The following is a 56113-nucleotide window of genomic DNA, read 5'->3' as shown; positions in this document are numbered from 1 at the left end:
GCAGGAAGTGCGCGAACTGGCCCAGCGCTCGGCCAACGCCGCCAAGGAGATCAAGACCCTGATCAATACCTCGGCGGGTCAGGTCAAGGAAGGCGTGGATCTGGTCGGCCGCGCAGGCGATGCCCTGCACAAGATCGCCCAGCAGGTCATGGAGATCAACGGCCTGATCCGCCAGATCTCCGCTTCCGCAAGCGAGCAGGCAATCGGGCTGAAGGAAATCAACTCGGCCATGAACCAGATGGATCAGGTGACCCAGCAGAACGCCGCGATGGTCGAGGAGACCACCGCTTCCAGCGTGGCGCTCGCCGAGGAAGCCCAGACCCTGAGAACGCTCGTCGCCCGCTTCCGCACCGCGGGCGCCATTCAGGACAATGCCAGCGCATTGCGGGCGACAGCCCAGCAGATGCGGGCTCCGGCAGCTCCCCGCAGGGCTGCAGCGCCCGTGGCCGCGCCGGCACGCAGGGCCATTCCCCAGACCCACGGCGCCAATGCCCTGGCACAGGACGACTGGGAAGAATTCTGAGCCGACCCGGCTTGAGTGAATCAAAAGGCCGCCGGATCGCTCCGGCGGCCTTTTTCTTGGTCCCGATCAGATGCGGGCGAACCGTTCGGTCAATAGCGCGAAGAAGCCATCGGCATCGACATCGCGCATGACCTTGGCGTTCCGCTTGCGGTCGGTGACGTGCCACCAGTCGACCACGGTCATCCCCACGGTCAGCTCCGAGGTCACCTCGATCTCGACGTTGCACTCGCGTCCCTTGAAAAGCTCAGGCTTCAGCAGATAGGCAACCACGGTCGGGTCATGCAGCGGACCGCCGTCGGAGCCATATTTCTCGATATCGAAGCGCTCGAAGAATTCCAGCATCTCGACCATGGCCTTTGCAGGCGGGGTGCCGACGGCGGCGATGCGGGCGACACGATCCTTGCGCGTCAGCAGCTTGTGCGTGACGTCGAGCGGCATCATGACGATCGGCACGCCGGAGCGGAACACGATGTCGGCCGCTTCGGGGTCGACATAGATGTTGAATTCGGCCGCCGGCGTGATGTTGCCGCCCTCGAAGAAGCCGCCGCCCATCATCACCAGCTCGCGCACGCGCGCAACAATGTCGGGCGCCTTCTGAAAGGCCAGCGCCACATTGGTCAGCGGCCCCAGCGTGCAGAGCGTGACCGCGCCTTCCGGCTGGCTGCGCAGCGTGTCGATGATGAAGTCGACGGCGTGGCCCGGCTGCAGTTCCATGGTCGGTTCCGACAGATCGGGACCATCGAGGCCGGTCTTGCCATGCACATGCTCGGCGGTGACCAGCTTGCGCTTGAGCGGCGCATCCGCGCCGGCGAAAACCTTGACGTCGCGCCGATTGCACAGTTCGCAGACAATGCGGGCATTGCGGCTCGTCATTCGCAGCGGCACGTTGCCAGCAACCGTCGTGATGCCGAGCACGTCGATCTCCTCGCGGCTGCCGAAGGCGAGAAAGATCGCCGCGGCATCGTCCTGACCAGGGTCGGTATCGATGATGATTTTTCTGGGTTCGGTCATGTCTGTGATATCCTCCGGTGCAGATCGAGAGGCTTTGTCGCGAGTCCGGTCAGGCTTTGTCAAGCGCCCGGGCGTCATGTCACCAAACGATTCTTCCTTGCACGATTCGATCTCGCAAATGCGAAGACGCAACGCCTTGCACTCAAAGGCGCGTACTCCCATATTAGCGACAACCGGGTGCTGAAAATCAGGTCCGGAACGGTCGCTTGACGCCAAGGACTTGAGACGATGAGCCGGATGACTCCCTTTGCCAGCCCGCTGCTTCTGGGCTTCGACACCATGGAAAAGACACTGGAGCGGATTTCCAAGGCCAGTGACGGTTATCCTCCCTACAATATCGAGCGGATGCGTGCGGACCGCCTGTCCGGCGAGCCGGAACGCCTGCGCATCACGCTGGCCGTGGCCGGTTTTTCAGAAGACGAGCTTGATATCACGACGGAAGAAAACCAGCTCCTGATCCGCGGTCGCCAGGTCGAACAGGCCGAGCGCGACTATCTTTACCGCGGCATTGCCGCCCGCCAGTTCCAGCGCGTCTTCGTTCTTGCCGACGGCATGCAGGTGCTCGGCGCCGTATTGAAGAACGGCTTGCTCTCCGTCGACCTCATTCGGCCGGAACCGGATCGCATAGTAAAGAAAATTAACATTTCGGTCTCACAGTAGGACAACGGCTTACTGCCGTTGGTCCCTCATACTGGAGGTACGAGTATGTTATTGAAAGAAGCCACCGCCCGCCTAACCGAATCCGAGCTTGCCAATATCGGCGCCGGCGAGGTTGCCTATATCAGAAAAATGGATTGGTCCGAAGTATCCCGCTGCTTCCCGGAAGCGCCGAGCATCGACCCCGATGTCGATCTCTGGGCGCTCTTCGGTGCCGACGGCACGCCGATCCTGCTGACCGACAATCGTTCCAGCACCTTCTATCGTGCTGCCGAAGATGAATTGAAGACGGTCAGCCTGCACTGACCACAAGCGTCGCCAAGCGGTGAACGTCACCGCTCGCAAGGACCGCATCGGACCGGCCTCTGCTTCTTCGACGCATGCGCATGATCCAGACCGCCTCGAACGGCGGTCCAGACGGGATGATGCGATCACTGATATCTCAAATTTTCGCCCCAAGAACGAGCGATCAGACCTTCCTGAAGGTCAGATAGGCGGATGAGCGTCCTTCGCGCCGGGCCTTCGCCTCATAGCGCGTGCTCGGCCAGCCCTCGTAGGGCGTCAGCCAATCGGCGGCATTCCGGGCAGTCCACTCGAAGCCGCCATGCGCCTGGCAATGCTGCAGCGTCCAATTGACATAGGTGTCGATATCGGAGGCGAAGCAGAAGAGCGCGCCGGGCTTGAGGACGCGATTGAAGCGGGCCAGATTGACCTGCGAAACGAAGCGGCGCTTCCAGTGTTTCTTCTTCGGCCAGGGATCGGGATAGAGCAGATCGATCTGGTCGAGGCAGCCGTCCGGCAGCCAATCCAGCACCTGCGTCGCGTCGTCGTTATAGACCCGGATATTGTGCGCACCGGCGTCGTCGACGCGCGCAAGCAGCTTCTGCATGGAATTCACGAAGGGTTCCACGCCGATGAAGCCGGTCTTCGGCTGCTCCAGCGCCCTGTGAATCAGATGCTCTCCACCGCCGAAGCCGATCTCCAGGCGCAGACGTTCTGTCGGCACCGGGAAGAGATCGTTCAGCGGCTGCGGCGCCGGGGCGGAAAGATCGACGATATACCGCGGTAGCAATGCTTCCAGCTTTTCAGCCTGCTGGCCGCGCAAGGCCTTACCCTTGCGCCGGCCGAAGAATGCTTCCGTCGCCCGCGACCGGCGCTCGGTATCGATCATGCGGCTTCCCGGATCTTCACAGCTTCCTTGAGAGCCTTCACCAGGTCGGTCCGCTCCCAGGAGAAGGAGCCGTCACGACCAGCCTTGCGGCCGAAATGGCCATAGGCCGAGGTCTTGGCATAGATCGGCTTGTTGAGGTCGAGGTGACGACGGATGCCGGTCGGCGAAAGGTCCATGTTCTTGCGGATGGCCGCTTCGACCTGGTCCTCGGTAACACCCTTGCCCGTGCCGTGCAGGTCGACATAGATCGACAGCGGCTGGGCAACGCCGATAGCGTAGGAAAGCTGGATCGTGCAGCGGTCGGAAAGACCCGCGGCAACGACGTTCTTTGCAAGATAGCGGGCCGCATAGGCTGCCGAACGGTCGACCTTGGTCGTGTCCTTGCCGGAGAAGGCACCGCCGCCGTGCGGGGCTGCGCCGCCGTAGGTGTCGACGATGATCTTGCGGCCGGTCAGGCCGGCGTCGCCATCCGGGCCGCCGATGACGAACTTGCCCGTGGGGTTGATGTACCACTTGCAATCGGATGCGATCTTGAGGTCGCCGAGCGCTTCGCGGATGTAGGGTTCGACGACGGCACGAACCTTGTTCGAATCCCAGCTTTCGTCGAGATGCTGGGTGGACAGCACGATCGAGGTCACTTCCGCCGGCTTACCGTCGACGTAGCGCACCGTGACCTGGCTCTTGGCATCCGGGCCGAGCTTGGCGACGTCGCCGTCACCCTTCTTGCGGGCGGCGGCGAGCAGCTGCAGGATCTTATGCGAATAGTAGATCGGCGCCGGCATGAGATCCGGAGTTTCGCGGCAGGCATAACCGAACATGATGCCCTGGTCGCCGGCACCTTCGTCGCCCTGCTGGTCGGCGGCATTGTCGACGCCCTGGGCGATATCGGCAGACTGCGAATGCAGGAGCACGTCGATGCGCGCCTTCTTCCAGTGGAAGCCGTCCTGTTCGTAGCCGATGTCCTTGATCGCGCGACGGGCGGCGGCCTTGAACTTCGAAGGGTTGATGACGTCGTTGCCATCCTTGTCCTTCTTCATCAGGCTCGGCGGCAGGCGAACTTCGCCGGCGATCACGACGCGATTGGTGGTGGCAAGAGTCTCGCAGGCAATGCGCACGCTCCAGGGGTTCACGCCGGTCTTTGTGGCCTCGCGGTAAACCAGATCGACAATTTCATCAGAAATGCGGTCACAAACTTTATCCGGGTGACCTTCGGCAACAGACTCACTCGTAAACAGATAATTCGCGCGCATGCGGGATTCCCCTCAAAGAACAAATCTATGCTTTTGATATTCGCCTCCGCCTCGAAAAACAAGCCGAACAAGGACATAAATATATCTTTATATCCCCGCCAAAGTGATAAAATTTTGCCCTAAATGCAGAAAAGGCGGCCAAAATGACCGCCTCTCGACTTTATCGTTTCATCCTTGCTTCGGAAGGGTTACTCGGCGTCCGCCTCGGCCGCGAGCGCCTTGACCAGCTCGACGACCTTGCGGCGGACCTTACCATCTGAAATCTTCACGAAGGCGCGATTGAGCTGCAGCCCTTCGGAGGAAGACAGAAAGTCGACGACGTAGTTGGAGCTGGAAGCCTCGGCCATGCCGCCGGCCGCCGAGTGTTCACCCGGGGCATCCTCGAAGAAGAAGGAAACCGGGACATTGAGAATGCTGGAGATGTTCTGGAGGCGGCTGGCGCCAACGCGATTGGTGCCTTTTTCGTATTTCTGGATTTGCTGAAACGTAATTCCGAGGCTTTCGCCGAGCTTTTCCTGGCTCATGCCAAGCATCGTGCGGCGGAGGCGTATGCGGCTACCGACATGAATGTCGATGGGGTTCGGCTTCTTTTTGTTTTCAATCATCATATTACCCTAACATAGGTTGAATTCAGGACCTGCCACCCGGTACCCTTCACCACCCCTATAACGCCACGTTGCAGCCGACGCCCCCAAGGCCTCCAGTCTACGTTCGAAAGGCGGACACGAAGCACTATGCAATTTTAGGGTTTTTTGGTCAATTCACCCTTGAAATAAAACCCATGCGTGAAAACAACGCGATCATACCGACCGCACCGACAATCAACCAAAAGTATACTTTTCGGGCATTGTCGTCGATGCGCGATACGGTTGCGCCACCTAAAGTGGTGTCTATGAAACCTTGTTGGTTATAATCGATGCCCGAAAGCACACGCCCATGCGGATCGACGAAAGCCGAAATGCCGGTATTGGCGCTGCGAATCAGCGGCAACCCCTGCTCCACCGCTCTCACCCTTGCCTGCAGGAAATGCTGATAGGGGCCGGGCGTATCGCCGAACCAGCCATCGTTGGTGACGTTGAGGATGGCATCTGCCTGCCGGATCTCGGGCGTCATTTCATTCGGGAAGATGATCTCGTAGCAGATCAGCGGATAGAACTTGATGCCATCGGGCAGGGTCAGCAACTGCCGTTTCGCGGCGGCGGAAAACCCGCCCGGCAGTTCCACGACGTTCTCGATGCCGAGATAGCTGAGAATATGCTCGAAGGGCACATATTCGCCGAAGGGCACCAGATGGGTCTTGTCGGAGGCGCCGATGATCTGGCCCCGGCCGTCGATGACGTAGATCGAGTTGTAGTAGCGCGGCTCGACGCCCGGCCCCATGTCTTCCACGCGGACGGCGCCGGTGATGAGGATCTGGTCATCCTCGAGCTGATCGGCGATGCGGGCGAGCGCATCCCGGTTGTCCGTCAGGATGAAGGGCACCGCCGTTTCAGGCCAGACGATGATGTCAGGCCGCTTGCCGCCGTTTGCCGGCGGCTGGACCGAAAGCGCCAGGTGCTTGTCGAAGATGGCGGCGCGATCGGCCGCCGTGTCCATCTTGGTCTCCTGGTCAATCGACGGCTGGACGATGCGCACCACCGGCGCCGTCGTGCTGCCCGCCCGTGGCGCCTCCGGCAAATTCAGGGCGTAGTAGCCATAGCCGAAATGGGCGGCTGCGATGACGACGGCAAGGCCGATCCCCGGTATCCGGCCCTGACGGGTACCGAGGAGTGCGGGAGCGGCGAAGACGAACACGGCAAGCACGGTGACACCAAGCACGCCGACGACATGCGCCGACTGCATCATCAGCGGAATGGGCATGGCGCCATAGCCGATGGCGTTCCAGGGAAATCCGGTAAAGAGAAAGCTGCGCACCCATTCGAGGATACCGAAGCTGAAGGCAAGCGCTGCGATGCGTCCCATGCCATCGGACCACAGGATGCGGGCAAGCACGGTCGCAATGCCATAGAAGACGGCCAGAAAGGCCGGCAGCCCGAGAATTGCCAAGGGCAAGGCCCAGGCGAACTCGTCGGCATCGATCAGCAGCGCATGGCCAAGCCACCACAGGCCGGCGACAAAATAGCCGAAGCCGAACAGCCAGCCGGTGAAGAAGGCCGGCCACAGCCGCCCAAGCAAGCCGCTATCCGGGCCGGCGGCAACGCCGTCCAGCAGCCAGACGAGCAGCGTGAAGGAAACGAACATCGCCGCGAAAAAGCCGAAAGGCGGCAGCGCCAGCACGCCGATTGCACCCGCCAGTATCGCAAGCAACGCACGTTTAAAACCCCAGACGAGGATCACCCTGCCCGAAAGCCACTCCATGCGCCAGCTCCGTCCACCTGCGAATCAACTGGCCGCAGTCTTTCAAAAAAGCAGCGATTTGTCCTGCCGAAGTGGCACTTAATGGCTGGAGGCGTTGGGTTCGGCCGAAGTTTCCTCAGCAATCGCATCCGGCGCCGGCAGTCCGCGGTCCGACCCGCCCGTCTCGCCCTCGGCCTTGGCCGGACGACGGCGTGCGGCATGACGCTTGCGGGTGATGCGAACCCGCTTGATGCGACGCGGATCGGCATCGAGAATATGGAACTCGAAGCCCGGTAGCGCCTGCACGACCTCGCCACGCACGGGAATGCGGCCGAGCGCGGAGAAGATCAGACCGCCGAGCGTATCCACCTCGTCCACCTGCTCGATGATGTCGAAATCCGGGCCGATCGCCGCGGCGATCTCTTCCAGCTCGACGCGGGCATCGGCAACGAAGACGTCCTCGGAGACGCGCTTGAACATCACTTCTTCGTCATCATGCTCGTCGTCGATATCGCCGACGACCATTTCGACGATGTCCTCATGCGACGCCAGGCCGTCGGTGCCGCCATACTCGTCGATGACAAGCGCCATCTGCGTGCGGTTGACCTGCATGCGGCGCAGAAGATCGGAGGCCAGCATCGAGGGCGGCACGAAGAGGATCTTGCGGATGATGCCGGCCTCGACCAGCGTCTTCTGCAGATCGACGCGCGACAGATCGAAATTCGGCTTGACCGAGCGCGGCGGCTTCTCGGCTGTGGTCGCGCCCGTTGCGGCGGCGGCCTTGACGCCGCTGCCGCGGCGCTTGTTGCGCGCCTGCTTGGCAACATAGGACAGAAGATCGCGGATATGCACCATGCCGCGCGGATCATCCAGCGTGTCGGCATAGACGGGCATGCGCGAGCGGCCGCTTTCCTCGAACAGGATCATCAGCTCGCCGATGGTGATGTTCTGGTCCACGGCTTCGATGTCGGCGCGCGGCACCATGACGTCCTCGACGCGCACCTCGCGGAAGCGCAGGATGTTGTGCAGCATCGCGCGTTCGTCGGGGGAAAAAGCATCGTCATCGGCCGCATTGGTCATCAATGCATCGGCCAGATCCTCGCGCAGCCTGGCTGCACCTTGGGCCGGGCGAAGGATGCGCGCAGCGCGCGACCAGAATGAAGAGTGGGATCGCTTGCCGTTGCTACTACTGCCTACCTCGTCGGAGGAGGCCGCATCGGCTCCGTCTTTGGCCTCGGGGGCCGATCTTGTCGTAAAGTCGCTCATTGTTCCTGGTCAGACAGGGTTCAAATCAAATGGGATCTTGTCCCGCATAGGGATCAGATAGGCCAAGCTCCGCCAAAATGCGAGTCTCCAGCCCCTCCATTCTTTCGGCTTCGCCATTATTCATATGATCGTAGCCGAAGAGATGCAAGAAACCATGCACCATCAAATGGGTCAGATGGTCGTCAAGACTCTTTTCGAGGTCGGTGGCTTCGCGCTCCACCGTTTCCCTGGCGATGATGATATCGCCGAGCATCGGGCCGGGCTTGCCGCCGGGCTGCAGCGGGAAGGCCGGGAAGGACAGCACGTTCGTCGCCTTGTCCTGTGAGCGCCATTCCGCGTTGATCTCGCGGATGGAAGCGTCGTCGGTGAACACCAGAGACAGTTCGGGCGCGATCTTGGGAAACGGCTGCTTTTCCTGCTTCTTCAAATAGGCCGCCGCTGTTCCGAGCACCCGCTCGGCCAGGGCTTGCAACTGTTCTTCGGAGGGCCAATCGCCCTCCTCCACGCTGATCTGTATATCGAGTTCGGCCATGAGCTTTTGGGCCGCAGATCAGATCTGCGGATCGCTTTCCTCGCCCTGGGTGGCATAGGTCGAATCATAGGCCCGAACGATGCGCGCCACCAGCGCGTGACGCACGACGTCGGTGTCCTTGAAACGAACGATGGAGATGCCTTCGACGCCATGCAGGAGCTGCAGCGCTTCCACCAGGCCGGACTTGACGCCGCGCGGCAAGTCGATCTGGCTCGGATCGCCCGTTATGATCATCCGTGAATTCTCGCCGAGACGCGTCAGGAACATCTTCATCTGCATCGACGTCGTGTTCTGCGCTTCGTCGAGGATGACGGCGGCGTTGGCAAGCGTGCGGCCGCGCATGAAGGCGAGCGGCGCGATCTCGATGACGCCCGCGGTGATCGCACGTTCGACCTTGTCGCCCGGCATCATGTCATAGAGCGCGTCATAGAGCGGACGCAGATAGGGATCGACCTTTTCCTTCATGTCGCCCGGCAGGAAGCCAAGGCGCTCGCCGGCCTCGACGGCCGGCCGCGACAGGATGATCTTTTCCACCGCGCCGCGCTCCAGAAGCTGGGCGGCGTGCGCAACGGCCAGATAGGTCTTGCCCGTGCCGGCCGGGCCGACGCCGAACACCATCTCGGAACGCTCCAGCGCGCGGATATAGGCGTCTTGCGTCGGCGTGCGAGCAATGATCGTCTTCTTGCGCGTCGAAATCTGCGCCATCGTCAACTTGGCTTTTCTCTCCATGGTCGGCAGCGTCAATTGATCGTCGGCGGCAACCGCCATGCGGATTGCCCCTTCCACGTCGGAACGCTCTACATTGCCGCCTTTTTGCAGCTTGTCATAGAGATAATCGAGCGTGCGGCGCGCCTGATTGGTGGCAAGCACATCGCCGGTGATTACGACAGAATTGCCGCGGGCCCGCGCATCGATGCCGAGACGCTCTTCAAGCAGCTTCAGGTTCTGATCGAATTGTCCGAAAAGTTCGCTGGCGAACCGATTATTCTCGAACGTCAGGGTGAAGTGATTGGCGTCGCTCGCGGTGCGGGGCTGGCGCGATGAAGAAGAAACCAATTCCTGTCCGTTCAAGCGGTGCGGCTCCTTTAATCCGTCCGGAACCTAAAGCAATTCAGCAAAAAGGCTGTTGGTGCTGGTTCCGGTGATTCGTACGTTGATAATGTCACCGATTTGCGATGCTTTTGCATCAACATTCACAGATTGCAGCCAAGGGGAGCGTCCAATCAACTGGCCCGGCATCCGGCCCGGCTTTTCCAGAAGGATATCCACTGTTTTGCCCACGCAGGCCTCGGCAAAAGCATGCTGCTGCCGCAGCAACAACGCCTGCAACCGCTCCAGCCGCTCCGTCTTGATCTCTTCGGGCACCTGATCCTTCAAATCCGCGCCGGGCGTGCCGGGGCGAGTCGAATATTTGAACGAGAAGGCCTGTGCATAGTTCACCTCCTCGATCAGCTTCAATGTATCCTCAAAATCCCGATCTGTCTCCCCCGGAAAGCCGACGATGAAATCGCCCGACAGGGCGATGTCGGGGCGTGCCGTGCGGATCTTCTCGATGAGCGTAAGATATTCGGCAGCCGTATGCCGTCGGTTCATCGCCTTCAGGATGCGATCCGAACCGGCCTGGACGGGCAGATGCAGATAGGGCATCAGCGTGCGCAGGTCGCGATGCGCGTCGATCAGGCGCTCGTCCATGTCGCGCGGGTGGCTGGTCGTGTAGCGCAGACGCGCGAGGCCGGGAATCTCCGCCAGGCGATAAAGCAGGTCGCCGAGGCTCCAGGCTTCGCCCCTGGGGCCGGCGCCGTGCCAGGCATTGACGTTCTGGCCGAGCAGCGTGATTTCGCGCACGCCGCCATCCACCAGCTTTTCGGCTTCCTCGACGATCTGGGAGACGGGGCGGGATACTTCGGAGCCGCGCGTATAGGGAACGACGCAGAAGGTGCAGAACTTGTCGCAGCCCTCCTGCACCGTCAGGAATGCGGTGACGCCGCGGGCGCGGATCTTCGTCTTTTCGGCGATCGGCAGATGCTCGAACTTGTCTTCGATCGCATATTCCGTATCGACGACGCGCTGGCCTTCCTTGGCGCGGCGAAGCGCATCCGGCAGACGGTGATAGGTCTGCGGACCGATCACCACATCCACGGCAGGCGCACGGCGAAGAATCTCCTCGCCCTCCGCCTGGGCGACGCAGCCGGTGACGCCGATCATCATCTCGCGGCCGTCGGCAGCCTTGCGCTTCTTCATGTCGCGCAGGCGGCCGAGCGCTGAATAGACCTTCTCGGCCGCCTTCTCGCGGATATGACAGGTGTTCAGAAGAACGAGGTCGGCCTCTTCCATGTCCTCGGTCGGCTCGTAGCCGTCGCGGGCGAGCGCATCGCTCATCCGCGTGGAATCATAGACGTTCATCTGGCAACCGTAGGTCTTGATGAAGACCTTGCGGCTGTTGGAGCCGTCGCGGGGGCCGAGCTGCAGGGCATCGGTCGCCGGGGCGTCGAGGGTCAGGCTGTCCTTGGTCATGGCCGCTATGTAGTGGCTTTTGCTTTCGGAGAAAATGAAAAAGTTGAAACCACCTGGAAATCAGGCGATCTCGCGGCCAAGCAGACGGCTGGCGAGCATCGCGCGGATACGCCGCGCAACGGTGGCGCTGACTTCCTTGCGGTTGGTGCCGGCGCGATAGTCGACCGCTTCGCCGAAGCAGACATCGACGTCGATCGCACCACAGGCGACGATATCCTTCAGGTGCGGCACCAGCTCGATGTCACCTGGCCAGGCCGCGATCGGGCGATAATAGCGGCCCATCGCAATACCGTGAATGCGGGTATAGGCGACCGCCACCGGCTGCACATGCACGACGGCATCCGGCGTCTTCGGCAACGCCGCGGCAGCAGCGCCGAAGAGCGAAGACTTGACTTCCAGCAGCCGATTGCCGTCCGAGGTGGTCCCCTCCGGAAACAGCACCATGATTTCGCCGTCGGCCATGCGCTCGGCAATCTCGTTGACCTGATCGCCCGTCTTGCGCTTCTGCTCGCGCTCGATGAATACGCTCTTCTGCCATTGCGCGAACAGGCCGAAGATCGGCCAGTCCTTCACTTCCGACTTGGCGATGAAGGAGACATCGGCGACCGCCGACAGAACGAGAATGTCGAGCCAGGACGAATGGTTCGAAGCCAGCATCAAAGGCCGGCTCGTCTCGAGCTTGCCGATGACATGGATGCGCACGCCAAGCCAGTAGCAGACGATGCGATGCCAGTAGCGCGGCAGGTATCGCCTGAGTTTCCAGTCGAAGCGCAGGCAAAGGATCTGCAGCGGCAGCATCACGGCGCTGACGACACAGATGACCACGGCGGCACAGCCGATGCGCAGCCAGGTCATCAAATCATTCGCTCCTGCATGAAAGCCTTCACGTCAACCTTCGTCCTTCTTCAGCGGGATGCCGTAGAGCTCCAGCCGGTGGTCGACGAGTTTGAAGCCGTGTTCGCGGGCAATGCGCTCCTGCAGCGCCTCGATTTCCGGCGAGTGGAATTCGATCACAACGCCGCTCTTCAGGTCGATCAGGTGATCGTGATGCTCTTCCGGCACTGTCTCGTAGCGGGAGCGGCCATCGCGAAAGTCGTGGCGGGCAAGAAGGCCGGCATCCTCGAACAGCTTGACGGTGCGATAGACCGTAGAAATCGAGATTTTCGCATCCACCTGAACGGAACGGCGGTAGAGCTCCTCGACATCCGGGTGATCGCCGGAATTCTCGATGATGCGCGCGATGATCCGGCGCTGCTCCGTCATTCGCATGCCGCGCTCGGCGCAAAGCTCCTCAAGGGATTTTACGGCATCATCCATCGATTGCTGTCTTCGGTCTATTTGGACTGTGACAACGGACTAGCGAAGAACGCGGCGCATGACAAGCGCCGTCGACTTCGTGCCGTCGTCGCCGAGATAGTAGGCCTTGCGCTCGCCGACCTTTTCGAAGCCGAGCTTGCGGTAGAGGCCGAGCGCGGGCTGATTGCCGCCGTCGACTTCCAGAAACATGGTCTCGCCGCCACGATTGCGGGTTTCGCGCAGTGCTGCCTGCATCAGCCTCCAGCCGAGACCGGAGCGCCCGAGCTTGGCGTTGACGGCAATGGTGAGGATTTCGCCCTCGCCGGCCACATGCCGCGCCAGCACGAAGCCGGGAAGCGCCTTCCTCAGGATGGCATTGGTCTGGCGGGCGACAAACCCGAATGTGGTCTCCTGTGAGAGGAGGCCCTGGAATTCGGTCTCGTCCCAGATCCGCGGAAACCGCTCACCGTGCAGGAGGGCCACTTCGGCGCAATCCTTGATCTCCATCGGGACGATTTCGTATTCGGCTTTCAAGGTAAGGTAGGATTCGAGCATGTCTATTGCCTGGCGACTGCGTATCCGGCCTGCGGTCTGGCATCGGGTCCGCGAAGATAAAGCGGCTTCGGCTTTTCGCCGGCAGGTTTGCCAGCGCCCAGCCGGGCGACGATGGCAATCGGAAATGCGTCTGGCCGCTCCGCCGGCGGCGCGTCGCTCAGCCGGGCGATAGCCGTCCCGGTAACGATACCATCGAAGGCGGCGGCAATCGTCCGCGCTTCGTCGATCGTTACGGCCCGTGCCTCGTCCAGCGGGTCGCCATCGACATCGAAGCTCTGGAGATAAATCTCCTCGCGCTTGGCATCGATGGCAGCCAGAACCGACTTGCCCGGATTCTGCTCTCGCGCGGCCGCCGCCATGACCTCGAGGGTCGTGACGCCAACCGCGGGAACGTTGAGGGAGAGTGCAAAGCCGCGCGCGGCTGCGACGCCGATGCGGATGCCGGTGAAGGAACCGGGGCCGACGGTCACGACGACACGCTCGATCGCCGAGAGCGCGACATTGGCTTTCGCCAGCGCTTCGTCGAAAACGTGCATCAGATGCTCGGCATGCCCCCGTCCAATCGTTTCCGTGACCTCCCCCATCACAGAATCACTGCCGCTATCATACACAGCGGCAGCGCAATCCACACCTGCCGTGTCGAGCGCCAAGACGATCATATCAACTTTTCCGAAACGTCAGAATTAGACGGCTTCGACTTCCTGCACTTCCGGGACGAAATGGCGCAGCAGGTTCTGCACGCCATGCTTCAGCGTCGCCGTCGAGGACGGGCAGCCGGCACAGGATCCCTTCATGTTGAGGTAGACCTTGCCGTCGCGGAAGCCGCGGAAAGTGATGTCGCCGCCATCCTGGGCGACGGCGGGACGCACGCGGGTCTCCAGCAGCTCCTTGATGGTCAGCACGATCGCCTCGTCGCCCTCGTCAAAGAATTCGCCGCCGGCATCCTGCACTTCCGAGGAAACCGAAGAAGACCCCATGACCGGCTTGCCGGACATGAAATGCTCCATGATGGAACCGAGGATGGCGGGCTTCAGATGCTGCCACTCCTGACTTTCCTTGGAGACCGAGATGAAGTCATAGCCGAAATAAACGCCGGTCACGCCCTGGATTTCGAACAGACGGGCAGCGAGCGGCGAAGCATCGGCTTCCTCGGCGCTGCGGAATTCGGCCGTACCGTTTTCCATCACCACTTTGCCCGGCAGGAACTTGAGGGTGGCGGGGTTCGGCGTCGCTTCGGTCTGAATGAACATCTTGATCTCCATGCGGCGGGCAAACGCCCGGTCCCGACTTTAGAATACTTCAAAAGAAAATAGGCCTTTTGGCCATTCTATTCAAGAGAGTGTTTCTCAAGAAATGGCATGTGCCGATCAGCTCAGCGCGTCGATTTCCTCGTTGCTCAGCGTGTCCGGCAGCACCGTCACCGGGATCGGAAAGGCTGCCGCGCGCCCGGCGATGGACGAGACGAGCGGGCCTGGGCCTTCCTTGGCAGAACCGGCGGCAAGGACCAGAAGCGCGATATCGCGATCCTCTTCGATGACGGCATTGATCTGCTCGGCGGCCGACCCTTCGCGAATGACGATTTCCGCATCGATGCCGACATTCTCACGGATGCTCTGCGCCGCTTTTGCCGTCACCGCCTCGGCTTCCTCGCGCGCTTCCGCCCGCATGATCTCCTCGACGCCGAGCCATTGCTGGAAGTCGCCTTCGGGGATCACATAGAGCAGCACAAGGCCGCCATTGGAATTCTTGGCGCGCCGGCCGGCATAATGAACGGCGCGCTGGCATTCCGGCGTACCGTCGATGATCGCCATGAACTTGCGGCGATGACCTTCGAGGCGTGAGAGACGTTTTGATACCATAAGGGGACTCTGACACCCGAAGACCGCGTTTTGCAAGCCCCCGTTTTTCGACGGGAGCCTTGCATCACGACATCATCAATAGAGAAAGCCGATAATGTCGCGAACCTGCTTCATCGTGACGTCGGCACGGGCACGGGCACGGGCGCCACCATCGCGCAGGACGGCGTCGATATGGCCGGGATCGGCCATCAGGCGGCGCATTTCCGTGGTGATCGGCGAGAGCACATGGACTGCGAGATCGACCAGGGCCGGCTTGAAGACGGAGAACTGCTGGCCGCCGAACTCGGAAAGCACATCGGCCTTCGACTTGTCGGCGAGCGCGGCATAGATGCCGACCAGATTGTCCGCTTCAGGGCGGCCCGCGAGACCGGCGATCTCGCTCGGCAAGCCATCCGGATCGGTCTTGGCCTTGCGGATCTTCTTCGAGATGTTTTCCTCGTCGTCGAGCAGGTTGATGCGCGACAGGTCGGAAGCGTCGGACTTCGACATTTTCTTGGTGCCGTCCCGCAGCGACATGACGCGCGGCGCCGGGCCGTCGATCAGCGGCTCGACCATCGGGAAATAGGCATGCACAGGCTCGTCGCCGACGGTGATGTCGATGCCGTAGCCGGTGCGGCGAATATGCTCCATGTAGTCCAGATTGAACTTCATGGCGATGTCGCGGGTCAGCTCCAGATGCTGCTTCTGGTCGTCGCCGACCGGAACATGCGTGGCGCGATAGAGCAGGATGTCGGCGGCCATCAGGCTCGGATAGGCATAGAGGCCGAGCGAGGCCTGCTCGCGGTCCTTGCCGGCCTTGTCCTTGAACTGCGTCATGCGGTTCATCCAGCCGATGCGGGCGACACAGTTGAAGATCCAGGCGAGCTCGGCATGCGCCGGCACGGCAGACTGGTTGAAGACGATATGCTTTTCCGGGTCGATGCCGGCGGCAAGAAACGCCGCGGTGATCGAGCGCGTCTGGTTCGGCATGTCCTCATGCACGAGCTGAGCCGTCAGCGCATGCATGTCGACGACGCAATAGATGCAGTCGTTGTTGGCCTGCAGCGCCACGAACTTGCGGATCGCGCCGAGATAGTTGCCGAGATGGAGATTGCCGGTCGGCTGGACGCCGGAGAATACGAGCGGCTTGAATTCGGTCATGTCGTCCTCAAAAGGCTTGTGGAGGGCCCGGGCGAGCGGCGCTCGACCCTTGGTTTCGAGCGGCTTATGCACGCGGGATCGACGGGGATCAAGAGGCTATGTGACAGACACTCAGGAAGAATGCTGGATCAGATCCCAGGTGTTGCCATAGGGATCGGCAAAGACCGCCACCGTGCCATAGACCTCGTGGCGGGGCTCCTCCATAAACCGCACGCCCTTTGCCTTCATCGCGGTATGATCACGCGCGAAATCGTCCGTCTTCAGGAAGAAGCCGACACGGCCGCCGGTCTGGTTGCCGATCGCGGCGCGCTGGCCTTCGTCGGCAGCCTGGGCCAGCAGCAACGCCGCCCCCTCGCCGCCTTTCGGCTTGATGACGACCCAGCGCTTACCCTCCGGCTGTACCTCGTCCTGCAGGCACTCGAAGCCGAGAGCATCGCAGTAGAAGGCTTTCGCGCGATCGTAGTCATCGACGACGAGGGCGACGAGGAAGAGGGATTGAGACATGAGAAGGCTCCGGGAACAAAACAAACTGCGGGTATGCGGAGAGTGCGCGACAGCCGGCTTCGCTGTCTACTCCCCGTTCACCACTTCGGTATCTCGAGCAGTCGCTGCCCGCTTGCGCTTCAAATTGCGGCGTACCATGCCCAAATCCACGCCGCCGATCAGGAAGGCAACAATGAAATAAACCGCCATCGCAATCAATATGAGCAAGCCGAGGACGCCGGTCTTGGTGAGCAGCGTCGAGCTGGACTCCAGAAGCGGCTCCCACCGATGAGACAAATATACGATGACGCCGCCCATGACGGCGGAGGAGACGAGCAGCATGACGGTGCGGCGCACCAGCGACCACTCCCAGGCGAGGTGTCCGCGGCGATAGAGCGTAACGAAGAGCTGTATAGCGTTTAGCCATCCTGCAACCGCCTCGGCGAGCGCAATGCCGCGCTCGGCCAGCACCGGGAAAAGCAGGATGGACAGCGCCGAATTGACGAAGACGGCGACCGCCGTGTAACGCATCGGCGATTTCGTATCTTCGCGGGCATAAAAGCCGGGCTGCAAGGCCTTGATCAACACGAAAGCCGGCAGTCCCAGGCCGAAGATGGCGAGGATGGAGCCGACCAGCGCAGTATTGTTCGGGTTGAAGGCGCCACGCTCGTAAAGCACGCGGATGATATCGTCGGAGAGCAGCCACAGGGCGACAGCGGCCGGCAGCGTCAGGAACAGCACGAATTCGATCGAGCGGTTCTGGATATTGGCGGCTTCCTTGATATGGCCCGACTTCAGCGCACGCGCCAGTTCCGGCAGAAGCACGATTCCGACGGCGACGCCGACCACGCCGAGCGGCAACTGGTAGATGCGGTCTGCATATTGCAGGGCGGCGATCGCGCCTTCCTTGCCCGAGGCAATCGCCTGGCCGATCACCAGATTGATCTGAGTGACGCCGCCGGTGATGGCCGCCGGGATCGCCAGAAGCAGGAGCCGCTTGACATTGGGCGTGAAGCGCGGAAAGCGCAGGCCGATATTGATGCCGGCATGGCGCACGCCGATATAGACGACGGCCAGCTGCAGCACGCCTGCCACCAGCACCGACCAGGACAGGTACCAGGCGGTGCTCAGCGGATCGGCGCCGTAATAGATCGCGTAGAACAGCGCGCTGATCATCACCAGGTTCAGGAAGATCGGAGCCACGGCGGCGGCGAAGAAATGATGCAGTGAATTCAGCATCCCGCTCATCATCGCCGTCAGCGACATCGACATGAGATAGGGGAACATCACGGCGGCCAACCGGACCGTCAGGTCGAATTTCTCGGCATCGTCGGCGAAACCAGGCGCGATGACCCAACGCACCAGGAGCGGCATGGCCAGTTCCATGACGATGGTAATCAGCAGCAGGACCGAGAAGAGAACGCCGAAGACTTCCTCGGAAAACCGCTTGGCGCCCTCGATGCCGTGTGCCTCGATTTCCTTGGCAAAGAGCGGCACGAAGGCGGCGTTGAACGCGCCTTCGGCAAACAGGCGGCGGAAGAGGTTCGGAAAGCGGAACGCGGCATAGAAAACGTCGGCCATCGGCCCGGTGCCGAGGGCGGCCGCCATCAGCGTTTCGCGCGCGAAGCCGAAGATGCGGCTGCCAAGCGTCGCGCCACCGACGGTGATGAATTTCTTGACTAGGCTCATGCGGCGGAACCGGCTTTCTTCTCTGTGTCTGACTTTTCGACGGCGACGCCGCGCGTGGCGGCGGGCGCAATAATGCCAGAAGGCATGCGCTCGCGCATTTCATCCTCCTCGCCCGCCATGACCGCTTTCAAGCGCGCGGTGATATAGGCCCGCTTGTTCTCGTTGGAAATCTTCTGTCCGACGAGGTCGGTGACGTAGAAGGTGTCGATGACCTTTTCGCCGAAGGTGGTGATGCGTGCCGACTGGATATCGAGCGACAGGTCGGAAAGAACGGCGGTGATTTCCGACAGCAGGCCGGTGCGGTCGAGGCATTCGACCTCGATGACCGTGAACTTGTTGGAGAGGCTGTTGGAGATGATGACCGACGGCGGGATGACGAAAGCCTTGTTCTTGCGGCGGTTCTTCGTCCGCGTCGCAATGACTTCCGGCAGGCGCTTGCGGCCGGCCAGCACGTCCTCGATCATCTTGCCGATAGTCCCGGCACGGCGCAGCTCATCGGCATCGTCGGCGAATTCGCGGCTGACATGGATGGTGTCGAGGGCGCGGCCATCCGATGTCGTGAAGATCTGCGCGTCCGCGATGTTGGCGCCGGCGGCGGCGCAGGCGCCGGCGATCACGGTCAGCAGGCGCGGATGGTCGGGCGAGAGCACGGTGATCTCGGTAATGGCATGGAAACTGTCGGTGCGTACCATGGTCGCGAGCACCTTGCCTGCCTTGTCCGCCTGGCGGATGAACTGCGTATGGCGAATCTGGTCCTCCAGCGGCACGGACAGCAGATAGGGCTGGTAGTGCAGCTTGACGTAGGCCTTGCGGTCCTTCTGGTTCCAGTCGGAAAGCGCGTGCTCCAATGCCTGGGCGGCCGCTTCCGCCCGCTCCTTGCGCGATACTTCGGAGAAACCGCCGGCCAGCAGCAGCTCGGTCTCATAATAGAGCGTGCGCAGCAGCTGACCCTTCCAGCCGTTCCAGACGCCGGGGCCGACGGCGCGGATGTCGCACACCGTCAGGATCAGCAGCATCTTCAACCGGTCGAGCGACTGCACCCGGTCGGCGAAATCGATGATGGTCTTGCGATCGGTCAGGTCGCGCGTCTGGGCAACCATCGACATGGTCAGATGCTCGGCGATCAGCCAGACAACCAGCTCCGTCTGCTTCGGCGACAGGCCGAAACGCGGGCAGAGCTTGCGCGCGACCTTGGCGCCGGCTTCCGAGTGATCCTCCTCGCGGCCCTTGGCGATATCGTGCAGCAGCACCGCGACGTAAAGCGCGTCACGATCCTCGATGCCCGGCATCAGCTTGTTGGTCAGCGGATGAATGTCCTCCGCCTTGCCCTTGTCGATCTCCGACAGCACCTCGACGGCGCGGATCAGGTGCTCGTCCACCGTATAGTGGTGATACATGTTGAACTGCATCATCGAGACGATCTTGCCGAATTCTGGAATGAAGCGGCCAAGCACGCCGGCCTCGTTCATGCGGCGCAGGATCAGCGCCGGATCGCGCTTGGATGTCAGGATCGCGAGGAAGAGGCGGTTTGCCTCCTCGTTTTCGCGCAGATCGTTGTCGATCAGGTTCAAGGAGCGGGTGACGCGCTTCAAGGCATCCGGGTGGAATTCGAGGCCGTTGATATCGGCGACGAAGAACAGCCTGATGAGGCTGACGGGATCGCGCTTGAAGACATCGGGATTGGCGAGCGCGATGCGGCCGCGATCCTCGACGAATTCGACGGTGCCGGGGATCTTGCGCGAACGATTGGCGAAACGGCTGATGACACCGGTAAGCCCCGGCGTGGCCTTTGCCTGCTGGTCCTCAAGGGCTGCGCAGAGGATGCGGGTGAGATCGCCGACATCCTTGGCGACAAGGAAATAGTGCTTCATGAAGCGCTCGACCGCCGAAAGGCCAGGGCGGGCATGATAGCCAAGCGCCTCGGCGATATCGCGCTGAATATCGAAGGAAAGCCGCTCCTCCGCCTTGCCGGTCAGGAAATGCATGTGGCAGCGCACGGCCCACAGGAAATCCTCCGCCTTCTGGAAGAGGCGATATTCCTGCTTCGAAAGCACCCCGAGCTTCACCAGCTCGGCGGGATCGCGGACGTGATAGTAATATTTCGAGATCCAGAACAGCGTGTGCAGGTCGCGCAGGCCGCCCTTGCCTTCCTTGACGTTAGGCTCGACCAGATAGCGGGTATCGCCGGCCTTGCGGTGCCGCTCGTCGCGTTCGGCGAGCTTGGCGGCGATGAATTCCGGGCCGGTATTGGTGACGATTTCCTTGTCGAAGCGAGCCTGCAGCTCACGCGCCAACGGCGCGTTGCCGCAGATATAGCGGGTCTCAAGAACGGCGGTCCGCACCGTCATGTCCGATTTGGCCTGCTGGATGCATTCCTCGACCGTGCGCGTGGCGTGGCCAACCTTGAAGCCCATGTCCCAGAGCATATAGAGGATGAATTCCACTGCCTTGTGCGTATCGCTTGCCGGCTTCGGCTGGAAGAGGAAGAGAAGATCGATGTCGGAGCCCGGAGCCAGCGTATCGCGGCCATAGCCGCCGACAGCGGTAACGGAGAAGGCATCCGCCTGCTTCGGATAGACATGGCGGACGGTGAAATCGTAGAGGACGGTGATGATCTGGTCCTGCAGCCAGGAAATCCGGTGAGCGCAATCGAGGCCGCCGCCGCGCGCGACCAGCAGCCGCCGCGCTTCCTCACGTCCCTCCTGGCTCGCCTTCTTCAACAGCGCAAGCAAGGCGGACCGTTCCTCGTTCTTGTCCAGACCCCGTTTGGCGAGCGCCTCGCACGCCGCTTTCAGCGCGGATACGTCGAGAATGGTCGAGAAATCGATGTGATGCGTTTCCATGCTCTGCCGATCGGCTTTCTGTTCGCTGACCGCGGCCCCTTGCCGGGGCGCCTGTCTTTTCGTCTGCATGCGCTATAGCCTCTTTGACAGGCGATTGACACAGGCATTCTACGCCCGGATCCCTCGACACAAGCCTTACCCGACCCTGTCGAATCGGCAAACCTCAAGATTTTTATCGGGTCAAAGTTGACGAAGCGTGACGCGCAATCAACACAGAAGCTGGCAGTTTTAGGGCATTGCCGGCTCGAGCGACCGCCGGAGCTCGTTCAAGCTATGCAATATGTTTCGCGACTGGGCGCCGATCTGCGTCACCATCTCGCGTTCACATTCCCAATAGCCGGCCTTCGCGATCTTCGAGCAAATGTCGGAAATCCGGCTGCAGGACAGGGTAATGTCGAGCAGGCCGCGATCGGATTCACAGTCCGGGGCTTCGCCTTCGCCGCAGATCTTGCCGCGCGCCGCGATCGGAGAGAAGCGCTCGCCCAGAATACGGACCTCGGCGAGGAGAACTTCGAGATACATCATGTTGTCCTTGGAATATCGCCTATGGTGAGCCGGTCTTGGTGAGGGTTTTCTTCAGTTCGTAGAGCACGTCAAGAGCGGCTCGTGGCGTCAGGTCGTCGAGATCGAGCGTTTTCAGCCGCTCCTCGACCTTCGACGGCTCGCGTCGACCGGTCGCCTCCTCCCGGCGGACCGCCACTTGAAAGAGCGGCAGGTCGTCGATGAGCTGGCTGGCTGGATTTTTGCGGTCGGCGTCTTCAAGCCGCGTCAGAACGTCGCGGGCGCGCGCCACCACCGAGGCCGGCAGGCCGGCAAGACGCGCCACTTGAATGCCATAGGAGCGATCGGCAGCACCCGGCCCGACCTCGTGCAGGAAGATGACGTCGCCATCCCACTCCTTGACGCGCATGGTGGCATTCGAAAGCCGGCCGAGCTTTTCCGAAAGCACGGTCAGTTCATGGAAATGCGTGGCGAAGAGACCGCGGCATCGGTTGGCCTCATGCAGATGCTCGACGGCGGCCCAGGCGATGGAAAGACCGTCGAAGGTCGCGGTGCCGCGGCCGATCTCGTCGAGAATGACGAGCGAACGTTCGGTCGCCTGGTTCAGGATCGCCGCCGTCTCCACCATCTCGACCATGAACGTCGATCGGCCGCGCGCTAGGTCGTCGGAGGCGCCGACGCGCGAGAACAGGCGGTCGACGATGCCGATATGCGCCGATGCGGCGGGCACGAAGGCACCCATCTGCGCGAGGATAGCGATCAATGCGTTCTGGCGCAGAAAGGTCGATTTACCGCCCATGTTCGGGCCGGTCAGAAGCCAGATGGCGCCATCCTTGCCATCGGCCTTCGGGGAGAGATCGCAGTTGTTGGCGACGAACGGCCCGCCGGCCTGGCGACGCAACGCCTGCTCGACCACCGGATGGCGGCCGCCTTCGATGGCGAACATGCGGCTCGCATCGACGACGGGCCGGCAATAGGCCTGCTCTTCGGCCAGCAGCGCAAGCCCTGCCGCGACATCGATGACCGACAGCGCGCGAGCACCGGCCTTGATCCCCTCGGCCGCGGCGACAACGGCCGCGACCATGCGATCGAAAGCCTCAAGCTCGATGGCCAGCGCCTTGTCGGCGGCATTGGCGATGCGGCTTTCGAGGTCGGCAAGCTCGGTCGTGGTGAAACGCATGGCATTCGCCATGGTCTGGCGATGGATGAAGCGCGCCTTGGCTTCGCTCGTATCCGTCATCGGGCCGGCATTGCCGGCGGTGACCTCGATGAAATAGCCGAGCACGTTGTTGTGCTTGATCTTCAGCGACTTGATGCCGGTTTCCTCGGCATATTGCAGCTGAAGGCCGGCGATGACGCGGCGCGACTGGTCGCGCAGCGCGCGCACCTCGTCCAGCTCGGCATTCGCCCCCTCCCGCAGGAAGCCGCCGTCCCGCTTCAGCAAGGGCAATTCGTCGGCAAGCGTCGCGGCGAGCATGGCTTCGAGATCGGCAGGCAGGGCCTGCAGGCCGGCCAGTGCCGCGGCAAGCTCTTCGGGCAGCAAGGCGCTGTCGAGAAAACGGGCGATATCGCCGGCCGCGGCCAGTCCCTGCCGGATTGCCCAGAGATCGCGCGGACCGCCGCGATCGAGCGCCAGCCGCGACAAGGCGCGCGGCATATCCGGCACATGCTTCAGCGCCGAGCGCAGATCGCTCGAGAGCGACGGCTCCTCCGTCAGGAAGCCGATCGAATCCAGGCGCTCGTTGACGCGCGCGGGGTCGGTCAGCGGCGACATCAGCCGTTCGGCCAGAAGACGGGCGCCGCCACCGGTCACGGTCCTGTCGATCGCCTTCAGGAGCGAGCCGTTGCGATCGCCGGAAAGCGTGCGCACCAGCTCGAGATTGGCGCGCGTGGCGGGATCGATGAACAGCGTGGAGGCGCCGCTTTCGCGCTCCGGCAGGCCGAGCGGCGGCCGCTCGGCGATCTGCGTCTTCTCGACATAGGCAACGGCGGCGGCGGCGGCAGCCAGCTCGGCACGGCTGAACGTGCCGAAACCGTCGAGCGTCGAGACGCCGAAATAGCGGGTCATCCGCCCCTCGGCGCTGGCGCTGTCGAACAGCACCGCCGGCTGCGGGACAGCCGTGCGGCCGAGCACGTCGAAGACCGGCTTTAGCTCGGGATCATGGAACATGGTATCCGGCAGGATCAGCTCGCGCGGATCGATGCGCAGGATATCGGCGAGCAACCGCGAGGCCTCCGTTTCGGCAAGGCGGAAGACGCCCGTGGAAATATCGATCCAGGCAAGCGCCAGCTGCGGTTCGGCTCCGCCGCGAATGCGGGTGAGGGCCATGAGATAGTTGGATTCCGAAGGCGAAAGCAGCTTCTCTTCGGTGATCGTGCCGGGCGTGACGAGGCGCACGACATCGCGCCGCACCACCGATTTGCCGCCGCGCTTCTTGGCTTCGGCCGGATCTTCCACCTGCTCGCAGACGGCAACGCGGAAGCCGAGGCCGATCAGCTTCTGCAGATAGTCGTCGGCGGCGTGAACGGGCACACCGCACATCGGGATATCCTGCCCCATGTGCTGGCCGCGCTTCGTCAGCGTGATGCCAAGCGCGCGCGAGGCATCGACAGCGTCTTCGAAGAACAACTCGTAGAAGTCGCCCATGCGATAGAACAGCAGCGAACCGGGATTGTTCGCCTTGATCTCGATATACTGCTCCATCATCGGGGTCGCCGCAGCGCGGCTTTCCTCCGAAGCAAGCTCGGCGGCCGAGAAAGCATCGATACTGGCGATAATACGTTCGTTCACGGAGGTGCAGTTTTTCCAAAAAAATGAGGTGCCACCCTATCCGCGCACCGCTATAGAAGACAACAGCTATCGGGCAAGAGGGACCGGTCGCCCACAGGAGGTTTGGAGGAACAATGGCAGACAGCAAGAGTAAGTCGCGTCCGGGAACGGGGATTACCGATCAGGAGGCATTGGACTTCCACAAGCAGGGCCGCCCCGGCAAGCTTGAGATCAATCCAACCAAGCCGATGGCGACGCAACGCGATCTTTCCCTTGCTTATTCTCCCGGCGTCGCTGTTCCCGTGAAGGCAATCGCGGCCGATCCGGCCACCGCCTACGACTATACCTCGCGCGGCAACATGGTCGCCGTCATCTCCAACGGCACGGCCATTCTCGGCCTGGGCAATCTCGGAGCTCTTGCCTCCAAGCCGGTCATGGAAGGCAAGGCGGTTCTCTTCAAGCGTTTCGCGGACGTCGATTCGATCGACCTCGAGATCGACACCGAGAATGTCGACGAATTCATCAATTGCGTGCGTTACCTCGGCCCCTCCTTCGGCGGCATCAACCTCGAGGACATCAAGGCTCCGGATTGTTTCATCATCGAGCAGCGGCTGCGCGAGCTCATGGACATTCCCGTATTCCATGACGACCAGCACGGCACCGCCATCATCGCCGCCGCAGGCCTCATCAACGCCCTCGAGCTGACGGGCCGGGACCTCAAGACCACCAAGCTCGTCTGCAACGGCGCGGGAGCGGCAGCGATCGCCTGCGTGGAGCTGATCAAGTCGATGGGCTTCAACCCGGAGAACATCATCCTTTGCGACACGAAGGGCGTGATCTACCAGGGCCGCAGCGAAGGCATGAACCAGTGGAAGTCGGCTCATGCCGTCAAGACCGACAAGCGCACGCTGGCTGAGGCGATGCAGGGCGCCGACGTGGTTCTCGGCCTGTCGCAGAAGGGCGCCTTCTCCGAAGACATGATCCGCTCCATGGCGGACAAGCCGATCATCTTCGCCATGGCCAATCCCGACCCGGAAATCACGCCGGAGGAAGTCGCGCGCATCCGCGACGACGCCATCATGGCGACCGGGCGCTCGGACTATCCGAACCAGGTCAACAATGTCCTTGGCTTCCCCTACATCTTCCGCGGCGCGCTCGACGTGCGCGCCACCACCATCAACGACGAGATGAAGATCGCCGCCGTCAACGCGCTGGCAAGCCTTGCACGCGAAGACGTGCCGGATGACGTCGTGGCCGCCTACCAGGGCGCAAGGCCGCGCTTCGGCGCGCAATACATCATCCCCGTGCCCTTCGACCCGCGCCTGATTTCGGCCATTCCGGTGGCCGTCGCCAAGGCGGCGATCGAAAGCGGCGTCGCCCGCCGCGACATGCCCGACATGGAAGCCTATGCCCGCGAGCTTTCCGCCCGGCGCGATCCGATCGCCTCGACGCTGTCGCAACTCTACGAGCGCGTGCGCCGCCACCAGAAGCGCATCGTCTTTGCCGAGGCGGAAGAAGAGCAGGTCATGCGCGCCGCCCTCTCCTATGCCAACCAGGGGCTCGGCACCGCCATCCTCCTCGGCCGCGAAGACCTGATCGAGGCCACCGCCGAGCGCGCCGGCATCGATCTCAACCGCCCCGGCCTCGAAATCGTCAACGCCCGCATCTCCAAGCGGGGCGACACCTATATCGATTATCTCTACGCCCGGCTGCAGCGCCAGGGCTACCTGCACCGCGACGTGACGCGCCTGATCCACAACGACCGCAATCACTTCGCCGCCTGCATGGTGGCGCTGGGCGACGCCGACGGCATGGTGACGGGCGTCACGCGCAACTATTCGACGGCGCTCGGAGACGTGCGCCGTTGTCTCGACGACAAGCCGGGGCACCGGGTCATCGGCATATCGATCGTGCTGGCCCGCGGCCGCACCGTCTTCGTTGCCGATACTGCGGTGCATGACATGCCGACCGCCGTCGAGCTGGCCGATATCGCCGAGGAAGCAGCCGGCTTTGCCCGCCGCATGGGCTATGAGCCGCGCGTCGCCATGCTTGCCTATTCCACCTTCGGCCACCCCTCGGGCGAGCGCTCGGAGCGGGTGCGCGAGGCCGTCGGCATTCTCGACAAGCGCCATGTGAACTTCGAATTCGACGGCGAAATGTCGGCCGACGTCGCGCTGAACCGCAAGACCATGGAAAGTCTCTATCCCTTCTCGCGGCTTTCCGGACCGGCGAATGTGCTCGTCATGCCGGCATTCCACTCGGCGGCGATCTCCACCAAGATGCTGCAGGAACTCGGCGGCTCCACCGTGATCGGGCCGTTGCTCGTCGGGCTCGACAAGCCGGTGCAGATCACCTCGATGGGCGCCAAGGATTCCGACATCGTCAACATGGCCGCCATCGCAGCCTACGGAGCCGGCGCCTAGTTTTTGTCAGCCATGCCGTTGGCCGAACAAAGATGATAGCTGCCCTATGAAATGGGTGTAGAATAAGGACATGAGTGAAGCTCAGTCCCTATTCGGAGTGCTGCGCCATTCAGCGCGGCAGGAAATCGTCGATGCGATCGAGCGGCTGGTCCTTGAGGCACCCGACCGCGCGCTTAACCGCATCAATGTACTTGCCTTCGCTGCGAAGCACAGCTTCGACGAAGAGCAAGCCATCAATGCTTTCCTGCACGCCTCGCGCCTCGGCCTGTTTGAAATGTCATGGAATGTCCTTTGCCCCGGCTGCGGCGGGGTACTGGATGCCAATACCTCGCTGAAAACGGTCCAGAGCGAAACCTATAACTGCACGCTTTGCGCAGCCGGCTACGAGCCGACGCTCGACGAGATGGTCGAAGTCACCTTTACCGTCAGTCCCCGCGTGCGCCACATCGAAGCGCATAATCCGCATGAGCTGCCGCCCCTCGAATATTTCCGGCAGATCTATTGGGGTTCGGGGATCGACCTTCCGGAGGAAGGCTACGAGGAAAAGGTCGATCAATTCGTGCTGGAATCCCTGGAGCTGCCGCCCGGCGAGAAGGCCGTCATATCGCTTCAGTTGCCGGCGGAGTTTACCATCATCTTCGAGCCCGTGACCCATGCCGCGCAGTTCCTCGACATCAAGGGAGAGCCATCGAAAGAGCGGCAAACTCTGTCGCTCGTCTTCGACCGCATGCACCGGCACAGCGAGGCCATCGAACTGCGACCCGGCCCCCTGCGCGTCATGATGGAGAACCACACTGACCTTCGCGTGCTACCTTCGATCTGCGTCGCCAACGACGCTCTTCACAGCCTGCTCGGTCAACGCCGGCCGTTCCTGACCGCCAAGCGCCTGCTCTCCAACCAGACATTCCGGGACATCCATCGCACGGACACCATCGACGTCGACCAGCGGCTCAAGATCACCAGCCTCACCTTTCTCTTCACCGATCTGCGCGGTTCGACGGAGCTCTATGAAAGGGTCGGCGATCTCGCGGCCTTCGATCTGGTCAAGACCCATTTCGGCATCCTGCACGAGATCGTGGCGGCAGAAGCAGGCGCGGTCATCAAGACCATCGGCGATGCCGTCATGGCCACCTTTCCGACACCGGACCGGGCACTGATCGCGGCGATGAGGATGCGTGAGGCCATGCTCAGCCTCAACAAGGAGCGCGGCAGCGACGATCTTCTGCTGAAAATCGGCATTCACGAAGGGCCATGCATCGCCGTGAGCCTGAATGAAAGGCAGGACTATTTCGGGCAAACGGTCAACATCGCGTCCCGCGTCCAGCATCTCGCCACCTCACGCGAAATATTCGCGACCAGCTCGGTGCTCGACAACCCTCGCGCGGTCGAATTGATGACAAGGCGCGGCCTCACGCCGCAATCCCATCACGTCGCGCTTCGAGGCATCACCGATGCGATCGATATTTTTGCGATCCCCTGATACCCGTCAGCTGGCGAAACGACCGGCATCCGCGCCGTAATAGTTCACATAACGGTTGGAGATGCTGGCGATCGGCAAAACGATCAGCACATCGGTCGTGTTGAAGGCATGATCGACGACCGCGGTCGAGCCGACCATGGCACCGAGGCGCAGATAGCCCTTGATCAGCGGCGGCAGCGCCATCAGCGCTTTCTTCGGATTGACGGCCTCGACCGGCATCAGGTCCATGTTGCGGGCAAGCGACGGCAACGCGCTCACGGCCCATTCGTCCTTGGCAACGACATTGTGGTAGAGGAAGGACAGGGCCAGCGCGTGCTGCTCCGGCAAGATGCCCGGGAAGGATGCGCAACCGAACATTGCGCCCATGCCATGCTTCAGTGCATAGGCCCAATTGCCTTGCCACAGCAGTTCCACGGTGCGCTTGTTGCGGTAGTCGGGCAGGACGCAGGAACGCCCGAGCTCCATGAAACGCTTGTCGGGATGGCGGGCGAGCAGAGCGTCGACGTCGAACTCCGACGAGGAGTAGAAGCCGCCATTAGCCATCGCGACTTCCTGACGCAGCAGACGGTAAGTGCCGACGATCTGGTCTTCCGGATCACCCTCGAGCGAACGGTCCAGCACCAGAAGGTGGTCGCAAATAGCGTCCCAGCTGTCGACATCGCGCTGGCGGCGCATGGCGTCAGCCGGCAATTGCGCGTTCATCTCCTCGACGAAAACACGGTAGCGTACGGCCTGAGCCGCATCGATCTCGCGCGCTGTGCGGGCAAGGCGCGTTTCTAGATTTCCGATGCGTCCAAGCACATCGCTGGCAACCGGCTCAACCGTTGCCTTTGAAGACTGAACCATTTCGCCCTGAGCTTCGCGATTCAAGATTTCGATGGACATGGCGATTCTCCCCCTGCGGGCCGATATAGCGCCATAAACCAAATTCATGCGACAGGAAAGTGACACGCAGCCTGGCTAAAAGCAAGAAGCGTGCCCATTGCAAAATTTGCAATGGGCGCACCGTCCCCAATTTAGCGACGGCAATTGCCGCAGGTTGAATTCGAACGCCGGCCGCCATCGGGCATTGATGAGCCGGCTTCCGTTAACTTCGCCGGAAGATGGAAAAGCCCTAGGCGCGTTCGAAAACCGATCTGGACAGGCTCTGCAGCGTCGCCGCCAGCCTTTCAGGGTCGACCGGCTTGACGATGACGGCATCGGCGCCGGCCAGCAGCGCCTGACGGCGGATCGCGTCGCGGCTATCCGCCGTGAGCACGACGATCGGAAGCGTCGGCAAGCCGTGCCGGCGCTCGTGGGCCCGCAATTCCGCGAGCACGGCCGCACCCGTGCCGCCGGGCATGTTGAAATCGGTCACCAGCACTTCGGGCCGCGCTTCGGCATTTTCCGCCCGGGCGCGCAGGGCGTCGAAGTCCTCGACGAGGCGAACGCGGTGGCCTGCCTTGGAGAGCATGGCCCGAACCAGCATCGCGTTGACCGGATCATCCTCGCCAAGCAGGATGTCCAGCGCGCGGTCTTCGGCCTCCGGCGTCGTTATGCCGATCTCGGAGACCGCCTCGATCAAGGCGTCGCGTTTTTCCATGCCGCGCATGCGGCCGCTCAGCACATCGATCAACGACTGCTCGCGCAGCGGCCGGATGAGCCAGGCGTCGAAGAGATCGAGCGGATGAGTGTTGCGTTCCTCGGGATTGACCAGGAAGATCTTGCGCAGCATCGGCACGGCAAGCGCGCTTCCCTCGCGGAAGTACCAGGGCGCCATGCGATGATCGACGATGAGATCCGTCCAGATCCCCTCCTCGCCCATCGGGAAGGACCGCAGCAGGTCGTCCATGTCGCGGGCGCCGATCAGCTTGCAATGACCGCCGAGGGTCTGGATGGTTCGCATGATGGCGGTGCTCGCCGCGCCTTCGGGAGCCAGCAGCAGGACGCGCGATCCCTTGAGCACTGTATCGCGCCGGTCGTATCCATCCTCGGCGACGAGGCCAACCGGAAAGGAAATGATGAACTCGCTGCCTCCGCCGCGCTCGCTGGCGACGCTGAGCCTGCCCCCAAATTCGCGCAGGATGCGGGCGGAAATGGCAAGGCCAAGTCCGGTGCCGGCGCTTCTTTCGACGACGGTGCCAGCCTGTTCGAACTCACCGAAAACACGAGCCTGTTCTTCTTCCGTCATGCCGGGGCCGCTATCCTGCACGGATATCGTCAAATCCCGCGCCCGGAGCTCGACGCGGACGAGAACGCCGCCGGTCTGGGTGAATTTCACGGCGTTGCCGATGACATTGAACAGGATCTGGCGCAGGCGGGCGGGATCGAACTCCATCGTCTCGGGAACATCGGCCGCAACGCTCGCGGCGATTTCGATGCCCTTTTCATGGGCGCGATGGGCAAGCATCTCGATGACGCCTTCCAGAAGGGGACGCAGGGCCTCCTTGCGCGGATGCAACTGGAAGCGGCCCACTTCTATCGTGGAGAAATCGAGCAGGTCTTCGACCAGCTGCACCAGCGCATGACCCGACTGGCGAATGCCGGTCAGGTAATTTGCCTGCTCCAGCGTCAACGGCGTCTGGGCGAGCAGATGGTTCATGCCGAGAATGCCCGACAGCGGCGTGCGGATCTCATGGCTGACGGTGGCGAGCAGCCGCGACTTGGCGGCGCTGTTGTATTCGGCCTTCAGCCGCGCATCTTCGCGCTGGCGGGCAGCTTGCCGCTCCTCCGTCACGTCGCGCGCGACGCTCTGTATGCACAATTGCCCGGTCGCCGGATCGCGGAACATGACATCATACCAGGCAAAGACGTGTCGCCCCTCGGGCGTGGCGATTTCGGCATCCTGATGCTTGGCATCGGTCACGGTGCGAAACACGAGGCCGGCCTCCTCCAGCGTCAGGCCTTCCGGATGCGCCTTGCCGGTCAACTTGCGGAACGTGGCATTGGCGTGCAGAATCCGGCGGTCGATGCTGCGCGTGACGGCAATGTCGCCCAGCGCATCATGGACGGTGGCAAACAGGCCGGCGCTTTCCCTGTGCTCCCAAAGGCGATCGTGCTCGCTCTCGCTGAAATCCGTGACGGCGATGGAGGGCTCGCGTGTCGCTCTCCGGAACCTGAAGATGGCGGTAGCGGCGAATGCGACAGCCAGGAAGCCCAGTGCGGCCGCCAGCGTCAGCGCGCCCCCGGCATAACCGATCGCAAGAAGGACAGCACCCGCCACCAGGCCGCCGCCGGCCAGCCAGTGGTTCTGCAACCACCGTGACGGACCCGATGAAATCTCCTGTCCGGCTGCATCGTGAGAAGGCTCGATAGGCTTTGCGAGCGCCGACTCGTTTTCGGCCGGCGCCTCAATCGGTTCCGTTTGGCTGCGAGCCGCCGCCGCGGCAAGCTTTTCCTGCAGGTCTGCCAGAGTGCTCATGGACTCTGGCTATCATGCACAACCTTCCCGATGCCTTCAGGGATTCGCTAGAATTTTAAGCTTTTGCCTTTTTCGGCATCAGAAGCTCGTCGAGAATGACGCAGCCCGCCCCGATGGTGATAAAGCTGTCGGCAAGGTTGAACACCGCAAACGACCACGTCTGCGTGTGGAAGAGGACATAGTCGATCACATGCCCGTAGAGAAAGCGGTCGAGCAGGTTGCCGAGCGCGCCGGCAATGATCAGGGCAAAGCCCGTATGCGCAAGCCAGCGATGACCGGGCGTGCGTCGCCACAGCCACAGCACGAAAGCGACGATGATGAGCCGCATGCCGACGATGAACCAGCCGTCCATTCCGGACAGCATCGAGAACGCCACGCCGAGATTATAGGTGCGATAGAGCGCCAGCATCGGAACGACCGGCACCATTTCCTGCAGCGGCAGCCAGTGATCCACCATGATCTTGATGGCCTGGTCGAGAATGACGGCGACCACGATGAAGATCAGGATCGGCAGGGGCCGTGAAAACAGGGCCGGCTTTGCAGTCGGCTGGCCGTGGGTCTCGCTTTCGGTCATCGGGTCTCGCTAGGTAAGTGTCAGGATATGGCGGCGGGCCTCGAACAGCATGACTGCCGTCGCCACCGCCAGATTGAGGCTATCGGCGCGGCCGGCCTGCGGAATGCGGGCAAGCGCATCGGCCTCTTTCGCCAGGGCATCCGGCAGGCCGGACTGCTCGTTGCCCATCAGCAGCACGACGGGCTTCTTCTTGTAGTCGATGGTGCGGTAGTCAACGGCGCCGGCGAGGTGGGTGGCGACGACGCTGACACCCGCCGACTTCTTCCAGCCGACAAACTCCTCCTGCGTCGCCTTGACGACAGGCACTGCGAAGACCGAACCCATGGTGGCGCGCACGGTTTCCAGCGAAAACGGATCGGTCGTCTCACCGACGAGGATGACGCCGGAAGCGCCCGCCGCATCGGCGGTGCGGATGATGGTGCCGAGATTGCCTGGATCGCGCACGCGGTCGAGCGCCACCCAGGTCTCGCCCGCCTTCGGCTTGACATCCCTAAGCGGCCGCCAGCGCTGTTCGAAGACGCCGACCACCATCTGCGGATTGTCGCGGCGGGTGATCGAGCCGATCACCTTTTCGCTGACCTCCAGCACCAGCCCACCGGCGGCGACCGTTTTCGCGGCGACCTGCTCGACCAGGGGCTTGCCCTTTGCGGCCTTGGCATAGACCAGCGTGCGGATCGTCCAGCCGAGCTCCAGCGCGTCGATGACCAGCTTCAGCCCTTCGGCCAGGAAAGCGCCGCTTTCCTCGCGGGACTTCTTGACCGTCAGCGCCTTGATGTCCTTGACGATCGGATTGGCAAGCGAGGTGACCTCCTTGACCTGTCCGACCTTGCGCGGGCCGTCGTTACGGAAATCCTGGTTCATTTCGGCACCCAGCGGCTGAAGAGAGAGGTGGAAAGCGCCCTGCCCGGCGTGCGGCCGTCGAGGCCGGCTTCGCGGATAACCAGTTCGCCGGATTCGACGACGCCGCCGGCACCGCGCATGGTCTCGCGCATCAGCTCATGGATCGAATAGAAGCTGGCGCGGATCGAATAGGCCGTCAGCACCAGGCCAAGTGCCTTGGGCGACAGGATCTCGCGGCAGATATCGAGCATCAGCGGCAGGTGTTCGAACAGATGCCAGACCTCGCCATTCGGGCCGCGGCCGAACTTCGGCGGATCGGTCAGGATAATATCGTATTTGCTGCCGCGGCGCTCCTCGCGCAGGATGAACTTCATCGCATCCTCGCAGATCCAGCGGATCGGCAGCTTTTCCATGCGACCCAGGGCCTGGTTTTCGCGCGCCCAGCCGATCGCCTTCTTGGAGGCGTCGACATGGGTCACTTCCGCGCCGGCTGCGGCGGCCACCAGCGAAGCGACGCCGGTATAGCCGAAGAGGTTCAGGACCTTCAGCGGGCGTTTCGCCGCCTCGACCTGTTCCTTCATCCATGCCCAATGCACGATCTGCTCGGGGAAGACGCCGACATGACGGAACGCGGTGAAGCGGCCAAGGAAATCGACGCCGAGCAATTGCAGCGGCCAGGTCTCGCCGAGCGCCTCGCGCGGAAAGCGCCAGCGGCCCATGCCATCCTCGTCCGTATCGCCGGTGAAGATCGCTTCGGCATTGTCCCAGACATGCGAGGGCAGCGTCGGCGGCCACAGCGCCTGCGCTTCCGGCCGGACGATGCGATAGGGTCCATACTGCTCGAGCTTCAGCCCGTTGCCGCTATCGATCAAGTGAAAGTCCCCGGCGCCCAGCGACTCGAGGATGACCGGCACGCGCTCAGCCGGCCGCTCGCCGCTGCGCACGGTCAGCGGGCGCTCGGGTGCGGCAGGTGCAGGCGCGGCCGCACGCGGCTCGGCAACGCGCTCGCTTTGATCGCGCGAAGGCTTGGCTGGCCTTGAGGCATGCGCGGGCTTTGCCGGCGGCTTGCCGGGCATGTCACGCCGGGGTTTTGCCCCGAGACCGCCCGCGGTTTTCTGGCCGGGCCGGCTTTCCCTATGTTTCACCATGCTTGTCTCGAAATTGATATGTGCGTGCAAATAGCATCTGGCCGCCACTTGGCAAAGCGCTTTCCGATCTGCGATGATCCATGCATAAAATGTCACATTGGGAGGATTGCGCATGGACATGACCGGCGAAGAGCGGATCGCGGCACCCAGGGACGCAGTGTGGGCCGCGCTGAACAATCCTGAAATCCTCAAGCAATGCATCCCCGGCTGTCAAAGCCTGGAGAGAGTATCCCCGACGGAGCTGACCGCGACCGTGAAGCTGAAGATCGGGCCGGTCTCGGCCTCCTTCAACGGCGAGGTCACGCTTTCCAACATCAACGCGCCGGAAAGCTATACGATCTCCGGCGAGGGAAAAGGCGGCATCGCCGGCTTTGCCAAGGGCGGCGCCGACGTCGTGCTGAAGGAAGACGGCAACGAGACGATCCTGCAATACGAAGCCAAGGCGCAAGTGGGCGGCAAGATCGCGCAGCTCGGTTCGCGGCTGGTCGATTCCAGCGCCAAGAAGCTCGCGCAACAGTTTTTTGCCGATTTCACCGCCGCGATAAACGGTCAGGCCAGCGCCTGATTGCCGCGGACATGTCGGCACCCATATAATTGGTCATGATAACGAAATCCGAGACCTGGGCCATCCGGCCGGCACGCGAGCAGGACAGACACAATCTTGCGGAGATCTATCTCCGTGTCCGCCGAGAGACATTCCTATGGGTCGATCCCAGCCGCTTCAGCTTTGAAGACTTCGAGGTTCACACCAATGGCGAACGTCTGTTCGTTTGCGAAAACGGGCATGGCGCGGTTGCGGGTTTCGCGGCGATCTGGGAGCCGGACGACTTCATCCATATGCTCTATATCCTGCCAGCCTTCCAGGGGCGCGGTGCCGGCAAAGCCCTGCTTGCCGCCCTGCCGGGTTGGCCAACGCGCCGCTACCGGCTGAAATGCCTGGTCAAGAACACGCGCGCCATGGCGTTCTATCGAACGCTTGGCTTCGAGGTGATCGGCGACGGCGCCTCGCCCGAGGGCGACTACAAGGAAATGCTGCTCAACGCTCAGCGCTCATCGTGACGGAAGCTGCCCGGCAATCTGTTCGGCGCGCGTGCGGTGTTTGTCCGCCTCGGCCTGCCAGCGAACCGCCTCCAGCGACTGGCTGCGGGCGCGCTTGCGATGCTTTCCCTGACTGAACCATGTGACGGCAGCGCCCACCAGCATGCCGAGGATGAGCGCCACGAACAGCAGCACGAACAGAGGCGCATGCAGCGACAGCACCTGGTCGTCCGGCCGGAACGGATTGAGGGCCAGCGTGACGGATTGCCGGTTGGCAACGCAGAATATGATCAGGACGATGCCGATCGGCAGCAATATCAGCAGATTGACGATCTTCTTGGCCATTGCGCAGCTCCTTCATTCGCGGACATGCGTCTTCGCACCCAAGCCGCCTTCAGCCGCAGAATAGAAAAGAGGCGGCTGAATTCAAGTGCCACCGCGTCGCGGCACAATCATGTCCGACGGCATCCCGTCGCGGCATTTTCGGAAAAAGGACGGCTCGATCAGGCCGATCAGTTGTCGTCTTCCTCGTCGCCTGCGCCCGGATTCAGGCGCTCGCGAAGCTCCTTGCCCGTCTTGAAGAAGGGCACCCACTTTTCCTCGACGAAGACCGTATCGCCGGTGCGCGGATTGCGACCGGAGCGCGAAGGCCGGTTCTTGACGGAGAACGCGCCGAAGCCGCGAAGTTCAACCCGGTTTCCGGCGGCAAGCGCATCGGTGATCTCATCGAGGACAGCGTTGACGATATTTTCGACGTCACGGTGATAGAGATGCGGGTTGCGGGCGGCGACAATCTGCACCAATTCCGACTTGATCACGGCTATCCCCTTAAATCATTGATTTATCAATTGGCTGCACCCTGCCAAACAGAAAGCAGGCCGTCAAGAAACAACTTATCGGTCATGATTTTCTGGAGACTCGCTCCTTTTATAAAATCATCATAACCGAAACGATTTAGCAACCAGGAAGCAGCACCCGGCCAAAAGAAGGATGAGGTTTTGTCCTGCGGCTTCCAGTCGACGATCGGCAGATCCTTCTTGACCTTTCGCGTTTCGAGATAGGCGAGAATTTCATCTTCGCCGCCAAGCGTATCGATCAGCTTGTTCTGAAGCGCCTGACGGCCGGTGAAGATGCTGCCGTCGGCGAGCTTCAACACCTCGTCGCGCGGCAGCTTGCGGCGATCCGCCACCAGATCGACAAACCAGGCATAGCTGTCCATGACCATATTGCGGATCATGTTCTTGGCGTCTTCGCTCGCCGGATGAAAGGGCGAGGGTTCGGCCTTCAGCGGCGCCGATTTGATCTCGTCGAGCGAAACGCCGACCTTGTCGAGCAGATCCTTGACCTGCGGATACTGGAAGATGACGCCGATCGACCCCGTGATGGAGGTATCGCCCGCAACGATATTGTCGCCGGCCGCGGCGATCATGTAGCCGGCCGAGGCAGCGACGGTGCGGATGTCCGATACCACGGGCTTCTTGGCCGCGACGGCTCGGATCGCCTTGAAGATGCGCTCGCCACCATAGGTCGTCCCGCCCGTCGACGAGATGGAAACGATCAATGCCTTGACCTGGTCATTGTCGCGGATCTTCTTCAACCGCTCCAGAAGTTCCGGATCATCCTGGATGAGTCCGGAAATCGTGACGCGCGCAATTTGCGGACCTCGCGCATCCGGCAGGTCGGCCGCGATGAAGCGGTAGAGCGCAAAACCGAGCGCCACAAGGAGCAAAACGGCAACAATACGCCAGAAACCAAGCTTTCGGCGCATTTGTCGCCGGTCCGCGATTGCAGAACTGTCCATCACGCCTTATTTCTCCCTGCAACAAACCGAATGCGCAACAAATCGGAAGATGACATCTTGAAACTGGCACAAATCATAGAGAAAAGCTCTTCCCGTTTTCGATGTCCTCGGCGTGACACCGCGCTGCCGGTTCATCAGATAGGACATCGCCAGTCCCGATGAAACCGGCTTATGCCATATTTTTCTGCCAAAATTCCTGAGCCGCAGAAAAAAATCCATATTGGCAAGCCAGTGCAATAATGCGAAACGATCCGACAGGCTTTTTGGCACAGCCTCGCATAGCGTGAATGCGGTTCTCCGGATCATGAAAGACGGACCTGTTGCATGCTGAATACGATCGAGACTCCCGGCGAGGCAATCCGCTCGGTGCCGGAACGGAATATATACAAAGAAGCGACCTTTCATTCAGCCCGCGTGAAGCGGCTGAAGGTGCTGCTGCCGCTTGCCGCCTTCATCGTCTCGCTCATCTTTATCGCTGTCTCGGTCGTGCGTGCCTATCTGCCCGAGGAAATACAGATCGAGGGTGCCAAGATCGAGGACGGCAAGGTGGTCATGGAGCGCCCTGCCATTGCCGGCCGCAACAAGGAAGGCATCAATTACTCCCTTCTCGCCGAAAAGGCGCTGCAGGACATCAAGAACCCGAACATGATCACGCTCAAGACCATCAAGGCATCCATGCCTGTGAATACCGACGTGATCGCCCACGTAACGGCCCAGAGCGCGGATTTCGATCGCCAGGCCGATACGCTCAAGCTCACCGAGCCCTTCACCATCCAGATGGACAACGGCCTGCGCGCCGAGTTCAAGACCGCCTTCCTCGACGTGAAGAAGGGCGACCTTTCCAGCCAGGATCAGGTTGCAATCTATCGAGGTGGCATGTCGGTTGTTGCGCGTTCACTCAAGATGACGGATAAGGGGAGCGTAATCGAATTCGACGGGGAGGTGCGGATGCATATCGAGCCTTCCGCAATCCATAATTCAGCTAGCCAACAAAAGCCGGGCGGTTCATGATAAAGTATTGGTCAAATTCAATTTTCCACTCCGGCGCGCGCAAGGCCGGCCTTCTCTGTGCTTTCAGCGCACTCGCCTTCTTCGCGGCAGCGGATGCAGGCGCGCAATCGACGACCAGCTCCATGCCTGGCCTTGCCCTGTCCAGCGATCAGCCGATCCAGATCGAAAGCGACAAGCTCGAAATCCACGATCAGGAAAGCCAGGCAGTGTTCACCGGCAACGTCAAGGTGGTCCAGGGGACTACGACGATGCAGGCGGGAAAGATGACTGTCTTCTATAAGAAGAAGCAGCCAGCCGACGCAAAGCAGGCCGACAATCCGGTCGCCAAGGCCGCCAAGGAGCAGAACCAGTCGCTGGTGTCGGGCGATGCCAACATCGACCACATTCTGGTCACCGACAAGGTTTATCTGGTGTCCGGCACACAGACGGCGACAGCCGAGGACGGCTCCTTCGACATGGCCAACCAGCTTGCGATCCTCAAGGGCAAGAAGGTCGTTCTGACCGATGGACCGAACGTCTTCACGGGCTGCCAGCTCACCGTGCACATGGCAACGGGCGAAGCGCAGCTGGACTCCTGTGGCGGTCGCGTCCAGATCCAGCTCGATCCGAAGTCGCAGCAAGTGCAGCAACAACAACAAAAGAAGAATTGATACCGGCCCCCTCGTGACGACATCGACCACCTCCACTTTGCCCGGCATGCCCGGGCCGTCTTCCACGGCATCGGGCGCACCGGCCACGGATAAGACACGCTATAAGGGCACCCTGATCGCGCGCGGTCTCACCAAGACCTACGGCAGGCGGCGCGTCGTCAACGGCGTTTCGCTGGTGGTGCGGCGCGGCGAAGCGGTGGGCTTGCTCGGGCCGAACGGCGCGGGCAAGACAACCTGTTTCTACATGATCACCGGGCTGGTGCCCGTCGATGAAGGCACGATCGAGATCGACGGCAACAATGTCACGACGATGCCGATGTACCGCCGCGCGCGGCTCGGCGTCGGCTATCTGCCGCAGGAAGCCTCGATCTTCCGCGGCCTGACGGTGGAAGAAAACATCCGCGCCGTGCTCGAAGTCCATGAAAAGGACAAGACCAAGCGGGAGCGCAAGATCGACGAATTGCTGGAGGAATTCCACATTCGCAATCTGCGCACCGTGCCGGCGATCGCGCTCTCGGGCGGCGAGCGGCGGCGTCTCGAAATCGCCCGCGCGCTGGCGACCGACCCGACCTTCATGCTGCTCGACGAACCCTTCGCGGGCGTCGACCCGATCTCGGTCGCCGACATTCAGAACCTCGTGCATCACCTGACGGCACGCGGCATCGGCGTGCTGATCACGGACCACAATGTTCGCGAGACGCTCGGCCTCATCGACCGCGCCTACATCATCCACGCGGGCGAGGTGCTGACCCACGGGCGGGCGAACGATATCGTCAGCAATCCCGAAGTACGCAAGCTGTATCTGGGCGACAATTTCAGCCTCTGACAGGCTGAAATTCCAGTGCCTTGCCTGCCAATATTACCGGATGCCGGGCCAGGCCCGAATTCTACTTTTGCTTCACAGTTCCGCTTGACCAAATCCGATAAAAAAGCAATTTTTGGGCCAGTTGGAATTTCGCGAAGATTTTATGGATTAGAAGCGCGGATTCCCGAGGTTCAAGGGGAGTCCCGCGTCCGCCATGGCATTATCGGCCAATCTTTTCCTGCGCCAAAGCCAGAGCCTGGTGATGACACCGCAACTGATGCAATCCATCCAGTTGCTGCAGATGACCCATTTTGAACTCACGCAATTCATCGCACAGGAAGTCGAGAAGAACCCGCTGCTGGAATTTGCGTCAAATGACGACGATATAGGCAGCAACGGCGATCGCGACACAAGGGACGAACGCTTCGAAGCCCCGGAAGAGACGCATGGCGACGACGGCTCCGAACGCAATGCCGGAGATCTGGCGAGCGACTGGTACGAAAGCGACAATACCGGCAACGCCAATCGACTGAGCGACGAGCTCGATACCAATTTCAGCGACGTCTTTCCCGATGACGGCAGCCCGCAGCGCGCCGATGCGCCCGAACTGCTGAGCCAGTGGAAATCCATGCCCGGCGGCGAAGCCGGCGAGAGCTACGATCTGGACGATTTCGTCGCCGGCCAGGTATCGCTGCGCGATCATCTCAACGAGCAGATTCCCTTCTCGCTTACCGCGTTGGGCGACCGGCTGATCGGCCAGCACCTCGTCGACCAGCTCGACGATGCCGGCTACCTGCGCTCCGACCTGAACGAGACCGCCGAGCGTCTCGGCACGACTTTGGCGGATGTGGAACGCGTGCTGGATACCTTGCAGCAGCTCGACCCGGCCGGCGTCTTCGCCCGCTCTCTCAGCGAGTGCCTGGCGATCCAGCTCCGGCAGAAAGACCGGTTCGACCCGGCCATGGAGCGACTGATCCAGAACCTGGAGCTGCTCGGGCGGCGCGATTTCGCGACGCTGAAGCGGCTCTGCGGCGTCGACGAAGAGGATCTGCTCGACATGATGGCGGAAATCCGCCAGCTCAATCCCAAGCCGGGCAGCGGCTTCGAGACCGACATATCCGAGGCCATCATGCCCGATATCGTTGTGCGCCCGTCTTCGGACGGGAGCTGGCTTGTGGAGCTCAATCCCGATGCGTTGCCGCGCGTGCTCGTCAGCCAGTCCTATTTCGCGTCCGTTTCCAAGACCAGCCAGGACCATGCCTTCCTGTCGGAGTGCCTGCAGAACGCCAACTGGCTGACCCGCAGCCTGGACCAGCGCGCCAAGACCATCATGAAGGTGGCAAGCGAGATCGTACGCCAGCAGGATGCGTTCCTGGTGCACGGGGTCGATCATCTGCGCCCGCTCAACCTGAAAACCGTGGCGGACGCCATCAAGATGCACGAGTCCACGGTCAGCCGCGTGACCTCCAACAAGTACATGCTGACGCCGCGCGGCCTGTTCGAGCTCAAATATTTCTTCACCGTTTCGATCAGCGCGGTCGAAGGCGGCGACGGCCATTCTGCGGAAGCCGTGCGCCACAGGATCCGCCTGCTGATCTCGAATGAGAGCCCGGATGCGGTGCTCTCCGACGACGATATCGTCGATACGCTGAAGAAGGGCGGCATCGAGCTTGCTCGCCGCACGGTTGCAAAATACCGCGAGGCCATGAACATCCCCTCCTCCGTGCAGCGGCGGCGGGAGAAGCGCGCCCTGGCCAAAGTCTCCGGCTTCTGACGGTCGTCCATTTTCAACCGCAGGCTGCCGAACTCCTAACAGTCCGTTAAGACGCAGTTGACTTTCCCATGTGGCAAGGCTAGAAGCCCGCCGCAATCGCTGCAGGACAGCACGACCATGAAACTTATCCCCACCATCCAAAAGGCGGTCCATATACGCAATTTGCCTTTGACTGCGCGAAGTGCTTGGATGAGCTTGAGGCTTGGCGTAAACTGATACGCGCAATAACCACTACAAGAAGGGAAACTCCATGAGTGTGCGTGTCTCCGGTAAACATATGGAAATTGGTGACTCCTTCCGCCAGCGGATTGAAGACCAGATCGGTATGGCCGTGACGAAATACTTCGACGGGGGGTATTCGGGCCAGGTGATTGTGCAGAAATCCAGCTCGCGTTTCGCGGCCGATTGCAAGCTTCATCTCGACAGTGGCGTGGTGTTGCATGCCGCCGGGGAAGCCATGGACCCGCAGCTTGCTTTCGACGCGGCATCCGAACGCATCGAAAAGCGCCTGCGCCGCTACAAGCGCAAACTCAAGGACCATCAAGCCGGCAATCACACGAATGGCCACGCCGAAGTCGCCTACACCGTCATGGATGGTGTTCCCGATGACGAAGACGAGGTTCCTGCCGATTTCGCACCGGCAATCGTCGCCGAGAGCACGAAGCAATTGAAGACCATGTCGGTTGCGACTGCCGTCATGGCGCTCGACATGACCGACGAGCCGCTGCTGCTCTTCCGCAGCCCGGGCAAAGACCACTTGAACATCGTCTACCGTCGTCAGGACGGTAACATTGGCTGGATCGACGCGGCCAATATCAAAGGCTGAGAATAGAAGATAAGCGGCGGCTGCGCCCAGTGGCGGCCGGCCGCCGCTTGCTCGTCATCGGTTCTCGGCGACACGAAGGATAAAGAGAATGGCATTGGCAGATTTGCTACAGCAAGATGCGATCATCCCCGCCTTGAAGGCAAATTCCAAAAAACAACTGCTTCAGGAGCTGGCCGCCAAAGCCTCCAAACTGACTGGACTGCCGGAGCGAGAAATCTTCGATGTCGTATTGCAGCGCGAGCGCCTGGGCTCGACCGGCGTCGGCAACGGCATAGCCATTCCGCACGGCAAACTCGCCAGCATCAAGTCCATCGCCGGCATTTTCGCGCGCCTTGAAGCGCCTGTCGATTTCGAAGCCCTGGACGATCAGCCTGTCGATCTCGTCTTCTTGCTGCTCGCGCCCGAGGGCGCCGGCGCTGACCACCTGAAGGCGTTGTCGCGTATTGCCCGCGTTCTGCGCGACCAGGATCTGGTCGCCAAACTGCGCGCCACAGATTCCGCCTCCGCCATTTACGCGTTCCTCAATGAGGAACAGGCATCCAACGCCGCCTGACGAATTGGATCGCATCGGACCAAGGCAAAAATAAGAGCCGGATGATCTGACATCATCCGGCTCTTTTCTTTTGCTGCGACAGCGGTTCAGCTCTTCATGGAATTCCCGAACCGCCGCATTTCTTTGTCTTTGCCCATTCCGGACGAAAAGATCATCAGGACGAAAGATCAGGCGTCCTTTTCGTCGAGCGGGCTGTTGACGCCCTGCTCGGCATTTTCGACGATCTTCGGTCCACCCTTGGCAACGCCGACCATGGCCGGCCGCAGGACGCGGTCGCCGATGACGAAACCGGCCTGGACGACCTGGACGACCGTGTTGTTCGGCACATCGGGATTGGGCACTTCGAACATGGCCTGGTGGAAATTGGGATCGAACTTCTGCCCGACCGGCTCGAGCTGGCGCACGCCATGGCGCTCCAGGGCCGAGAGCATGGAACGCTCGGTCATCTCGACGCCTTCGATCAGCGTCTTCAGGCCGGCATCGGCATTGGCGAGCGCGTCGGCCGGAATGGCATCCAGCGTCCGGCGCAGGTTGTCTGCCACCGAGAGCATGTCGCGGGCGAAGCTTGCCACGGAATAGGACTTGGCATCCTTCACATCGCGCTCCGTGCGGCGGCGAAGGTTGTCCATCTCGGCGGCGAGGCGAAGATAGCGATCGCGCAGTTCGCCGTTCTCGGCCTTCAGCAGCTCAACCGGATCAGGCTGAGACGGCTCGGCCGTATCAATGGTTTCCGCTGCGTCCTGTGCGAAATCCGCCGAGATGTCGGCCGCCGTGGCGTCAGGTCCGTTTTTTGTTGTTTCGTCGGTCATGACGGTCTCCGAATTGCTTGGTCTTTGGATGTGCCCGATATCGAGGTTTGGCCGGAAAAAATCAAGGCTTTGTCGACAAGAACGGCCAATTCCCGGCATTTCGCAGCTATCGCCATCATCGTCACGCGAATTTGCCCATGCGCGTCACAGCCCTGGCCGCGACAGGCGCGAAATCAGCTGCGCCGTATAGTCGACCATGGGCACGATGCGCGCATAGTTCAGCCGCGTCGGGCCGATGACGCCGACGGCCCCGACGATGCGATCGTTTTCGTCACGATAGGGCGCAACGATGAGCGAAGACCCGGACAGCGAGAAGAGCTTGTTCTCCGACCCGATGAAGATGCGCACGCCCGGGCCGCTTTCAGCGAGATTGAGGATCTCGATGAGGCTGTCCTTCTTCTCGAGGTCGTCGAAGAGCAGGCGCAGGCGATCCAGATCCTCGGCGCCGGCGATTTCGGCCAGGAGGTTGGAGTGGCCGCGCACGATCAGCTGTGTCGGCTTGCCGTCGTCATTGCCGCCGGACCAGACGGCCACACCGCGCTCGACCAGCTCATGAGAAAGACTATCCAGCTCCTGGCGCACGCTTTCCTTGAGGGTCTGCAGCTGTCGCCGCAGTTCCGGCAGCGTCTGCCCGGTCATGTGGGCGTTGAGAAAGTTGGCGGCCTCCGTCAGCTGCGACGACGTCGTGCCGGCCGGCAACTCGATGATGCGGTTTTCGACCTGATCGTGATCGCCAACGAGCACGGCAAGCGCCTTTGTGGGCTCCAGGCGAATGAATTCCACATGCTTCAGCACCGGGTCGTTCTTGGACGTGATCACCAGGCCCGCGCCGCGCGAAACGCCCGACAGCACGCGGCTCGCCTCCGACATCATCGATTCCATCGGCTGGTCGCGATTGCTGCCGCGCACCTGCCGGTCGATGTTGGCCCGATCCTCGGCGGAGAGATCGCCGACCTGCATGAAGGCATCGACGAAAAAGCGCAGACCCACCTGGGTCGGCAATCGGCCGGCGCTCACATGGGGAGAATAGATCAGCCCAAGCTCCTCGAGATCGCTCATGACATTGCGCACCGAGGCCGGCGACAAGGACATGGGCAGCAGGCGTGAGAGATTGCGCGAACCGAGGGGCTCGCCATTTTCGAGATAGCCTTCGACGATGCGGCGGAAAACTTCCTTGGAGCGCTCGTCCAATGCAGCAATGACATCCGAAACCGACGACGTCGTGAATACCATTTCGCTGTCAAATCCATTCCGTTGAGCCTTGGCGAAAATATAATCATTCAGTTAGCAATGGCAAAAGGGAAAAATGCCGGCATCGCCCCACCGGCGTCCCGCAGCCTGCTTTTCCTTTGCAAAACCGGCCTGTGGGTCGTAGAAGCGGTCAACGAACTTTCAGGAGAGTGGAATGCGGCCTTCAGGCAGAAAAACCGACCAGATGCGCAAGGTGTCGTTCGAGCGTAATTTTTCCAAGCATGCGGAAGGCTCGTGCCTGGTCAAGTTCGGCGATACGCATGTGCTCTGCACGGCAAGCCTGGAAGACAAGACCCCGCCGTGGCTGCGCAACAGCGGCAAGGGCTGGGTCACGGCCGAATACGGCATGTTGCCGCGCGCGACCGGCGAGCGCATGAAGCGCGAAGCAGCCGCCGGCAAGCAGGGCGGCCGCACGCAGGAAATCCAGCGCCTCATCGGCCGGTCGCTGCGCGCCGTCGTCGATCTCAAGGAGCTGGGCGAGCGGCAGATCACCGTCGACTGCGACGTCATCCAGGCCGATGGCGGCACGCGCACGGCCTCGATCACCGGTGGCTGGATTGCGCTCTACGATTGCCTGAAGTGGATGGAAAGCCGCAACATGGTCAAGGTCGACCGCGTGCTGAAGGACCATATCGCCGCCATTTCCTGCGGCATCTTCGCCAGCCAGCCGGTCATCGACCTCGACTATATCGAGGATTCCTCGGCCGAAACCGACGCCAACTTCGTCATGACGGGCAAGGGCGGCATCGTCGAGATTCAGGGGACGGCCGAGGGCGCTCCCTTCAGCGAAGAGGAATTCGCCACGCTCCTGGGCCTCGCCAAGAACGGCATTGCCGAACTGGTGGATTTGCAGAAGCAGGCCATCGCCTGAGGATATCGTGCAATGGCTGATCCGGCCCTCGCAAGCGTACTGGAAACCGCTCTCTATGCGGACGATCTCGATGCGGTCGAGGCCTTTTATGGGGGCATTCTCGGATTGCAGAAGATCTCGCGCGGCGGCAATCGCCACGTTTTCTATCGCTGCGGGCCGGGCGTGCTTTTGATCTTCAATAGCGAGGAAACCGCCAAGCCGCACGAACCGGGCGCCCTGCCGGTGCCTCCCCATGGGACGAAGGGCCACGGTCACGTCTGCTTTCGCATCGATAATAACGACATCGAAGCCATGGCGCAGAAGCTGAAGGCCGCCGGTGTCGATATTGAAGCCGATTTTCATTGGCCGAACGGCGGCCGCTCGATCTATTTTCGCGATCCGGCCGGCAACAGCCTGGAATGCGCCGAACCCCGCATCTGGGGCCTATGACAGGACAGCACATGCGCAAGCTCGATACCAAGACCATCGTCGTCGCCAGCCACAACGCCGGCAAGATCCGTGAAATACAGGATCTGATCGGTCCCCTTGGCTTCGTGGCAAAGTCGGCCGCCGACCTCAATTTCATCGAACCGGACGAGACCGGCACCACCTTCGAGGAAAATGCCACGATCAAGGCGCTGGCCTCCGCACACGCATCCGGCCTGCCGGCGCTTTCGGACGATTCCGGCCTGGTGATCGATGCGCTCGGCGGCGATCCCGGCGTCTATACGGCCAACTGGGCTGAAACGCCCGACGGCACGCGCGACTTCGCTATGGCCATGCAGAAGGTCGAGACCGCCCTGGAAAAGGCCGGCGCCACCTCACCGGAAAGCCGCACGGCACGCTTCGTCAGCGTACTTTGCCTTGCATGGCCGGATGGGCATACGGAACTTTTCCGAGGCGAGGTCGAAGGCGCTGTCGTCTGGCCGCCGCGCGGCGACCAAGGCTTCGGCTACGATCCCGTCTTCCAGCCCAAGGGATACGAGACCACCTTCGGCGAAATGAGCGCCGAGCAGAAGCATGGCTGGAAGCCCGGCGATCAACAGGCGCTCTCGCATCGCGCTCGCGCCTTCAAGATCTTTGTCGAAACCTGCCTGGAGGCATAAGCTAACCCCGTGGAAGTCGTCGATACGCAGGACCTGATGCGCGGGGCGCAATTGCTGCCCGATACCGGAGAACCCGGTTTCGGGGTCTATGTGCATTGGCCTTTCTGCGCGGCCAAGTGTCCCTATTGCGATTTCAACAGCCACGTCCGCCATCAGCCGGTCGATCAGGAGCGTTTCGCCGCCGCCTTTCTGAAAGAAATGGCAACGATGCGGATGATCAGCGGCCCGAAGACGGTAACCAGCGTCTTCCTCGGCGGCGGCACGCCTTCGCTGATGAAGCCGGAAACGGTGGGCGCTGTCCTCGACGGCATTGCCAGGACCTGGCATGTGCCCGACGGCATCGAGATCACCATGGAAGCCAATCCGTCGAGCGTCGAGGCGGAGCGCTTTCGCGGCTATCGCGCCGCCGGCGTCAATCGCGTATCCATGGGCGTGCAGGCGCTGAACGACCGCGACCTGAAATTCCTCGGACGCCTGCACAATGTCGACGATGCGCTGAAGGCGATCAGGCTGGCGCGCGAGATCTTCCCGCGCATGTCCTTCGATCTCATCTATGCCCGCCCGAACCAGACCGTCGAGGAATGGGAGCGCGAGCTGAGGCAAGCGATCTCCTATGCGGTCGATCATCTCTCGCTCTATCAGCTGACGATCGAGGAAGGCACGCCTTTCTACGGCCTTCATAAGGCCGGCAAGCTGATCGTGCCCGATGGAGACCAATCGGCGCTGCTCTACGAAGCCACGCAGGAAATCACCGAGCGCGAGGGCATGCCGGCCTACGAGGTCTCCAACCACGCGCGCCCCGGCGCCGAGAGCCGGCACAACCTCACCTACTGGCGCTATGGCGACTATGCCGGGATCGGCCCCGGCGCCCATGGTCGCTTGACGCGCGGCCCGCAGAAGCTGGCGACGGCCACCGAACGCAAGCCGGAGAGCTGGCTCGAGATAGTCGAGCGCGACGGGCACGGCATGGTCGACCAGGAAATGCTCGGCTTCGACGAGCAGGCGGATGAATTGCTGCTGATGGGCCTGCGGCTGCGGGAGGGCGTGGATCTCGCCCGCTGGCAGCAGCTTTCCGGCCGCGACCCCGATCCGCAACGCGAGGCCTTTTTACTGGAACACGGTTTCATCGAGCGAATCGGCAATTCCCGCCTGCGCTGCACGCCGGCGGGAATGCTGGTTCTCGATTCCGTCGTTGCGGATCTCGCCTGTTGAGCTGACCCGGCGCGCTATTGCGCCGCGACCCGCCGCTTCCCCAAGGCGAGCAACCGGCCGTCGATGGCGGCAAGACCAACTGCAATCAGTGCCATGCCGATGAAATGCTTCGGCTGCAGGCTCTCGCCGAGAACGAGCGCGCCGAGCAGGATCGCGCTGACGGGAATGAGGAACGTCACCAGCATCAGGTTGGTGGCGCCGGCGGTGGCGAGGATGCGGAAGAACAGCACGTAGGCGATGGCGGTCGACAGGATTGCCAGGCCCGCCAGCGCCATCCAGGTCTCGCTCGAGGGCATTGCCAGCGTCCAGGGCCGATCGACAAAGAGCGCGATCGGCAGGAGCAATATGGCCGAGCCAGTTACCTGACCGGCGGCGGGAATGATGGGCGCCAGCCCCATGCGGCGGAAGCGACGGCCAAATATGCCCGCCAGCGAATAGCTGAAGGCGGCGCCCAGCACGGCGAGCTGCGCCAGCACATTGGAGCCGAGGCTTGCCAGCACCGATGGGCCGATCATCAGGGCCACTCCGGCGAAGCCGACGATAACGCCGATCAGGCGATTGCCGGTCATCTTCTCATCCTCGGTCAGGAAATGGGCGACGACGACGGCAAAGAGCGGCGTGGTGGCATTGAGGATGGAGGCAAGACCGCTGGCAATATGGGTCTGGCCCCAGACGATCAGCAGAAACGGAATAACATTGTTGAGAAAGCCCATGCCGAAGAAAGCAAGCCAGGTCTGACGATCTCTCGGCATGGAGTGCCCGGTTGCGCGCACGATGATGTGCAGGGCGACGGCGGCAAGCGCGACGCGCGCGGTGACGATGGTAAAGGGCGGGAGTTCGCGCACCAGTATGCCGTTGAACAGGAAGGAGCCGCCCCACAGAATGGAGAGGCCCACCAACATGCTCCATTCGACTGCGCCCATGGATTTTTGCGACATACGATCATCTCCAGCAGTTTGCCGATTGAGTTTTGCTTATCGAAGGCGTGGCGCAACATCATTGCCAACCATCCGAATTACTGTAATATTCTCGCAATATCGAGGCTTGGACAAACGAGTCTTTCTCGGATCACGCTTTAGATAAACTCAATCATCATGGATCAGCTGCCTTCTCTCTCAGCGCTCCGCGCCTTCGAAGCCTCGGCCCGGCATCTCAGCATGACGCTGGCCGGAAACGAACTGCATGTGACCCCTGGCGCCATCAGCCTGCAGATCCGCGACCTCGAAAGCGCGCTCGGCGTTCGCCTTTTCGAGCGGCGGCCCCGCAGCCTTGCGCTGACTGCCGATGGAGCCGAATATTTTGCGACGATGCGAACGGCTTTCCGGCTCATTCGCGAGGCGACGGCGGCTTTGGTGATGCGCTCGAAAGATACGGTGTTGACCGTGACGTGTACCGCCGGCTTCGCCACGCACTGGCTGGTGCCGCGATTGCGACGCTTCGAGGAGGCGCATCCGGATATCGACCTGCGCATCAGCGCTTCCCATCGCGTAATGGATTTCCAGCGGGATGGAATAGACATCGCCATCCGCCACGGCCTCGGCGGCTACGAGGGGCTGGCGAGCGAAAAGCTGCTCGACGACGAATATGTGCCGATCTGCACGCCGGAAATGGCTGTTTCACTTGGTCCCTCCCCCGCAGTCGACGATCTCGCCGCCCTGACCCTCATCCACGACGTCTATCGGCGGGACTGGGAGCTCTGGCTGCAGGCTGCAGGCGCGACGCGGGTGGATGCCACGCATGGGCCGGTCTTCACCGACGGCATGGGCGCCTATCACGCCATGAAGGCGGGGCTCGGCATTGCCCTGATGCGCCGATCCTTCGTCGAGCAGGAACTGGCGGACCGCACGCTCATCGCACCCTTCCCGATCGGGCTTGCAAGCGCGTTTGCCTATCACCTCGTCTACCCGTCGGGCGCCTTGGAAAGGCCGGCGATCGCGGCCTTGCGCGCCTGGCTGTTAACCGAGGTGTCCCGCACAACGCCGCCCACGTAGATCGGCCCGTACTCTCAGAGAAAACAGCAACGACGGATCGATTGCGGGAAGCTCGCAGCATCCGCCGAAGGAGAACGCACAAAAGAAACGGCCGGCGATTAAGCCGGCCGTGGAACATATGGCTGGTGGCGCGACCTACTCGTTGATGAGGCGCTTCAGCAGCTCGATCTCGTGCGACAGCTTGCTGTCGCCGGAAACCAGTTCCTCGATCTTGCGCACCGCATGCAGGACGGTCGTGTGGTCGCGACCGCCGAAACGACGGCCGATTTCCGGGAAGGAACGCGGCGTCAGGGTCTTCGACAGATACATGGCGATCTGACGCGGCTTGACGATGACGCGGGTGCGGCGGTTCGAGACCAGTTCCTGGCGCGAAACATTGTAGTGGCGCGCCACGATGCGCTGGATGTCTTCGATGCGGACGCGACGCGGCTCGCCGGAGCCGACCAGATGGGCAAGCAATTCATCGACCCGCTCGACCGTCAGGTTCGGCTCGAAGGAGCGACGGAAGATAAGCTGGTTGAAGGCTCCTTCCAGCTCGCGTCCGCTTGCCGTCACGTTGCGAGCGACATGCGAGAGGATCTCGGCCGGAATTTCCAGCGACGGATCGTCCTGGCGGGCAGCGTCCAGACGGCGCTTGAGGATTTCAAGGCGCATTTCATAGTCGGGGGCCTCGACCTCGATCGCCACACCACCCTGCAGGCGCGAACGCACGCGCGGGTCGAGCGATTCCAGCTCCCACGGAGCCCGATCTGCCGCGACGACGACCTGCTTGGCGCTGTCGAGCAGCATGTTCAGCAGATGGCAGAACTCATGCTGGATCATCTTGCCCTGCAGGAACTGCATGTCGTCGATGATGAGCAGGTCGATGTTGCGCAGCGAGTCCTTGAGCGTCAGCGCATCATTGTCGCGGATCGCGGTGGCGAAGCGCCACATGAAATACTCCGCCGTCAGATAGACGACACGCAGGCCGCGCGGGTTCTGCACGGCTGCATTGGCGATCGCCTGCAGAAGGTGGGTCTTGCCGAGACCGACGGTCGCATGGACGAAGAGCGGATTGAAACGCACGGCGCCGGTGCCGGCTTCGGCAATGGTCTTTGCCGCCGCCAGGCCGACACGGTTCGAGCTGCCTTCGACGAAGGTATCGAAGGTGAAGCGGGAATCGAGCGGAGAGCCGAAGAGCGGCGTACCGCCCGTCGACGGACGCGCGGCCGCAGCCGCACTCACGGCCTGGGCGATCGCCTGACCCGCGGGCTGCGCGGCAGGACGGCGGATCGGCGCGACAGCCGCCTGATCCGGCACCACGGGCCGCTCGTCGGTGGATGGCTTCGCGCCCTGCCGGGTCGCGGTGCGCACCAGAATTTCAACTTTCAGAATCTCGGCGTCCTCGGCCTGGAACAGGCCGGTGATCAAATCGAGATAGCGATTGTTGATCCAGGATTTCAGAAAGGTCGTCGGCACCGTGAGACGAACGACGCTCTTGGATACCGAATGAAGCTTGAGCCGTGCAAACCAGCTGGCGTAGACATCGGGGCCAACCTGGGCCTTCAAGCGCGCGCTAACGCGCTCGAAAAGATTATTTTGCGCCACGTCAGCCTTTTCCCCCGCCGCTTCTACGCAAACCGCACTGAACGCCTGCGCATTGTCCCCATTCTCCAACGCACCCGTCGTCCTCGTATGTATCTGCATATAATGCCGCCTTCCGCAGTCTCTTATGGAGCGGGGCAGCATTGCGCCACCGCCCTTAGGTTCTTCGCCATAGCATGACAATCGCGCCCGTTGTCCCAAGCCGCGCCGCATACCGGTTCATCAGCCACGCCCGGCCAACGGGCTTTACAGAAACACTATGGCGAAAACCGCTCTTCAAAGCAGTCTTCGTCCTGGCATCTGCAACTGGAGCAGTAGTCGGCCCTCGTATTCCGACTGGCTGCCCCGATGGCTGTCAATTTTTCTCCCCTCCCCGCAGCCACGCCATTGGCTTAGGCTGCAAAGGACAGACAAGCTTCCTCGCTCCGCAAGCGTTGCCGCTTTCGGGTTTAACTCGTCAACTGTTTGAAAAAACGGAGCTGAACTGCTCCGCCACAAGAGGCAAAACCACCCACGCCGTCTTGAGTGACGGTGTTTTGCCGAAGCCGTTTAAGGTGAGATCCGCGCCCCTTGTTGAAATGCATTTAGGCAGGATCGAGGGCAGATATCAACGATGAATTTTACACAAAATTAAGAGGCGGCCATTGACTCCGGAGGCCGTTTTTGACTGTCACACGGCCTTCAAAAAAGAATCGCTTTTGAATCAAAGAGATTCCCGTCGAACGCGATTCCCACAGCTTTCAAAACAAAAAAAATAAAAAAACCCTTGACTCAGTTGTGAGCCGGCAATGCGTCTCGCAGATAACCAACCGCTGAGATATCCTGTCGTAACCCGTTGTTTTTATACATATATTTCTGTCACTTCATTGACATGATCGATCGGCCATTTTTGGTAATGCGGCAATTTTTTGGCAGAATCCAAAAAGCCCGGCACAAGGCCGGGCTTAAGAGTAACGACTAAATCGTTAATAGAAAATTATGCGGTCGGGGCCGAAAGGGCCTTCACACGCTTGGCAAGGCGCGAAACCTTGCGGGAAGCGGTGTTGGCGTGAAGCACGCCCTTGGTCGCTGCACGGGCCAGTTCCGGCTGTGCGGCGAGGAAAGCTGCCTTTGCAAGATCCGCATTACCCGATGCGATGGCTTCTTCGACCTGACGGACGAAAGTGCGAACGCGCGAGCGACGAGCCTTGTTGACTTCGGTGCGGCGGACGATCTTGCGGGTCGCTTTTTTCGCCGAGGTAGTATTGGCCATGTATGCCTCTCTTAGAATTCGAACATAACTCCGCTTTTGCAGCGCGGGCCCTGCGGCCACTTCATCCAGCAATGCGGGAGCAATTGCGGAAAACCAGAGCGGCTTTCCAAACTGTGGCGGGCATATAACCGGAATGAGCCGCGGCGTCAACGCGGATTCTCTCCAAGCCCGCGTAATTCCGGAATCTTGGCCTTCACCGGTTCTTGAAAGACGGCTTGCGCTTCTCGACGAAGGCGGCCATGCCTTCCTTCTGATCCTCCGTGGCGAACAGGCTATGAAACAGGCGGCGCTCGAAGCGCAGCCCTTCTTCGAGCGTGGTTTCCAGAGCGCGGTGCACCGCCTCCTTCGCCATAAGCACGGAAGGGCGGGAATGGGAGGCAATCTTGGCGGCGGCGGCCAATGCCTCGTCGAGCAGCTTGTCGGCCGGCACGACGCGCGCCACAAGGCCGGAACGTTCCGCCTCCGCCGCATCCATCATCCGGCCGGTCAGCACCAGATCCATCGCCTTAGCCTTGCCGACGGCGCGCGTCAGGCGCTGCGAGCCGCCCATGCCCGGAATGACGCCGAGCGTGATTTCCGGCTGGCCGAACTTCGCCGTCTCCGAAGCTATGATGAAATCGCACATCATCGCCAGCTCGCAGCCACCCCCGAGGGCAAAGCCGCTGACCGCGGCGATGACTGGCTTGCGCGCTTTGGCGATCTCTTCCCAGCCGCCGAAGAAATCATTCTTGTAGGCATCGACGAAATCGAGCGACTGCATTTCCTTGATATCGGCGCCGGCGGCGAAGGCCTTCTCGGAGCCCGTGAGCACGATCGCGCCGATGGCGTCATCGAGGTGAAGGGCGGCATAGGCCTGCTTCAGTTCGGCCAGCACGGTGGAATTCAGGGCGTTCAGCGCCTGAGGCCGGTTGAGCCGCACGAGGGCGACGGCCCCATGTGTTTCGACGATGAGGGTTTCGTAAGCCACTTGTCTCTCTCCCTTCAATCAGTTTTGGCAGGCGGCGCAATAGAAAGAAGAGCGCCCTGCCTGGACGATGCGACCGACCGTACCGCCGCAACCCGGCGTGCCGCAAGGCTGCGCCTCGCGATCGTAGACGGAAAAGGAATGCTGGAAGTAACCGAGCGAGCCATCCGTCTGGATATGGTCGCGGAGCGACGAGCCGCCTGCGGCGATCGCATCGGCAATCACCTCGCGTATGGCGTCGACCAGTCTCAGCAGCGCCTCCGCCGGCTTGCCGCCATCGCTTACCAGCGTGCCGGCGGCGCGCAGCGGCGACAGGTGCGAGCGCCACAGCGCCTCGCAAACATATATGTTGCCGAGACCGGCGATGTTCTTCTGATCCAGCAGAGCGCTCTTCAGCGGCTGCGCCTTGCCGGCAAAGCGCCTGGCCAGATAATCGGCGTCGAGCTCGTTGCCTGTGGGTTCGGGGCCAAGATCCCGAAAGAAGGGATGGCTGACCATATCAGCCCGCCTGACGATATCCATGAAGCCGAAGCGGCGCGGGTCATTGTAGATGACGCGCGCGTCCCCGCCCGCGGCCGCCAGATGAAAGACGACATGATCGTGCTTTTCGTCCTTCGAGCGAGGATAGTGAAAGGCGCCCGGCATTCCCGCCGGCGGACCGGCCTCGACCCGGAACGAACCGGACATGCCGAGATGCGAGACGATCGTCATGCCGTCGTCGAGATCGATCAGCAGGTATTTGGCGCGGCGCGACAGCGACGTGATGCCGCGCCCCGCGGCCATGCGGGCGAAATCGGCCGGGAACGGGAAGCGCAGATCGTTGCGGCGCAGCTCCAGCTCCTTCAGAACAGCGCCCTCCATGGAAGGCGCCAATCCTCGCTTGACGGTTTCGACCTCTGGTAATTCCGGCATGGCTATCCATCTTTATGTTTCAACCGCTTATGATCTGAGCTATAGCCCAAGGCGTTGCGGCTGGTGATCTGGCTGATGAGATAGCGTGGCAAACGTGATTTCGCTATGGTCCGCCGCTGAATACTGCGTAATTCCTGAAATCGGAAACGATCCAAGGAAAAAATTGCGCAGCGGATTTGAAGTGCTACAGCGACCTTTGCGCGTCACATTATGACGCGCGGCGCTGTCGTGTAACGGAGTTGAGCCGATGGCAGACAGCCGCACCTCCGCCGATGGCGGCATGGAAACATCCTATGGCTTCCGCGAAGTGGCCGATGGCGAAAAGCAGGGCCTCGTCAACGAGGTGTTCCACAAGGTCGCCAAGCGCTACGACGTCATGAACGACGTCATGTCGATGGGCATGCATCGCGCCTGGAAGGACGCGATGATATCGGCGCTCAATCCGCGCAAGGATCCGTCTTACAAGACTCTCGATGTCGCCGGCGGCACGGGCGACATCGCCTTCCGCATCGTCGAAGCCTCGAACCGGCTGGCGCATGCGACCGTGCTCGACATCAACGGCTCGATGCTCGCCGTCGGCGCCGAGCGTGCAGCGAAGAAGAAGCTTTCCGACAATCTGACCTTCGTCGAGGCCAATGCCGAGGAACTGCCCTTCGAGGCCAATTCGTTCGACGCCTATACGATCGCCTTCGGCATACGCAACGTGCCGCATATCGACGTCGCGCTGAAGGAAGCCTATCGGGTTCTCAAGCGGGGTGGCCGGCTGTTGGTGCTCGAATTCTCCGAAGTCGACCTGCCGCTGCTCGACCGCGTCTACGATTCCTGGTCGTTCAACGCTATCCCGAAGTTCGGCAAGGCGATCACAGGCGACGCCGAGCCCTACCAGTATCTGGTGGAATCGATCCGTAAGTTCCCGAACCAGCAGGACTTCGCAACGATGATCCGCGAGGCCGGCTTCTCGCGCGTGAGCTTCACCAACTACACCGGCGGTATCGCTGCGCTTCACTCCGGCTGGAAACTCTGAAGCATGGTATCGAGCCATCCGATGCGGCTGACGGCCTCCGCTCCCCGAGACCTTGAGACGCTATGAGTGCTTTCAGTGCATATTTAGGCCTCGTCCGGGTCGGCTGGGTGCTTGTGCGCGAAGGCGTGGTCACGGCGCTCCCGTCCGAAGGGCTGCCGCCCTCCGTCAGCCTGGCCAAATCCTTCGTCAGCATCTTCGCGCGCAGAAAGGCGAAGAGCCAGGCCCGCAGTGACCGGCTTGCCAAGGCGGTCGAGCGGCTCGGGCCATCCTATGTGAAGATCGGCCAGTTCCTGGCGACACGCCCGGATGTGGTCGGCGTCGACATGGCCAACGACCTGTCGCAGCTTCAGGACCGCATGGCCTTCTTCCCGCACGAGACGGCGACGGCGGCGATCGAAGCCTCGCTCGGCCGGCGGATCGACGATCTCTATGTCAAAT

56 protein-coding genes (2 of these 56 cut by a window edge) are annotated in these 56113 nt (G+C 61.7%); 20 read left to right on the top strand and 36 right to left on the bottom strand.

Annotated elements, in window-relative coordinates; translation table 11 throughout:
• A protein-coding gene (locus ACQZ6J_RS08075) for a methyl-accepting chemotaxis protein (protein WP_449083259.1) crosses the window boundary here: on the top strand, nt 1-523 show its end. Its footprint begins 1823 nt before the window's first position; the window shows 523 of its 2346 coding nt (coding positions 1824-2346); its start codon lies off the left edge, out of view; the stop codon is at nt 521-523.
• Between the two features lie 66 nt (nt 524-589).
• On the opposite strand, the gene ACQZ6J_RS08070 is transcribed toward ACQZ6J_RS08075, so the two are convergent.
• Nucleotides 590-1534 (bottom strand): nucleoside hydrolase, encoded by a 945-nt coding sequence (locus tag ACQZ6J_RS08070; protein ID WP_449083257.1) that lies wholly within the window; start codon nt 1532-1534, stop codon nt 590-592.
• 228 nt (nt 1535-1762) lie between these two features.
• Here ACQZ6J_RS08070 and ACQZ6J_RS08065 point away from each other — a divergent pair, with 228 nt between their 5' ends.
• Nucleotides 1763-2194 (top strand): Hsp20 family protein, encoded by a 432-nt coding sequence (locus ACQZ6J_RS08065; protein ID WP_449083255.1) that lies wholly within the window; start codon nt 1763-1765, stop codon nt 2192-2194.
• Between the two features lie 45 nt (nt 2195-2239).
• The gene (locus tag ACQZ6J_RS08060; RefSeq protein ID WP_163984852.1) at nt 2240-2497 is read left to right on the top strand and encodes a BQ00720 family protein; all 258 of its coding nucleotides are present in this window, start codon (nt 2240-2242) and stop codon (nt 2495-2497) included.
• A 163-nt stretch (nt 2498-2660) separates the two neighbouring features.
• Here the strand turns inward: ACQZ6J_RS08060 and trmB are convergent, their stop codons facing one another.
• The 20 genes from trmB to mutS form a co-directional block, all read right to left on the bottom strand.
• Nucleotides 2661-3362 (bottom strand): tRNA (guanine(46)-N(7))-methyltransferase TrmB, encoded by a 702-nt coding sequence (gene trmB, locus ACQZ6J_RS08055; protein ID WP_449083253.1) that lies wholly within the window; start codon nt 3360-3362, stop codon nt 2661-2663.
• Complete coding sequence (gene metK, locus ACQZ6J_RS08050) at nt 3359-4612, bottom strand: methionine adenosyltransferase (protein ID WP_163984854.1); 1254 nt, start codon at nt 4610-4612, stop codon at nt 3359-3361. The genes trmB and metK overlap by 4 nt, the downstream gene beginning before the upstream one ends.
• Before the next feature lie 188 nt (nt 4613-4800).
• Entirely contained in the window at nt 4801-5217 is a 417-nt protein-coding gene (locus ACQZ6J_RS08045; protein WP_163984855.1) for a helix-turn-helix domain-containing protein, read from the bottom strand.
• A 151-nt stretch (nt 5218-5368) separates the two neighbouring features.
• Nucleotides 5369-6970, bottom strand: a complete 1602-nt coding sequence (gene lnt / locus ACQZ6J_RS08040; RefSeq protein WP_449083250.1) for an apolipoprotein N-acyltransferase — start codon at nt 6968-6970, stop codon at nt 5369-5371.
• Nucleotides 6971-7048: 78 nt separating this feature from the next.
• Nucleotides 7049-8215 carry a hemolysin family protein gene (locus ACQZ6J_RS08035; protein WP_163984857.1) on the bottom strand — a complete coding sequence of 389 codons (1167 nt, stop codon included), beginning with the start codon at nt 8213-8215 and terminating at the stop codon, nt 7049-7051.
• Nucleotides 8216-8240: 25 nt separating this feature from the next.
• Complete coding sequence (ybeY, locus tag ACQZ6J_RS08030) at nt 8241-8747, bottom strand: rRNA maturation RNase YbeY (protein ID WP_449083248.1); 507 nt, start codon at nt 8745-8747, stop codon at nt 8241-8243.
• A gap of 18 nt (nt 8748-8765) precedes the next feature.
• Complete coding sequence (locus ACQZ6J_RS08025) at nt 8766-9818, bottom strand: PhoH family protein (RefSeq protein ID WP_163984859.1); 1053 nt, start codon at nt 9816-9818, stop codon at nt 8766-8768.
• 30 nt (nt 9819-9848) lie between these two features.
• A complete protein-coding gene (gene miaB / locus ACQZ6J_RS08020; protein ID WP_449083245.1) occupies nt 9849-11261 on the bottom strand; it encodes a tRNA (N6-isopentenyl adenosine(37)-C2)-methylthiotransferase MiaB in 1413 nt (470 codons plus the stop codon).
• Between the two features lie 60 nt (nt 11262-11321).
• Nucleotides 11322-12119, bottom strand: coding sequence for a lyso-ornithine lipid O-acyltransferase (gene olsA, locus ACQZ6J_RS08015; protein ID WP_163984861.1), 798 nt, complete (start codon nt 12117-12119; stop codon nt 11322-11324).
• A gap of 30 nt (nt 12120-12149) precedes the next feature.
• The gene (locus ACQZ6J_RS08010; RefSeq protein ID WP_449083243.1) at nt 12150-12578 is read right to left on the bottom strand and encodes a Fur family transcriptional regulator; all 429 of its coding nucleotides are present in this window, start codon (nt 12576-12578) and stop codon (nt 12150-12152) included.
• Nucleotides 12579-12617: 39 nt separating this feature from the next.
• Complete coding sequence (locus ACQZ6J_RS08005; protein ID WP_449083241.1) at nt 12618-13112, bottom strand: GNAT family N-acetyltransferase; 495 nt, start codon at nt 13110-13112, stop codon at nt 12618-12620.
• Nucleotides 13113-13114: 2 nt separating this feature from the next.
• On the bottom strand, nt 13115-13771 hold the full coding sequence (tsaB, locus tag ACQZ6J_RS08000; RefSeq protein WP_449083239.1) for a tRNA (adenosine(37)-N6)-threonylcarbamoyltransferase complex dimerization subunit type 1 TsaB: 657 nt from the start codon (nt 13769-13771) through the stop codon (nt 13115-13117).
• Between the two features lie 24 nt (nt 13772-13795).
• Nucleotides 13796-14362: a NifU family protein gene (locus ACQZ6J_RS07995; protein WP_163984865.1), complete on the bottom strand. Its 567-nt coding sequence runs from the start codon at nt 14360-14362 to the stop codon at nt 13796-13798.
• 117 nt (nt 14363-14479) lie between these two features.
• Nucleotides 14480-14971, bottom strand: coding sequence for a universal stress protein (locus ACQZ6J_RS07990; protein ID WP_163984866.1), 492 nt, complete (start codon nt 14969-14971; stop codon nt 14480-14482).
• Nucleotides 14972-15046: 75 nt separating this feature from the next.
• Nucleotides 15047-16111, bottom strand: coding sequence for a tryptophan--tRNA ligase (gene trpS, locus ACQZ6J_RS07985; RefSeq protein ID WP_449083236.1), 1065 nt, complete (start codon nt 16109-16111; stop codon nt 15047-15049).
• 111 nt (nt 16112-16222) lie between these two features.
• Nucleotides 16223-16615: a VOC family protein gene (locus ACQZ6J_RS07980; RefSeq protein ID WP_449083234.1), complete on the bottom strand. Its 393-nt coding sequence runs from the start codon at nt 16613-16615 to the stop codon at nt 16223-16225.
• 66 nt (nt 16616-16681) lie between these two features.
• Nucleotides 16682-18283 (bottom strand): murein biosynthesis integral membrane protein MurJ, encoded by a 1602-nt coding sequence (murJ, locus tag ACQZ6J_RS07975; protein WP_163984869.1) that lies wholly within the window; start codon nt 18281-18283, stop codon nt 16682-16684.
• On the bottom strand, nt 18280-21195 hold the full coding sequence (locus ACQZ6J_RS07970; protein ID WP_449083231.1) for a [protein-PII] uridylyltransferase: 2916 nt from the start codon (nt 21193-21195) through the stop codon (nt 18280-18282). The genes murJ and ACQZ6J_RS07970 overlap by 4 nt, the downstream gene beginning before the upstream one ends.
• Nucleotides 21196-21354: 159 nt before the next feature.
• Nucleotides 21355-21648, bottom strand: coding sequence for a hypothetical protein (locus ACQZ6J_RS07965; RefSeq protein WP_163985166.1), 294 nt, complete (start codon nt 21646-21648; stop codon nt 21355-21357).
• Nucleotides 21649-21670: 22 nt separating this feature from the next.
• Nucleotides 21671-24334, bottom strand: a complete 2664-nt coding sequence (gene mutS / locus ACQZ6J_RS07960) for a DNA mismatch repair protein MutS (RefSeq protein WP_449084152.1) — start codon at nt 24332-24334, stop codon at nt 21671-21673.
• 197 nt (nt 24335-24531) lie between these two features.
• Here mutS and ACQZ6J_RS07955 point away from each other — a divergent pair, with 197 nt between their 5' ends.
• The gene (locus ACQZ6J_RS07955) at nt 24532-26820 is read left to right on the top strand and encodes an NADP-dependent malic enzyme (RefSeq protein WP_449083229.1); all 2289 of its coding nucleotides are present in this window, start codon (nt 24532-24534) and stop codon (nt 26818-26820) included.
• 70 nt (nt 26821-26890) lie between these two features.
• A complete protein-coding gene (locus tag ACQZ6J_RS07950) occupies nt 26891-28300 on the top strand; it encodes a DUF5939 domain-containing protein (RefSeq protein ID WP_449083227.1) in 1410 nt (469 codons plus the stop codon).
• 6 nt (nt 28301-28306) lie between these two features.
• On the opposite strand, the gene olsB is transcribed toward ACQZ6J_RS07950, so the two are convergent.
• The 5 genes from olsB to ACQZ6J_RS07925 all read right to left on the bottom strand — a co-directional run bounded on the left by olsB (nt 28307) and on the right by ACQZ6J_RS07925 (nt 34259).
• Complete coding sequence (gene olsB / locus ACQZ6J_RS07945; protein WP_163984874.1) at nt 28307-29185, bottom strand: l-ornithine N(alpha)-acyltransferase; 879 nt, start codon at nt 29183-29185, stop codon at nt 28307-28309.
• A 229-nt stretch (nt 29186-29414) separates the two neighbouring features.
• Nucleotides 29415-31700: an ATP-binding response regulator gene (locus ACQZ6J_RS07940; RefSeq protein WP_449083224.1), complete on the bottom strand. Its 2286-nt coding sequence runs from the start codon at nt 31698-31700 to the stop codon at nt 29415-29417.
• Nucleotides 31701-31755: 55 nt separating this feature from the next.
• Entirely contained in the window at nt 31756-32274 is a 519-nt protein-coding gene (gene lspA, locus ACQZ6J_RS07935) for a signal peptidase II (RefSeq protein WP_449083222.1), read from the bottom strand.
• 9 nt (nt 32275-32283) lie between these two features.
• On the bottom strand, nt 32284-33135 hold the full coding sequence (locus ACQZ6J_RS07930; RefSeq protein ID WP_449083220.1) for a TrmH family RNA methyltransferase: 852 nt from the start codon (nt 33133-33135) through the stop codon (nt 32284-32286).
• Nucleotides 33132-34259 carry a class I SAM-dependent methyltransferase gene (locus ACQZ6J_RS07925; protein ID WP_449084151.1) on the bottom strand — a complete coding sequence of 376 codons (1128 nt, stop codon included), beginning with the start codon at nt 34257-34259 and terminating at the stop codon, nt 33132-33134. The genes ACQZ6J_RS07930 and ACQZ6J_RS07925 overlap by 4 nt, the downstream gene beginning before the upstream one ends.
• Before the next feature lie 115 nt (nt 34260-34374).
• Between ACQZ6J_RS07925 and ACQZ6J_RS07920 the strand changes: the two genes are divergently transcribed.
• The gene (locus ACQZ6J_RS07920; RefSeq protein WP_163984879.1) at nt 34375-34827 is read left to right on the top strand and encodes an SRPBCC family protein; all 453 of its coding nucleotides are present in this window, start codon (nt 34375-34377) and stop codon (nt 34825-34827) included.
• Nucleotides 34828-34862: 35 nt separating this feature from the next.
• A complete protein-coding gene (locus ACQZ6J_RS07915) occupies nt 34863-35321 on the top strand; it encodes an N-acetyltransferase family protein (RefSeq protein WP_449083218.1) in 459 nt (152 codons plus the stop codon).
• On the opposite strand, the gene ACQZ6J_RS07910 is transcribed toward ACQZ6J_RS07915, so the two are convergent.
• The 3 genes from ACQZ6J_RS07910 to sppA form a co-directional block, all read right to left on the bottom strand.
• The gene (locus ACQZ6J_RS07910; RefSeq protein ID WP_449083216.1) at nt 35313-35645 is read right to left on the bottom strand and encodes a LapA family protein; all 333 of its coding nucleotides are present in this window, start codon (nt 35643-35645) and stop codon (nt 35313-35315) included. The genes ACQZ6J_RS07915 and ACQZ6J_RS07910 overlap by 9 nt on opposite strands.
• A gap of 167 nt (nt 35646-35812) precedes the next feature.
• Nucleotides 35813-36118 carry an integration host factor subunit beta gene (locus ACQZ6J_RS07905; RefSeq protein ID WP_004120746.1) on the bottom strand — a complete coding sequence of 102 codons (306 nt, stop codon included), beginning with the start codon at nt 36116-36118 and terminating at the stop codon, nt 35813-35815.
• Between the two features lie 26 nt (nt 36119-36144).
• Entirely contained in the window at nt 36145-37101 is a 957-nt protein-coding gene (sppA, locus tag ACQZ6J_RS07900) for a signal peptide peptidase SppA (RefSeq protein WP_449083213.1), read from the bottom strand.
• Nucleotides 37102-37425: 324 nt separating this feature from the next.
• On the opposite strand from sppA, the gene lptC reads away from it, so the two are divergent.
• From lptC to ptsN, 6 genes are all read left to right on the top strand, one after another.
• Nucleotides 37426-38112, top strand: coding sequence for an LPS export ABC transporter periplasmic protein LptC (gene lptC / locus ACQZ6J_RS07895; protein WP_163984883.1), 687 nt, complete (start codon nt 37426-37428; stop codon nt 38110-38112).
• Nucleotides 38109-38762: an LptA/OstA family protein gene (locus ACQZ6J_RS07890; protein WP_449083211.1), complete on the top strand. Its 654-nt coding sequence runs from the start codon at nt 38109-38111 to the stop codon at nt 38760-38762. The genes lptC and ACQZ6J_RS07890 overlap by 4 nt, the downstream gene beginning before the upstream one ends.
• 46 nt (nt 38763-38808) lie before the next feature.
• Nucleotides 38809-39588, top strand: a complete 780-nt coding sequence (gene lptB / locus ACQZ6J_RS07885) for an LPS export ABC transporter ATP-binding protein (RefSeq protein WP_163985167.1) — start codon at nt 38809-38811, stop codon at nt 39586-39588.
• Between the two features lie 193 nt (nt 39589-39781).
• A complete protein-coding gene (rpoN, locus tag ACQZ6J_RS07880) occupies nt 39782-41341 on the top strand; it encodes an RNA polymerase factor sigma-54 (RefSeq protein ID WP_449083209.1) in 1560 nt (519 codons plus the stop codon).
• Between the two features lie 250 nt (nt 41342-41591).
• Nucleotides 41592-42167, top strand: a complete 576-nt coding sequence (gene hpf, locus ACQZ6J_RS07875) for a ribosome hibernation-promoting factor, HPF/YfiA family (RefSeq protein WP_163984886.1) — start codon at nt 41592-41594, stop codon at nt 42165-42167.
• Between the two features lie 88 nt (nt 42168-42255).
• Nucleotides 42256-42720: a PTS IIA-like nitrogen regulatory protein PtsN gene (ptsN, locus tag ACQZ6J_RS07870; protein ID WP_015338601.1), complete on the top strand. Its 465-nt coding sequence runs from the start codon at nt 42256-42258 to the stop codon at nt 42718-42720.
• 167 nt (nt 42721-42887) lie between these two features.
• On the opposite strand, the gene grpE is transcribed toward ptsN, so the two are convergent.
• Nucleotides 42888-43529, bottom strand: coding sequence for a nucleotide exchange factor GrpE (gene grpE, locus ACQZ6J_RS07865; protein ID WP_449083206.1), 642 nt, complete (start codon nt 43527-43529; stop codon nt 42888-42890).
• Nucleotides 43530-43673: 144 nt separating this feature from the next.
• Nucleotides 43674-44762 (bottom strand): heat-inducible transcriptional repressor HrcA, encoded by a 1089-nt coding sequence (gene hrcA, locus ACQZ6J_RS07860; protein ID WP_163984888.1) that lies wholly within the window; start codon nt 44760-44762, stop codon nt 43674-43676.
• A 172-nt stretch (nt 44763-44934) separates the two neighbouring features.
• Here hrcA and rph point away from each other — a divergent pair, with 172 nt between their 5' ends.
• The 4 genes from rph to hemW are packed head-to-tail and all read left to right on the top strand — an operon-like array spanning nt 44935 to nt 47948.
• On the top strand, nt 44935-45651 hold the full coding sequence (rph, locus tag ACQZ6J_RS07855) for a ribonuclease PH (RefSeq protein ID WP_163984889.1): 717 nt from the start codon (nt 44935-44937) through the stop codon (nt 45649-45651).
• Between the two features lie 12 nt (nt 45652-45663).
• Nucleotides 45664-46080, top strand: coding sequence for a VOC family protein (locus ACQZ6J_RS07850; RefSeq protein WP_449083203.1), 417 nt, complete (start codon nt 45664-45666; stop codon nt 46078-46080).
• An 11-nt stretch (nt 46081-46091) separates the two neighbouring features.
• Nucleotides 46092-46736, top strand: coding sequence for an RdgB/HAM1 family non-canonical purine NTP pyrophosphatase (rdgB, locus tag ACQZ6J_RS07845; RefSeq protein WP_449083201.1), 645 nt, complete (start codon nt 46092-46094; stop codon nt 46734-46736).
• Between the two features lie 36 nt (nt 46737-46772).
• Nucleotides 46773-47948, top strand: a complete 1176-nt coding sequence (gene hemW / locus ACQZ6J_RS07840) for a radical SAM family heme chaperone HemW (RefSeq protein WP_449084150.1) — start codon at nt 46773-46775, stop codon at nt 47946-47948.
• 14 nt (nt 47949-47962) lie between these two features.
• Here the strand turns inward: hemW and ACQZ6J_RS07835 are convergent, their stop codons facing one another.
• Nucleotides 47963-48886 carry a DMT family transporter gene (locus ACQZ6J_RS07835; RefSeq protein ID WP_449083199.1) on the bottom strand — a complete coding sequence of 308 codons (924 nt, stop codon included), beginning with the start codon at nt 48884-48886 and terminating at the stop codon, nt 47963-47965.
• A gap of 156 nt (nt 48887-49042) precedes the next feature.
• Between ACQZ6J_RS07835 and gcvA the strand changes: the two genes are divergently transcribed.
• The gene (gene gcvA, locus ACQZ6J_RS07830; protein WP_449083197.1) at nt 49043-49939 is read left to right on the top strand and encodes a transcriptional regulator GcvA; all 897 of its coding nucleotides are present in this window, start codon (nt 49043-49045) and stop codon (nt 49937-49939) included.
• Nucleotides 49940-50074: 135 nt separating this feature from the next.
• On the opposite strand, the gene dnaA is transcribed toward gcvA, so the two are convergent.
• From dnaA to mutM, 4 genes are all read right to left on the bottom strand, one after another.
• Nucleotides 50075-51625, bottom strand: coding sequence for a chromosomal replication initiator protein DnaA (dnaA, locus tag ACQZ6J_RS07825; RefSeq protein WP_163984893.1), 1551 nt, complete (start codon nt 51623-51625; stop codon nt 50075-50077).
• A gap of 874 nt (nt 51626-52499) precedes the next feature.
• The gene (rpsT, locus tag ACQZ6J_RS07820; protein WP_163984894.1) at nt 52500-52775 is read right to left on the bottom strand and encodes a 30S ribosomal protein S20; all 276 of its coding nucleotides are present in this window, start codon (nt 52773-52775) and stop codon (nt 52500-52502) included.
• Between the two features lie 193 nt (nt 52776-52968).
• Complete coding sequence (locus ACQZ6J_RS07815; RefSeq protein ID WP_449083194.1) at nt 52969-53742, bottom strand: enoyl-CoA hydratase; 774 nt, start codon at nt 53740-53742, stop codon at nt 52969-52971.
• A gap of 18 nt (nt 53743-53760) precedes the next feature.
• Nucleotides 53761-54651, bottom strand: a complete 891-nt coding sequence (mutM, locus tag ACQZ6J_RS07810; RefSeq protein ID WP_449083192.1) for a bifunctional DNA-formamidopyrimidine glycosylase/DNA-(apurinic or apyrimidinic site) lyase — start codon at nt 54649-54651, stop codon at nt 53761-53763.
• Nucleotides 54652-54898: 247 nt separating this feature from the next.
• Here mutM and ubiE point away from each other — a divergent pair, with 247 nt between their 5' ends.
• Both ubiE and ubiB read left to right on the top strand, forming a co-directional pair.
• Nucleotides 54899-55675 (top strand): bifunctional demethylmenaquinone methyltransferase/2-methoxy-6-polyprenyl-1,4-benzoquinol methylase UbiE, encoded by a 777-nt coding sequence (ubiE, locus tag ACQZ6J_RS07805; RefSeq protein ID WP_163984897.1) that lies wholly within the window; start codon nt 54899-54901, stop codon nt 55673-55675.
• A 62-nt stretch (nt 55676-55737) separates the two neighbouring features.
• Nucleotides 55738-56113, top strand: the 5' portion of a protein-coding gene (ubiB, locus tag ACQZ6J_RS07800; RefSeq protein WP_163984898.1) for a 2-polyprenylphenol 6-hydroxylase. 1199 nt of this gene lie beyond the right edge of the window; only the first 376 of its 1575 coding nucleotides appear in the window; it begins with the start codon at nt 55738-55740; its stop codon lies beyond the right edge, outside the window.

This window comes from Rhizobium sp. A37_96 (assembly GCF_053521765.1).
This window is presented reverse-complemented; position numbering and strand designations above follow the sequence as displayed.

Bases quoted from the DNA above. Each gene is read 5' to 3' on its own strand.
- tsaB (WP_449083239.1), bottom strand. From the start codon at position 13,771: ATGATCGTCTTGGCGCTCGACACGGCAGGTGTGGATTGCGCTGCCGCT.
- ACQZ6J_RS07980 (WP_449083234.1), bottom strand. From the start codon at position 16,615: ATGTCTCAATCCCTCTTCCTCGTCGCCCTCGTCGTCGATGACTACGAT.
- ACQZ6J_RS07965 (WP_163985166.1), bottom strand. From the start codon at position 21,648: ATGTATCTCGAAGTTCTCCTCGCCGAGGTCCGTATTCTGGGCGAGCGC.
- rdgB (WP_449083201.1), top strand. From the start codon at position 46,092: ATGCGCAAGCTCGATACCAAGACCATCGTCGTCGCCAGCCACAACGCC.
- hemW (WP_449084150.1), top strand. From the start codon at position 46,773: ATGCGCGGGGCGCAATTGCTGCCCGATACCGGAGAACCCGGTTTCGGG.
- rph (WP_163984889.1), top strand. From the start codon at position 44,935: ATGCGGCCTTCAGGCAGAAAAACCGACCAGATGCGCAAGGTGTCGTTC.
- metK (WP_163984854.1), bottom strand. From the start codon at position 4,612: ATGCGCGCGAATTATCTGTTTACGAGTGAGTCTGTTGCCGAAGGTCAC.
- ACQZ6J_RS07910 (WP_449083216.1), bottom strand. From the start codon at position 35,645: ATGGCCAAGAAGATCGTCAATCTGCTGATATTGCTGCCGATCGGCATC.
- ACQZ6J_RS08065 (WP_449083255.1), top strand. From the start codon at position 1,763: ATGAGCCGGATGACTCCCTTTGCCAGCCCGCTGCTTCTGGGCTTCGAC.
- ACQZ6J_RS08045 (WP_163984855.1), bottom strand. From the start codon at position 5,217: ATGATTGAAAACAAAAAGAAGCCGAACCCCATCGACATTCATGTCGGT.
- ACQZ6J_RS07950 (WP_449083227.1), top strand. From the start codon at position 26,891: ATGAGTGAAGCTCAGTCCCTATTCGGAGTGCTGCGCCATTCAGCGCGG.
- grpE (WP_449083206.1), bottom strand. From the start codon at position 43,529: ATGACCGACGAAACAACAAAAAACGGACCTGACGCCACGGCGGCCGAC.
- gcvA (WP_449083197.1), top strand. From the start codon at position 49,043: ATGGATCAGCTGCCTTCTCTCTCAGCGCTCCGCGCCTTCGAAGCCTCG.
- lnt (WP_449083250.1), bottom strand. From the start codon at position 6,970: ATGGAGTGGCTTTCGGGCAGGGTGATCCTCGTCTGGGGTTTTAAACGT.
- rpoN (WP_449083209.1), top strand. From the start codon at position 39,782: ATGGCATTATCGGCCAATCTTTTCCTGCGCCAAAGCCAGAGCCTGGTG.
- ACQZ6J_RS07890 (WP_449083211.1), top strand. From the start codon at position 38,109: ATGATAAAGTATTGGTCAAATTCAATTTTCCACTCCGGCGCGCGCAAG.
- ACQZ6J_RS08060 (WP_163984852.1), top strand. From the start codon at position 2,240: ATGTTATTGAAAGAAGCCACCGCCCGCCTAACCGAATCCGAGCTTGCC.
- ACQZ6J_RS07915 (WP_449083218.1), top strand. From the start codon at position 34,863: ATGATAACGAAATCCGAGACCTGGGCCATCCGGCCGGCACGCGAGCAG.
- ACQZ6J_RS07990 (WP_163984866.1), bottom strand. From the start codon at position 14,971: ATGGTATCAAAACGTCTCTCACGCCTCGAAGGTCATCGCCGCAAGTTC.
- miaB (WP_449083245.1), bottom strand. From the start codon at position 11,261: ATGACCAAGGACAGCCTGACCCTCGACGCCCCGGCGACCGATGCCCTG.
- ACQZ6J_RS08035 (WP_163984857.1), bottom strand. From the start codon at position 8,215: ATGAGCGACTTTACGACAAGATCGGCCCCCGAGGCCAAAGACGGAGCC.
- ybeY (WP_449083248.1), bottom strand. From the start codon at position 8,747: ATGGCCGAACTCGATATACAGATCAGCGTGGAGGAGGGCGATTGGCCC.
- ACQZ6J_RS08005 (WP_449083241.1), bottom strand. From the start codon at position 13,112: ATGCTCGAATCCTACCTTACCTTGAAAGCCGAATACGAAATCGTCCCG.
- trmB (WP_449083253.1), bottom strand. From the start codon at position 3,362: ATGATCGATACCGAGCGCCGGTCGCGGGCGACGGAAGCATTCTTCGGC.
- mutM (WP_449083192.1), bottom strand. From the start codon at position 54,651: ATGCCGGAATTACCAGAGGTCGAAACCGTCAAGCGAGGATTGGCGCCT.
- ACQZ6J_RS07995 (WP_163984865.1), bottom strand. From the start codon at position 14,362: ATGTTCATTCAGACCGAAGCGACGCCGAACCCCGCCACCCTCAAGTTC.
- hpf (WP_163984886.1), top strand. From the start codon at position 41,592: ATGAGTGTGCGTGTCTCCGGTAAACATATGGAAATTGGTGACTCCTTC.
- ACQZ6J_RS07940 (WP_449083224.1), bottom strand. From the start codon at position 31,700: ATGAGCACTCTGGCAGACCTGCAGGAAAAGCTTGCCGCGGCGGCGGCT.
- trpS (WP_449083236.1), bottom strand. From the start codon at position 16,111: ATGACCGAATTCAAGCCGCTCGTATTCTCCGGCGTCCAGCCGACCGGC.
- mutS (WP_449084152.1), bottom strand. From the start codon at position 24,334: ATGATGGAGCAGTATATCGAGATCAAGGCGAACAATCCCGGTTCGCTG.
- ACQZ6J_RS07835 (WP_449083199.1), bottom strand. From the start codon at position 48,886: ATGTCGCAAAAATCCATGGGCGCAGTCGAATGGAGCATGTTGGTGGGC.
- lptB (WP_163985167.1), top strand. From the start codon at position 38,809: ATGCCCGGGCCGTCTTCCACGGCATCGGGCGCACCGGCCACGGATAAG.
- rpsT (WP_163984894.1), bottom strand. From the start codon at position 52,775: ATGGCCAATACTACCTCGGCGAAAAAAGCGACCCGCAAGATCGTCCGC.
- ACQZ6J_RS07920 (WP_163984879.1), top strand. From the start codon at position 34,375: ATGGACATGACCGGCGAAGAGCGGATCGCGGCACCCAGGGACGCAGTG.
- dnaA (WP_163984893.1), bottom strand. From the start codon at position 51,625: ATGCAGATACATACGAGGACGACGGGTGCGTTGGAGAATGGGGACAAT.
- ptsN (WP_015338601.1), top strand. From the start codon at position 42,256: ATGGCATTGGCAGATTTGCTACAGCAAGATGCGATCATCCCCGCCTTG.
- ACQZ6J_RS08010 (WP_449083243.1), bottom strand. From the start codon at position 12,578: ATGGATGATGCCGTAAAATCCCTTGAGGAGCTTTGCGCCGAGCGCGGC.
- hrcA (WP_163984888.1), bottom strand. From the start codon at position 44,762: ATGGTATTCACGACGTCGTCGGTTTCGGATGTCATTGCTGCATTGGAC.
- ACQZ6J_RS08070 (WP_449083257.1), bottom strand. From the start codon at position 1,534: ATGACCGAACCCAGAAAAATCATCATCGATACCGACCCTGGTCAGGAC.
- lspA (WP_449083222.1), bottom strand. From the start codon at position 32,274: ATGACCGAAAGCGAGACCCACGGCCAGCCGACTGCAAAGCCGGCCCTG.
- olsB (WP_163984874.1), bottom strand. From the start codon at position 29,185: ATGTCCATCGAAATCTTGAATCGCGAAGCTCAGGGCGAAATGGTTCAG.
- ACQZ6J_RS07850 (WP_449083203.1), top strand. From the start codon at position 45,664: ATGGCTGATCCGGCCCTCGCAAGCGTACTGGAAACCGCTCTCTATGCG.
- ubiE (WP_163984897.1), top strand. From the start codon at position 54,899: ATGGCAGACAGCCGCACCTCCGCCGATGGCGGCATGGAAACATCCTAT.
- murJ (WP_163984869.1), bottom strand. From the start codon at position 18,283: ATGAGCCTAGTCAAGAAATTCATCACCGTCGGTGGCGCGACGCTTGGC.
- ACQZ6J_RS07970 (WP_449083231.1), bottom strand. From the start codon at position 21,195: ATGCAGACGAAAAGACAGGCGCCCCGGCAAGGGGCCGCGGTCAGCGAA.
- ACQZ6J_RS07955 (WP_449083229.1), top strand. From the start codon at position 24,532: ATGGCAGACAGCAAGAGTAAGTCGCGTCCGGGAACGGGGATTACCGAT.
- lptC (WP_163984883.1), top strand. From the start codon at position 37,426: ATGCTGAATACGATCGAGACTCCCGGCGAGGCAATCCGCTCGGTGCCG.
- ACQZ6J_RS07930 (WP_449083220.1), bottom strand. From the start codon at position 33,135: ATGAACCAGGATTTCCGTAACGACGGCCCGCGCAAGGTCGGACAGGTC.
- sppA (WP_449083213.1), bottom strand. From the start codon at position 37,101: ATGGACAGTTCTGCAATCGCGGACCGGCGACAAATGCGCCGAAAGCTT.